The following is a 55657-nucleotide window of genomic DNA, read 5'->3' as shown; positions in this document are numbered from 1 at the left end:
CTTCCCATTCCGAACAGAGAAGTTAAGCCCAACCACGTCGATGGTACTGCGTAAAAGTGGGAGAGTAGATAGCCGCCGTTTTAAAAGCGAAAGCGAAGTGAAGAGGAGTTAGTTCAAATGAACTGACTCCTTTTTCTGTTTATAGAAGAGACACAAAAAGCGCTGACAGTTTTCAAAAACCGTCGGCGTTTTTTGCGAGTAAGACGCAAGTCTTTATAGTGGAAAGATGCTTATGCTTTATCCCGATAGCGTACGGCTGTTCCGGCTGCCGTGACCATAAGCATACTGCCTGTATCGCCTACTGTTTCATAATCCAGATCGACCGCTATCACTGCATTGGCTCCCATCTGGGCGGCTTGCTGGCTCATTTCGGCTAATGCGCTGTCTTTGGCCTTGCGCAATACGCTTCATAGGAACTGGCGCGGCCGCCTACTATATCACGAATGCTGGCAAAGAGATCTTTGAACAGATTGGCTCCGATAATCGTTTCGCCGGAGACGATTCCGAAGTACTGGGTTATTTCTTTTCCTTCGAGGTTGTTTGTTGTCGTTATTAACATGGCTTTGTTTTTATGATATATGGCAACAAATATATTTATTCTGTGGTATATTGCGTTATCTTGCTATATAAAAAAGACGAAACGGTTCCCTTTTGCATAAGAGAACCGTTTCGTCTTTAAAGCGATGCCTGTCCGTTTATCAAGCGATGCCTGTCGGTTTGAAAGCCGATAGGCATCGCTTTTTTTAGTTGTGTGTCTCGCTCATTATAAATTCCAGTTTACCGCCTTTGACGATGTCGCTGTGGTTGATAAACGGAGTATCGAGTACCTGGCCGTTCAGCTTAACCTCTTTTACATACTTGTTGGCAGCGCTGTTATTCTTTACCAGAATCTCGAATATGCCGCCTTTCACGTGGATCAGCGCCTTGTCGACCATTGGCCGTCCCAATGTATAGACTGGAATGCCCGGGGAAACCTGATAGAGTCCTAACGCACTCAGCACATACCAGGCGGACATCTGTCCGCAATCCTCGTTTCCGATGATACCGTCCGGCTCGTTGGTGTAGAAGTTTTGCATGATCTGATCCAACCGTTCCTGTCCTTTCCAGGGCGCATCCGTCCAGTTATACAGGTAGGCCATGTGGTGGCTCGGTTCGTTACCGTGGGCGTATTGGCCGATCAATCCGGTGATATCGCCGGATGCTTCTTCTCCGTCAACCTGGGAGGAAGTCGTGAACAAGGTGTCCAGACGCGTTTCCAGCTCTTTCCTGCCTCCGATCGTAGCGATAAAGTTGTCCATGTCGTGCGGGGCGAAGAAACTCCATTGGAAGGCGTTTCCTTCGGTGTAATCACTCTTCATGTGTGATGAGTAGCGGGGATTAAACGGGGTACGGAAGGAACCGTCGGCCATCACACCGCGCATCATCTTGGTTTCCGGGTCCAGATAACGTTTGTAGTATTCTGCTTTTGCAGCATATTCTTTGGCCAGTTCCATATTGCCGGCTTTATCGGCGATCTGGGAGATGCACCAGTCGTAGTAAGCCATTTCGAGCCCCCAGGAAACCGATTCAGGGACGGAGTCTGCCGGGACGAAACCATATTTTTCTTTAAAATAGGGATGACGGGTAATCAGATCCAGTTCGCGTGTCCCTTTGAACTTCTCCGCCAGATCATCCCGGTAGACCGAAGAACGTGCACCGGCTTCCGCCCATAGGTTCAAGTCACCTTCCGCCAGGTCTTTGGTCACCAGGTCCGCCAATACGGATACGGCCGGATAGCCGACCATACAGCCTGTGTAGCTCGAAGCCAACGGCCATTTCGGAAGGATGCCACCCTCTTTATATCCCTGTACCAGCACTTTCCCCCAATCGGCAGCCCGATCCGGCTGGATGATGGTCATCAGCGGATGGAGTGCGCGGAAGGTGTCCCAGAGCGAGAATACAGAATAGTTCACATACCCCGGCTCTGCCCGGTGGACTTTCTTGTCCATTCCTAAGTAACGTCCGTCTACGTCTTGGTAGGCATATGGAGCGATCATCGTGTGATAGAGCGCTGTGTAGAAGTTCACCATTACTTTCGGGTCGGAGCTTTCAATCTGGATATCGTTTAAAGCTTTGTTCCAGATGCCTGCCGATTCCTGGCGTGTGGCCTCGAAATCCCAGCCCGGGAGTTCGGCCAGCATATTCTTTTCCGCACCATCCGTATCGACGGGGGAAATCGCCACTTTTACATAAAGCGGTTTACTGCTTTCGGCAAACTTATAGTGGAACTTCAGGCCGTCTGTTGTATGAAGGCGGAGGAAGAGAGAATCTTTCCGCAACTCCCCGCCGATATATTGGTAAAGCGTCTCGATCGGTTCGGAGAATGTGATCCGGTAAGATACGGAATGGAAATGCGCCCATCCTTGTGTCTTGACAGTTCCTTCTACCGTCGAATCATTTACAAAGAGATATTCGTTGCCCACCAGTTTATGTCCCCAGTTCGGCTGCAAGACGTGTCCGAGGTCGAGCATCACACGGCGATCTTTCGGATTATCGTACGTATATTTATGGAAGCCCACGCGGTCCGTACTGGTCAGTTCCACGTTGATCCCGAAGTTATCGAGACGGACGGCGTAATAGCCCGGCGTTGCCTTTTCTGTTTCTTTTTTAAATGTCGCAACCGGTTTGATCGAATCGCCGCCGGAGAAAGGAAGAATCGCCACATCTCCTAAGTCGCCGATTCCTGTGCCTGACAGGTGCGTATGGCTGAACGCGTATATCTGGTTATCATCGTAATGATATCCGCTGCTGGCATCCCAGCCCATGATATGTGTATCCGGACTGACCTGCACAAGTGCAAACGGACGGGTTGCACCGGGAAAAGTATGCCCGTGAAATCCGGTTCCGATAAATGGGTTTACATACTGAATTTCATCACGTAGCTGTTCCTGGTCGGACGGCTGGCTGCAAGCTGCCAGAAAACCAAGCACAGCAGCCTGAAGGAATAGGACTGTCTTCTTCATGTTATATTATTTGTGTTTTATCTCCTAAAAGGATAAATTATTATTTTCAACCATACAAAGGTAATGAAAAAGAACAATATACGGGAATTTCTTATTTTTCTTCCGAAAAAAAGTCACCGGAAATTGCAACCTTACCCGCCCCTCACTCGTCTATAATAACAGAGATGAGAACAGACGAATTTATAAAACGGATATTGCCTTTGAAGGATAATCTGTACCGGGTCGCTTTCCGGATTACGGGAGACCGGAATGTATCGGAACAGATTGTACAGGAAACAATGTTGAAGGTATGGAACCAGCGGGGGACGTGGATGGTGATTGAAGACTTGCCTGCCTACTGCCTGATGGTGACGCGTAATATGGCTTTGCAACGTACCTGTCTTTATTCCGGCAAGCGGGAACAGTTTGCCGTCAGGTAATTTTAGCGAGAGGGAATGATGGATTATAACCGGATACATATACTGCTCGATAAGTACTGGAGATGTATCACCACCATAGAAGAGGAACGCGAATTACGCAACTTCTTTTCCGGCAAGGTCATCCCTCCGGAATTCCGTCCTTACCAAGTATGGTTTCAAACTCCCGAAGCTGAAGAGCTGCCTCCGTTGGGCAGTGAGTTCGACCATAAAATCATCGAACGTATCGCCTGCGCCCGCAGGAAAAAATACCGGCGTCTGATTCTTTCGGCCTTGGCAGCTACTATTATCTTCTGCATTATTCTATTTATTCTTTTGCTGACTACTTCTTTTATTTCCGATAATGTTTATCTTTGAAGCACTAAGTATAATTTAATTTTAGTTACTATGAAGGCTAATATGAAAAAAGCGTTTGCGGCACTTCTCTGTATGATGATGTGCCTGTCTCTTTATGCGCAGGATAAATCAGGCTCGGTAGTCGGGAAGTGGAGTTACTCTGCTCCTGATGCTCCTTATGGCTATCAGGAAGGAACATGCCAGTTTAAGGAAAATGGCGGTAAGCTGTCTGCTGTCTTTACAATCAGTGGCTCTGAAATGACTGTCGGTGAGATCAAGAAGGAGAACGAAACGTATAAATGTGAATTCTATGTAGACGGAACAGACGTTTATTTGACTTTCAGACAAGTTGATAAGAATAAGCTGTCTGGAAATGCGGATGCCGGAGGAATGGAAATCCCTGTAGTATTCACCAAAACAGCTAACGCTGATTCTGCAAAATAGGCCATTCTGATATATGTTTACAGTCATTGGTATTATGTTCGCGGGTATTGCCGCAGGCTACCTTTTGCGCAAAATCGAACTTTTGCAAAAGATAGGCAAGCCGATCTCCTATACGATTTTTCTGCTTCTTTTCCTGCTCGGCATATCGGTCGGAGCGAATAAAGAGATCGTGGATAACCTGGCTACGCTCGGAGGACAGGCCTTTTTGCTTGCCTTGGCGGGCACGGCGGGAAGCGTATTGGCAGCTTGGGGCGTGTATAATCTGTTTTTTAAAGAAAGGAGTCGCGGATGAAGGGCAGCTTGATTGTTGTCGGGTTCTTTGTACTCGGTTGCCTGTTGGGATGGAGCGGCCTGCTGCCGGATGTGCTGGTCAAGGGCGATCTTACGGTATATGTGTTATATCTATTGATGTTCCAGGTCGGGCTGAGTATCGGAAGTGACAAGAAATTAAAGGAAATACTCGGCAGTATCCGTCCGAAGTTACTTTTAGTTCCTTTGTCTACGATTGTCGGGACACTGGTCTTTTCCGCTTTGATCAGCTTGTTGCTTTCAAAATGGAGTGTGTTCGATTGCCTGGCGGTGGGAAGCGGTTTTGCCTACTACTCGCTTTCGTCCATCCTGATTACGCAGTTGAAAGAGCCCTCTTTAGGTGTCCAGTTGGCTACCGAATTGGGGACTATTGCGTTGATGGCAAATATCATGCGTGAGATCATGGCTTTGCTTGGCGCTCCTCTTTTTGTGAAATATTTCGGACGGTTGGCGCCAATCTGTGCCGGAGGTGCCACGACGATGGATACGACTTTGCCGATTATTACCCGCTATTCAGGGAAAGATCTCGTCTTCGTCTCTATCTTTCACGGGATAATTGTTGATTTTACTGTCCCGTTCTTTGTGTCGTTTTTCTGTTCGATGTAAATGCTCTTTAATTACGTTGTATCCCTGTTTTGTGGATGAAAAAGAGTATATTTGCTGCAGGTCTTATTTGATATGAATAAAGTCGGTATCCTGTTTCTCCTGTTTCTTTGTTACTTTTTCCTGCCGGTGAAAGGACAGGCTATCGACTTGTCACTTTTCCTCGATACCGTACAGATTCGCCACTATGCCCCTATGCGTTCGATGACACGGATCAAGGTAGCCCCCTCCGACAGTATCTATGTTGACAAATACGGTGAGATGCGCTATTACAACTCCGACACACTTTTTCACTACCTGGCAACCCGTGGTTATCACACCGTTGAAGACGAGCTTTATTACTATTATTATGATATAGTATCTTACATGAGTGATGTCCGGGCCGCAGCCGAGATCAGGAAAGTCCGGCAAATGGCCCTCCGTTACAACAACCCGGAGATAACCTATGCTGCCGAATTTCTCCCCCTTCTGGTCAACCTCTCCAGGGCCGACAGTACCCGCTTCGATGCCGCTATGGACGATTTGTACAGGCTGGCCCGGAAAGTAGCGGCCGAAGGTAACACCAGAGAGGAAATCTTCCTTCTCCGCCTGATCTTTAACGAGTCTTACCTCAGCGGCCATTATGCCAGGGCTTTCCGTTTCGCCCGGCTGGCAGCTGCCCGGCTCGACCAACTGACCGACGAAGAGTTCTTCGACCGGAAAGCCACCTATTTCATGATAGGAAATGCCTACCACGCATTCCGGGATTATGATCGCTCCATTCCCTACCTGAAAAAATCCCTGCGTGACGACGGGCCCCGCCATATGGCAGACCGCGCTAACTTGAGGGCGCGACATAGCCTGGCTGAATATTATGCCTCCATTGGTGATCTCGAACAGTCGGACTACTATTTCCTCTCCATGTGGAACAGTCCTGACCAGGTAAAGATGCGTCCGGTGTATGATTTGATTGCCCTTACAGGTCTGGCCGGCAACGAGATGAAGCGGGGACGGTTTGATGTACCGTTACGTATATTCAAACTTTGTTTACCTGCTTTAAAGGAGGAGAAAGCTTCGTCGCTGTCTACTGCCGTCGAGTTGAAAATGGCCGAATGCTACTTGGAGAAAGACGACCCGGGGGCAGCATATGCCATACTCGACAGTGTCCACATGAATCCGGATTCGGCCGATGAGAATAGCTGTTACTATTATTCTCTTCTGAACCGCTACTATGCACACCGGGGCGACGCTCTCAAAGCCCGTTGTTACCTCGATTCTATGATGACGGCTTTCCGCCGGTATGAAGATAAATACAATACCCTGATTATCCTTCGTGCCGAGCAGGAGCTCTTTGAATCGGAGAACGCCCGGAAGGAGCTGCAAGTCAAGTCCTTCCGGCATGTGTCGGTTGTCATGGGAGTGACGGCGGGAATCATCTTGATTGCTCTGATTATTATATCTATCCTTTACCGCAAGAAACATCAGGCCTATCGTAAACTGGCCTCCCGCAGCCGCGAGTGGGCAGAGAGTACTTCGCGTGTTGCGCCTGTCGTGCCGGCCGATAACATAGATGTATCACTGATGGAAAGCATAAACCGACTGTTTGAGGATGAGCAAATCTATCTGAATGCAGATCTCAACCTTGAGACTCTTTCGAAACGCCTGGGCGTCCACCGCAACCTGATCTCGAAAGCCATCAATACTGTTTACGGCAAATCTTTCTCCTCTTTTGTCAACGAGTGTCGTGTCCGCCAAGCGATCCTTCTGCTTTCCGATCCGGCAAACGATTCTCTCTCGTTTGAGGCTATCGCTTTCGATGCCGGATTTGCAACCCGGCAAACTTTCTACCGTGTCTTTAAGGCGCAAACCGGTATCAATCCCGCTACATATCGCAAAAACAGGGAGGCGCAGACAGAGCCATAGCTCTCCCGAATAACATCCCGACACCGGTGAAATGTCATTCTCTTGCCCGGAAATTTGTCTCATTTTGCAATTTGTGACAGATTCTTCCTCCTTCTTTTATAGATTGCTGCTGAAAATAGATGTGAGTATGTCCGTACTTTGGCCTGTCCCTTTGCGGCTCTGTGGTAAGCATTGGAGCAGGAAACTAAATAAACGATTATCAATGAAAATGACAAATATTATGAAAGTAAACATTTCCACTTATCCGACAGCCTTGCGCCTTCTGGCTACTCTGTTCTTTTTCTTATTATTTACCCTTCCGGCAGCAGGGCAGGAGGGTGATGGTTCGAAGAGCACGATAGAGAATGAAAACGGTGGTGACGGCACAAAAGGTAACCCCATCCTGATAGCCACCGCCAAGGAACTGGCGTATTTCGCACAGCAGGTGAATGACGGGGGGAAGAAACTGTCGTATGGAACGGATGGGGAGATAGATAAAAGCGGAGAACAGAATTATAAAGGCGGCTTTTCCGGCTACTACTTCGCCCTCTCCCGCAACATCGACCTGGCCGGGATAGAGTGGACGCCGATAGGGACGTATATGCACGATTTCTGCGGCCATTTCGATGGCCAAGGCCATGTCGTGAAGGGGTTGAAGGTGGATATGAGTAATGGAAGCGGTTATATATACGCCGGATTATTCGGCTGCATATATGACGGCACGATCCAAAACCTGGGTGTCGAACTGTCGGATGATGGGATAAAGGCGGGTTCAACCGGCGGGGTTGTCTATGCCGGAGGAATAGTCGGAAAGATAACCGGATCTGGCGGAGCCGCCACCATCCGTAACTGCTACGTGACGGGGAGCGGGGGAGTGACGATTACAGAATATAGTAGGGGTGGTTCTGCTTATGCCGGAGGAATAGCCGGATACGTGAATAAAGCAGGTAGTGTCGGCACTCAAAGCGTAACCCTCACCCATTGTTACGCAACGGTCGATGTGACAGGATTAATATACACCGGCGGTATTGTCGGAGAGCTTGAAGACGGAACCCTCTCCTTCACCTACGCCACAGGAACGGTGACGGGAAAGAATGGAAGTGCCGGCGGCATTTGCGGGTATAGCTACGAGGGATCACTCACCAACAACTTGGCATTGAATAAAGAGATAAGCGGCAGCGATAGCTATAGCGGCAGGGTGCTCGGGCAGAATTCTTCTTCTTCTACAACCCTCGGCTCCAACTATGCCAACCCCGATATGCTCGTTAACGGCCAGCTCGCCGCCGGTACAGACGCCGGTTCAAACTCCGGCGCCGCTACCTGGTCCGATAAATTCAAGGATGATCTGATCGGAACAACGCCCGGTAACGAAACCGCCTGGAAAGACGCCTGGGAATGGACAGACGGGCAGCTTCCGCAGTTGAAGATGATAACGGGCGAAGACGACAAAGGCAAACCCACCGGCTACAGCGAGAATGCGTTCGGCAGCCAACCCTCAATAAGCGTCGGCGACTATCTGCCGCACGCTCCCTGGGCTGACTGTGCTGCAACCTCTATCGCAAATTCCGGCACCGGCACAAAAGGCGACCCCATCCTGATAGCTACTCCCCAGGAACTGGCGTATCTGGCGCAGCAGGTGAATAATAATGAGAAATTGAAGGTTGGCGGTGATAACAGTACCGAGATTGACAACACAGACGCTTCTCTGGCAAGTACTTCGCCCTCTCCGCCACCATCGACCTGGCGGGGGGAGAGTGGACGCCGATAGGGACGGGTGGCCAAGGCTACCCGTTCTGTGGCCATTTCGACGGCAAAGGCCATACGGTAAGCGGCTTGAAGATGGATCTTCACGTCGAAAGTGGCGATGACAGTTGGACTTTAGCCGGATTATTCGGCTATGTAAAGGACGGCACTCTCCAAAACCTGGGTGTCGAACTGGCAGACGCCGGGATAGTGGTGTCGGCGAAGAAAGGGTATGTCTATGCCGGAGGGATAGCCGGAAAGATAACTGCCTTTAGTAGTGGGAAAACCGTCATTCTCCGCAACTGTTATGTAACAGGAAAAGGCGGCGTGAGGATAACCGGGGCGGGAAAGGATGCTTATGCCGGGGGAATAACAGGCCATACCGTTGAGAGAGACGGTATAGTTCGGATTACCCACTGTTACACCCTGGTCGATGTGGAAGCGACAGGCACTAGAGATTCTTATGCCGGTGGTATTGCGGGATATGCAAATGGGGAACTCTCCTACACCTACGCCACAGGAAAGGTCGAGGTAAAGGGGGGAACTACCCTTGCCGCCGGCGGTATTTGCGGCTCTCCCCAGGATAATCTATCGAACAACCTGGCTTTGAATGGAGAGATAATAGGAAGAGGTTATTTTATTCATCGAGTGAGGGGTGAGGGGAGAGACTCTGGCTCCAACTATGCTTCTACCCAAACAAAGGTAAACGGCTCTCCCGTCCACAGTAACGACCCGTCATCCTGGGACGGCGCCGACACCTGGCTCGATACCTTCGAGGACGATTTGAAAGGAGTATCGGACGAAGCCGAAGCCGCTTGGAATGCTGCCTGGACATGGACAGACGGGAAGCTTCCGCAGTTGAAGATGATAACGGGCGAAGACACCGACGGCAACCCCACCTATGGCGACTGGACGTCCGACACCCAGCCGTTGATAGACGCTCCCGGTCTACTACCCGCCCGCCCGAAGCTTTATATCGTGCAGCCTGCTAAAGGGGGCAAACTGCAGGTGTTTGACGAAGCCACTGGATTAGACATATTAGATGGCTACGCTGTTACCCCCGGCATTACCCTGTCGCTGAAGCCTTCCGCCGCCAACAATTACCGCTTCGACGGCTTCTTCTCCGGCACTACCGCTGATGATGTCACCACCCCGGTATCCGGCACGACCATCCCGATGCCCGCCGCCGACCTCTGGCTGAGTGCCCGCTTCACCTACGTGGCGCCGCCACCACCTCCTACGGTCTACCACACCGTCACCCTTCCCGCCGTAGAGGGAGCCGTGACTAACCCCAGACCGGGTTCTTACACGATCGAAGCCGGGAGAACCTTCCGCTTCTATCTCACGCTCGACACCGCCTACTCGGAGTCGCAACCTGTTGTCACGACTGACCGTGGCGAGACGCTCACTGCCCGCAGCAGCGACGGCGCCTACCTGCTGAAGAACGTCCTCGGCGACGTCGAGATCTACATCGACGGCCTCTACCCCAACTTGCCGGTAGCCAACGAGTCGATCACCGACCCGCATGCCGCCGATCGTTCCGCTCTTCCGCGGATTTGGACGGAACCGTCTGCACTTTGTATCCTGCTCCCAGACGGTTTCTTAGCTGGAGTCAATGCCTCCGCCATCCCCATCCGCATCCTCTCGCTCGACGGCCGTTTGGTAGACATCTTCAAGGCAGCCCGGGGCTGAATCGTCGGCAATTGCCGACGGGAGTCTATATCGTATGGATCGGCGATATCGTCCGTAAGGTAGTGGTGCGAAACTAAGAAAAAGTGAACCTGTAAATGATGATTTAACGGTGTGTTTGCTCGTATTTACCGGACGCAGACGGGCGCAGATTACGCAGAAGAACGCAGACTTATTTTCTTTTAAAACAATAAATGATCTGCGTTCCTCTGCGCCGTCTGCGAAATCTGCGTCCGGTAATACAAACGTAGCGACGCACCGATAAATCATTATTTGTTGTTTCAAATCTGGCAAATAATGGATCAATAACGGATAAACATCGGTTCTCTATTGTATGTTACGGCTGTATTCTTTTTATGTCACAACTGTCTTCCTTCTATGTTACAGTTGGATTTCTTTTGTTTCACGATTGTGACATGAACAGCGAGTAGGTATGGAAGGAGCACACATCCCGTATCGCTCGTTCTATCTGCCGGGTGGTTCCTTCCTTTACGGCACAACAACCCCATGAAGCACTGCAATACCATTTTACAGGCGGTCTTGACAAGTCAGGACCTTCTTATACAGATACAGTGCTTATCCAGCAATTCGCGCATTATTTGTATGATGATGTCTTTATTTTCTTACTCCACTATCCATTGTTCGATATTCCTTGTCTCATTGCTGAAATTGATTCCGATCTTGAACAGTTTGCGCGGATCGGAGGCGAAAGGCTGTGCGTAATTCTTTTCGTTGATTTGCCGGAGGGCCTCTTCGGCAGTTCCGTTGAGTTTAAACTCCATGATATAGATGAAATCATTCGTTTGTAAAACCAGATCGATCCGCCCATTGGAAGTATGATATTCTGCTTTTACATAGAACCCGATCAGCTTGAAGACAATGAAAAGAACGTTCTGATAATGCAGTTCCAGATCACGGATTAATTCGTATGGCGTGTCGGCAAAGAAACTTTGCAGGCGGCGGAAGAAAGAGTCGTAATCGCCGCTTTCGATTTCACGAACGAATTTCTGTATGTTGAAAGTGGTGTCAACTTTTGTTATATTGGCATAGAAAGGGAGGAGGAATTTCATGAAACCCTCTTCCACTTCACGGTTGGGAAAGCCCAAGCGATAAGTGCCGAAACGTTGGTCGTATTCTTTGATTGTCAGATATCCGCTTTGATAAATGACGGGGATCGGGTTTGTGGAGGACGAATCGACACTGTTCAAGGTATCTTCATCTGTTTCCACATGAGCCATCTCGTGCAGATCATAGTCGTGCATCTTTAGCAATTCGACCAGATAAGTGGGTGTTCCTGTTTCAAACCAGTAGTTTCCGAACTTGCGCTTGGCGAAAGTGTTTAACAGGCTGAATGGATTGTATATGCCGATGCTGTCTTCCGTGAAGTGATAACCGTCGTAGTTCTCTTTCAGTACGGCGCATGTTTCCTCGTAAGTCATACGTTGTGCCTTGGCTAATTCTTCAATACCTTCTTTGAAATTGTCACGTAATTCCTGCTCGGTAATACCGCACAGGGCGACATAATCGTTCCACATCGACAGGTCCATCAAATTGTTTAATGCGCTGAACACGCTGATCTTGCCAAACTTGGTAACGCCTGTTAGAAAAGCAAATTTGATGTAGCCGTCCATTGTCTTGATTACGCTGTAAAAGGCTTGCAGAGTGCTGCGGAAAGATCGTTGCAGCTCTTCATTACCAATAGCTTGCAACATCGGTTTGTCATATTCATCTACGAGGATGGCAACGCGGTGTCCCGTCTTCTCATTAGCCCGCCGGATAATCCCTTTGAAACGGAGCGGGAGAGATGTTTCCGAAGGTTCTGTTCCATAGATCTTTTCCCATTGGCAAAGCGTATCATTTAATATATTCTCTATGCTTTCCGGCGTTTCATATTTTTCTGTGTTGAGATCCAAATGCAAGACGGGGCGCTTCACCCAGTCCTTTTCCAGTTTTTCAATGGCAAGTCCTTCGAAGAGTTCGCGTTTCCCTTCAAAATAGGCTTCGAGCGTGGAGATAAGTAAGCTCTTTCCAAAGCGGCGCGGGCGGCTGAGGAAATAGTAGTTGCCGTTTTTAACTAATTGATAAACCAAGGCTGTTTTATCAATATAAAAAAAATCGTCTTTGCGAATCTTTTCGAAGTTCTGTATTCCAACTGGATAAACCTTGCTCATGATCGAATGGTCTTTAGGATTCTGAATAATACAAAGATATGATTTTCCTGCTGATAAAACAATGTAGCCGGGGAAAGTTTTAAGACAAGAAAGGGATGTCCCGTCAAGAACACCCCTTTCTCTTTTGTTATTTGTTGCCTACTTCTTTCAGCATCTCTTTCACTGCTTCTTCCAACTGGCGGTCTTCGCCTTTCAGTTGGGATTCAGGAGAGTTGTAGACTTCGATGTCCGGTTCGAGTTCCTGGTTCTCGAGGTAGCGGCCTTGCATATCTTGCATGCCGACCTGCGGGATACCGAAGACGATCGTCGGGTCGATTTGTGATTCCCACCAGACGGCAGTCATTGTTCCCGGCACCGGTGCGCCGATCAGTTTGCCGATCTTCAACGTCTTGTAAGTCCAGGGGAAACCATGTGCGTTGGAATAGTTGTCTTCGCACATCAGTACGCACGACGGTTTGGTCCAACGGTTGAACGGGTCGTTACCGATGAACTGTCCGCGCGGAGTGAACTTGGCGTAAACTTCCCCGCTCAGCAGGATTGCCAGGTCTTCATGCAACCAGCCGCCGCCATTGTGGCGTGTGTCGACGATTACAGCTTCCTTGTTACGGCAACGGCCTAACAATTCGGAATATGTTTCGCGGAAACTCGGGCTGTTCATGCCTTGTATGTGCACATAACCGATTTTGCCGTTTGACAGCTTGTCGACCATCTGGCGTTTCTGTTCCACCCAACGTTTGTATAGCAGGTTGGACTGTGCGCCGTAAGTGATCGGTTTCACCTGTTCCTCGAAATGCTCTTTGGTTGCCGGATTATAGACGGACAATAAGATTTTCTTGCCCGCTTTTCCGTTCAACAACGGATAATAATCTTCGCCGCCCTTGATGCTTGTGCCGTCGATCTTCTCGATGATACAGCCCGGTTTGATTTTGGTATCGGCTTGTGTCAACGGACCTTTCGCAATGATTTCCATGATCTTCAATCCGTCGCCCGTATAGCTGTTATCGTAGAAAGCACCTAAGCTGGCTGTTGCCGGAGCAGAGGATGATGAGTAATAGCGTGCGCCTGTATGGGAGCCGTTCAGCTCGCCCAGCATTTCGGAAAGCATTTCTGCAAAGTCATAATTGTTGTTGATATGCGGAAGGAACTTTTCATACGCTTTTTCATATCCCGCCCAGTCGATGCCGTGGATTGCCGGATCGTAGAACTTCTCCAATACCTGACGCCAAGTGTGGTGGAAGATATATTCGCGCTCTTTGGCCGCGCGGTAAGCAAATTCGGCTTTGAATGCGATCGGCTTCGTCTTGCTGTCTTTGATTTCAATTTTCTTCAACTGGCCTCTCGATATGAGGAAGATGTTTTCGCCTTTCTTGTCGGAGAACATCGTGCCGCCACCGACACCTTTGATCAGCAGCTTGGTTGTGTTTTCCTTGAAGTTATGTTCCCACAGATCGTAACCGTCTTCGAAAGCGGCGCAGTAATACAGTTTGTCGCCTTTCGGAGTCAGGACGGCATCACCTAAGAATGACGAATTGACCGTCAGGCGCATAACGCGGTCCTTACGGTTGGCCAAGTCGAATTTGAGCGGCTCGACCGGTTTGTCTTTCTCATCCTTTTTCTTGTCGGCGTCTTTATCCTTATCTTTTTTGCTGTCTTTGCTCTTGTCTTTGTCTTTTGCGTCTTTGTCTTTATCTTCGTCTTTCTTGTCCTTTTCGTCGTCAAGCAAAGCCTGTTCCTCTTTGGAAAGACGGAATTTGTCGTATGCTTCGGCGTCGAAGAACATGATATAGATATCGTCTTCTGCTCCCCAGCTGCCATGACTGCGGAAACCGGCACGGTCGGACGACCAGATCATGGCTTTTCCATCCAGCACCCATTTGGCATTGTTGTCGGAGTAACCGCTTTCGGTCAGGTTTGTCATTTCACCGCTGCCGTCGGCTTTAACGAGCACGATGTCCGTATTGTTCCAGCCGCCGATGTCGATGTATTTGGCAAGGAACCATTTGCTGTCGGGCGACCACTGGTAATACTGGTCACCATCGGAATAAGAATAGTTGTATTTGCCGTCCAGAACGGTACGAATCTGTTTGCTCTTCAGGTTGATAACACGCAAGGTCGTACGGTTTTCGAGGAAAGCGACCTCTTTGCCGTCCGGCGAATACATCGGTTGGAAAGAGGTCTGGCCCGTTACCACCAACGGTTCTTCTTTCAACTCCTGCGCATACGTGAAATATTTGTCGTCTTTGCGTACGAGGCTACTTTGATAGACTCCCCAAGTTCCTTCCCTTTCGGCAGAGTAAACCAGTGAACGGCCGTCAGGACTGAAATCCAGGTCGCGTTCCTGCTGCGGGGTGTTGGTGATCTGTTTGGTCGTTTCGTAATCGACGGAAGTCACATACACATCGCCGCGGACGATGAAGGCAACCTCTTTCCCGCTCGGCGAAACGGCAATGTCGGTCGCGCCGCTTGTCTTGAGCTGGTGGATCAGGTCGTTCTCTACTTTGTCGGAAACGATGCGGACATCGATCTTTTTCGGTTGTGCTCCCTCTTTTACGGTATAGATTTCGCCGTCATATCCGTAGCACAGGTTACCGTTGTTGTCCGAAGTCAGGAAACGGACGGGATGAGTCGTGTAGGTTGTGATCTGCCGGCTGTTTTTACCCGTCAGGTCGTTTTTGAATATGTTGAAACTTCCTTTTTCTTCGCTCAGGTAGTAGAATCCGGAGCCGTCCGGTGTCCATACCGGGTTACGGTCTTCCCCGCGGAAAGCTGTAATCTTTTTGAAGGAACGATCCTGTCCGAGCGTGCACAGCCAGATGTCGCGTGTGATAGACGACTGGTGGTGCTTGCGCCAGGGATCTTCATATCCTTTTTTGTCTTGATAAAGCAGTTTGTCGCCTTGTTTATTCAGCGACAGGCTTTCCATGGCGAGAGATGAGTAGAGTTCCGGGCGACCGCCGTCCAAGCTGATCCGGTAAATCTGCGGAAACTGTCCGGACGGGAACTGGCTGTCTTTGGCATCCTGCTGGATGGCAGCTGAGTAGAGGATGTGATTGGCATCGCTGAACGTTTCCGGATATTCGTTTGCAGAGTGCGTAGTCAGCTGTTTCGGCGTTCCTCCTTCCTTATCCACCACAAAGATGTCGAAATTTCCGTTGCGGTCCGATGCAAACGCAATCTTGTTGCCGTCGGGCGACCAGACCGGGCGTGTGTCGTGAGCCGGATGGGTTGTCAACTGGGTAGCTTTGCCACCATTTGCCGGAACCGTATAAATGTCGCCTTTGTAGGTAAAGGCTATCATTTCACCGTTCGGAGAAATAGCCGGATAACGCATCCATAACGGATCATTTTCGGCCAGCACATTGGTAGTAAATAGTAGTGCTGAGGTCAGGATTAATAAAGATTTCATACTCCGTGTTTTTTTAATGGGTGTAAAGATACGGTATTATTGTAAAAAAAGATATAAATAAGCTCAATAGTAATCGTTTAGTAGTTTATTTCTATCTTTACAGTCTTAAAAGCGGAGCAGACGGTACAATATGCACGAAACATCCATACATAGCGATACTATAAAAAAACTTCGGAAAGGATCATATGAGGCATTCGATACATTATATAATATGTATGCCGACTCTTTGTATGGATTTGCCCTGCTACATACAAAATCAGCGGTGCAGGCGGAAGACATCGTGCAGGAGACATTCCTCAAACTTTGGAACATACGTGCCTCTTTGTCAGTGGAAGGTTCCTTCAAATCCATGTTATTCACCATCGCGAAAAACCATGTGATAGATGCTTTCCGCCGACAAATCAATCGCCCTGAATTTGAAGATTATATCCGCTTCTGTGAGGATGAGAACTTGTTGGATAACACTTCAGTAGAGAAAATATATTATGATGATTTCCTTGAAAAATTAGCAATCGCCAAACAAAAACTGACGCCTGCCCAGCGGAATATCTTTGAGCTGAGCCGCGAGGAGGGAATGAGTAACGCCGAAATAGCCGCCCTCTCGGAGCTGTCCGAACAGACTGTCAAGAACCATTTATCCGCCGCCTTGAAGGTTTTGCGTGAGGAGCTGCGGAAATACAATTTCCTCTTTGCACTCTTCATTTAGTTTCACGGCACGGAACTTTAGTTCTTTGCTGATGAAACAAAAGTTCCATGACGGTGAAACTTTAGTTTCAAGCAGAGGAAATAAATGAAACTTTAGTTTCAAGTTGCGCTCGGTGGTGAAACTTTTTTGACGGGAGATAAAAGATATGCTTTAGAACATATAAAAACGCCTGGTACTATTTGAGTACTTCTTCGTGTAACTATAAACAATCGATAAATTATGACCGATTTATTTAATAAATTATATTCTCAATTCTTAAACGGAAAGACCGATCTGAAGGCTTTCAGGGACTTCAAGGAGTCCTTGAATCACCTTCCGGATAACGAACTGTCCGGAAGGATGGAAGCGCATTGGAATGAGAATAACGACTATCCGGTGATGGATGCCAGCCGTAAGCGGGAAATTCACCGGAGACTTCGTAAAGAAATAAATCTACTGAAGGATAACCAGTCAATCCGCTGGTCTCGTGTCGCCGTAGCGGTGGCCGTCGTAGCTGTGCTGGCTGTTTCCATCTGGAATTTTGCTCTTTTGCAGAAACAGTTGGGAGCAGAGGCGCCTTTTTTGGCTGAAGTTCCGGCAGGTAATAAAGTGCAGCTGACTTTGCCGGACAAAAGTTCTGTCAAACTCAATTCCGAGAGCTCTTTATCCTATACTTATATGAATGGTAAGCGCGTGACTCATTTGGAAGGGGAGGCTTATTTCCACGTTTCGAAAGATAAGGACCATCCTTTTGTAGTGCAGGTCGGAGATCTAAATATCGAGGTTTTAGGAACGAGCTTTAACGTCTGCTCATACCGGGATTGCGATTTGGTTGAAACCTCTTTGGTAGAGGGCTCCATCCGTCTTTACGATTCCCGATCTCCGGCCGAGTCTTTTATCCTGAAGCCATCCCAGAAAGCCATCTATTCCAAAAACAACCGGAAGATCAGTTTTCATCGTACGGACAATGTGAAAGAAACGGCCTGGACACAAAACCACCTGGTCTTCGAATCGGAAAAACTCGGTTCGGTGTTCCATAAGATCGAGCGTTGGTACGGCGTTAAGATTAACCTGCTCTGCCCCGAGATCTTAAACGACCGGATTTCCGGTTCGTTTAAGAATGAACAGCTTCCCTACGTAATGGAAGCGTTGAAGATACAATATGGGTTTAATTATGAAATCACAGGAAGCAATATAACAATCAATAAGTCTAATAAACATTAATAACAAAAAGTCCTATGAGATGAAACAAGTAGTAGTAAAAGAGAGTGTTTTTAAAATCAATTGTTTAATAGTTTTATTATAAACTTAAGTCTAACTTATACAATCATGAAGCAAGTGTTTTGGAGTATTGTACTCCTTTTCTTCTGTTCTACAATGTATGCGCAGGACATTTCGCAAAAAGTTTCGATGAATTTGCAGAATGTCACGTTGAAAGAGTTTTTCAATAAGATTGAAACTCAAACTTCTTTTTCAGTGGTTTATCGGGATGTTATCCTGAGTGAAAACCCTGATGTCGTAGTTTCCGCATCCAACCGTCCTTTAAAGGATGTGTTGACCCAGGTGTTGGATAAACAAGGGCTTTCCTACAAAGTCAGCAACAAGACAATTGTGATTGTCAAGGCTGCGGGTAAAGCTAAGTCTTCCGGCCAGCCGGCCAAAACAATCACGGGTGTGGTTGTCGACGAATCGGGTTTCCCGGTTGCCGGTGCGAACATTGTTGTGAAAGGTACGACCAACGGGACGATTACCGACATGGACGGTAATTTCTCGATCAGTGCCGCTCCCGGCGATTTGCTGGCAGTTTCTTATATCGGTTTTTTGCCGGTGGACATTAAAGTGTCCGGCAGCAATAAGGTCGATGTCTTGTTGAAGGAAGATGCACAAGGCCTGGAAGAGGTTGTTGTGGTCGGTTACGGTACGGTAAAGAAAAGAGACTTGACCGGAGCTGTCGCTTCCGTTAGTGCATCTAAATTACGGCAGTCCCGACTTCTACGGCTTCGGAAGCTTTGCAAGGACGTATTCCGGGTGTCGTGGTTTCCAATTCCAACTGGTCTCCGGGAGCGACGCCGAGCGTGATGATTCGTGGTAAACGTTCCATTACGGCCAGCAATGATCCGTTGTATGTAATCGACGGTGTGCCCGTTACCGGCGGTATGGGAGAAATCAGCCCGGCTGATATCGAATCTATGGAAGTGCTGAAAGATGCATCGGCAACTGCGATCTATGGTGCTCGTGGTGCAAATGGTGTTATCCTGATCACAACTAAGCAAGGTAAGTCGGGTAAGACTCAGATTGACTATAACGGTTATGTCGGAGCACAGACGATTCTGAATGAACTGGATCTGTGGACCGGTGCCGAATATGCGGAATACACCCGTGAGTCTTACCGGAATACGAGCAACTCTTCCATTCGTTACAATTCGGATGTTCCTTCCAGGGATCAGGACTTGATCTGCCCGGGATTCACCCGCGATGCGACAATTATGGAGTCTGTGATGATGGGCTGGGGTGAAAATGGCGTTTACGATCCTTCCCGTGTACGCTCTACGAGCTATATGGATGAGGTTACACGTACAGGTATGATCACTGACCATCAGTTGAGTATCCGTGGTGGTGGCGACCGCACGAACTTCCTGGCTTCGGCCACTTACAACAAGAATAACGGTCTTTTTAAGGATGAAGATTATGAACGTTATTCGATCCGTTTGAACCTGAACCATGAAATCAATAAATATGTGAAGATCGGTGCGCAGACACAGTATTCGCGCTCTGTCCAGAATCGTGGTAGCGGCTTGGCCGGAAGCTGGCGTTTGAGCCCGTTGGCAACATTGCGTGACGATGATGGCAAGCTGATCGAAATGCCGGGTACTTATAATGTGTACAACCCGTTGATGAACCTTGAGCCGGGAGCCGTGAGCCATCCGTTGAAAACAACCCGCTATTTAGGAAGCTATTTCCTGGATGTCAAGTTGCCGGTAGACGGTTTGAAGTTCCGTTCGAACTTGGGTATCGATTCCCGCACCGTGCAGGACTACGAATTCTATTCTGCCCGTACTTCCAACCGTGCATGCAGTACTTCTTCTGCGTCAAATGCAACCGAAAAGTACACCATGTTTACATTGGAAAATATGTTGTTCTATGATAAGACGTTCAACGATAAACATACTTTGGGCGTAACCTTACTGCAGTCTGTTCAGGAAGACCAGAAAGAAACCAATAAGATCGGAGTTGAAAATCTGCCATCCGATGTCCTGAAATATTATGATGTTTCTTCCGCGTTGCTGATTAACAATATCGGTAGTAGCATGGTGAAATGGAATATGGCTTCTTTCATGGGACGTATCAATTATAACTATTTAGGCCGTTACCTGCTGACTGTCTCTGCCCGTTACGATGGTTCTTCCCGTTTGGCTGACGGTCATAAGTGGGTGCTTTTCCCTTCTGCTGCTCTGGCATGGCGTATCAGTGATGAATCTTTTATGGAAAAGGCCGATTGGATGGATAACCTGAAACTGAGAATTGGTTTCGGTAAGACCGGTAACTCGGCTGTAGAACCTTATCAGACCAGAGGTAGTCTGGGTATCGTGAAATATCCGTTCGACAATGGCTCGACTGAAACAATCGGATATGCTCCTAATGTAATGGCAAACAACTTGCTGACATGGGAAACGACCGACCAGTGGAATTTAGGTGTCGACTTTGGTTTCCTGAGAGGCCGTATCAATGGTACGATCGATTTGTATTTGCAGAATACACATGACTTGCTGTTGAAACGTCAGTTGCCGGTTGTGTCCGGATTCCCTGAAGTTTTGTCAAATGTCGGCAAGACTCGTAACAAGGGTATTGAAGTTTCTTTGAATACGTTGAACATCGATACAAAAGATTTCCAGTGGACTACGGATTTGATGCTGTCTTCCAACAAGGAAGAAATTGTAGAGCTGTATAACGGCAAGCTCGATGATGTCGGTAGCAAATGGTTTATCGGCCAACCGATTAATGTTCATTACGATTATAAGAAAATCGGTATCTGGCAGGACACTCCGGAAGATCAGGCTGAGATGGCAAAGTATGCCGCCAACGGTACTGCTATTAAACCGGGCGACATTAAACTCCAGGATGTGAATGGCGACCATAAGATTACGGATGAAGATAAGCAAATCTTGGGTAACCCGCGTCCGAAACTGATTGCCAGCATGGTGAATACTTTCAACTATAAAGGTTTCGATCTGTCTGTCTTCCTGTATGCAAGTTTCGGTGCAATGCTTTACAACGATACGTATGCATTGGAACACTGCGGCCGTAACGGTGGCCTGAAGGTTGACTATTGGACTCCGAACAATCCGACTAACGCATACCCACGTCCGAGTGTCGACGAAGAACGTCCGGTATATATTGCCTCTACGTATTACGAAAAGGCAGACTATCTGCGTATCAGGACGATGACTTTGGGTTATACGCTGCCGAAGAATATATCCAAGAAGTTCATGGCTGAGAAACTTCGTTTCTACTTTACCGCCCAGAATCCGTTTGTATTCACAAGCTATTCAGGTATCGATCCGGAAGCATCCAAGATGAATGCGGCCGGTAATCCTGAAACGGGTGGTAGCGGTTACGGAACGCCGAGCGTAAGTTCCTGGATCTTTGGTGTAAATCTGACTTTGTAATTAATCTGATAAAAAAAGAATGAAAATGAAATCTATATATTGCTATATGTTGGCAGGCCTGATGCTTACAACTTCCAGTTGTAGCAGTTGGCTGAGTGAAGACGATGCTCCGGTAATGTCTTATGACTATTATGAAACGGAGGCTGGCGTCGATGCGGCTATTATCGCGGCATACGGTTTCCTGCGTTGGGGCGTAGGTGGTGAACGCTATAATGTCTTGAATGAGTTGGGTACGGACCTCTTTACGGAAGGTGAAGATGGCGTCTATCGCGAATCGTTCAACAAATACGCTACGCAGCTGAATCCGGATGTGGATATTTTATACGACCTGTGGGCAAACCACTATAAAGGAATCAGTGATGCGAATATTGCCATGCAGAAAATTATGGAATCATCCCTGTCGGAAAGCGTGAAGAGCAAGGGTTATGCTGAAATGCAGTTTATCCGCGCATTTCTGTATTTCGATCTGGTTCAGCATTTCGGACGTATTCCTTTGGTAACCGAAGGCAGTTTCGATATTCGTACGGATTTCAAGCGGGCATCAGTCGCAGATGTATATAAACAGATTATCAGTGACCTGCGTAATGCAGCAGAGGCTCTACCTGATAAAGTAGCCAACAAAGGACGTGCAACCTGCTATTCGGCTTCTCATCTACTGGCAAAGGTCTACCTGACACGTGGCAGTGCAATCGCGGACGCACGCGGACAGCAATCGACGGATATGGACAGTACGTTGTATTACGCTGAAAAAGTAATCAACAGTGGCGCTTATCAGTTGATGGACAATTTCTCTTCTTTGTGGGATCTTAAGAACCAGGGGAACTCTGAAGTTATATTTGCAGTACAGTTTACGACAAACCCGTTGTTTAACGGGAATGACGGAAATAAGCAGCATCTTTTCTGGTTATCCTGGTATGAAGACCAACCGGGTATGTTGCGTGATATAGAGAATGGACGTCCGTACCGTCGCCATGTCGCAACGAAGAAAACGATGGAAGAATTGTTTGACCATTTGCACGACTCCCGTTTCTATAAGAGCTTCAAATGGGTTTATTATGCAAACAATGAGAAAACATTACCGAAGTGGGAACCGCTTTCTTTTGACGGTACGGTCTATTTCACTCCGGACCCGGCTAAAGGTCAGGTTGCCGGCGATCTGAAATTCCATCTTGGCGATACGGCTATTTATTATACGATGCAAAAGACCGGATTGGATCCGAACAGCAATGAGATGCGTAAGTTCCGTGCCAATTATAACTATACTTATTTCCCGCGTGAAATGCATTCTATCCGGTATTTTCCGGCTTTAGTGAAATGGCTGGATAATAATCGTACCTCCATCGGTGAAGAAAAAGGTGGTCGCGAATGGGTTCGTATGCGTTTGGCAGAAACTTACCTGTTGGCTGCCGAAGCTGCCGGTCGTAAAGGCGATTTTGACAAGGCTGCCGAATATATCAATGTAGTCCGTAAGCGTGCCGCTTGGGCAGAAGGCGAACAGAAAGACCAGCAGATCTGGCTGTTTGAAGGCGGGACAAATAATACGCAGAGCACTTATGACGCGTTGAAGGTAACGCTGGCTGATCTGCAAGGTGATTTTGTCGCTTTCATGCTGGATGAACGTGGCCGTGAATTGCTGGGTGAGATCAATCGTTGGGAAGATTTGAACCGTTGCGAACTTTTGTACGATTGGGTGAAGAGATATAATCCGGATGCTCTCTATATCAAACCCTATCATAAACTTCGTCCGATTCCGCAGAAACATATCGACCGTCTGAATCCGGTGGGTGAGATCAGTGAAGAGCAGAATGAAGGTTATTATTAATGCTTATATTTTGATTTAATCGATATAGGATAATAGGTATTAATCAAGGATGGCCGGTTACGATGGAATAGATAATATTCCATTTGTAGCCGGCTTTTTTTTTGCTTATAACCAGGCTTTTCTGGAAAAAAACGAAGAGATATATGATTTTATTAAATCTTCTGTTTATCTTTGTTGCGTACAGTAAAAACGGTAAAGTGTTATCGTCAGTACAACTTTGTCGGTGAACACAAAGTTTATATATTGTCTCTTGATTGAAACCTCGAAATTTCAGAAGAACTAGCAGATAGTATGTGAATTTAGTTCACGTTATTTCTTGTCATACACAGACGAGTGTAAGTGCATTCGCGTATCCAAGATAAAAACGTGGGTAATTATCATATACAGCTAGTTACAGGTCTCGAGGTACCTTGTCAAGTGTATGTCGTTAATTCCCACGTTTCTTTATATAACCATCCAATAGGGGAATTGTTGGAGGCTATATGGGATTATTTCAGATAGAACCTATGCAAATAATGGAATTGCCTTTATCTATTGCATGCCTCCAAGAACAATGGGTGCAGTTTCTTTTGAAAAAGCTTGAGCCTGCCAATATTACGGAACTTTTTTGGCAATTACGTCCTTATGTCGTTTTGCATCATGTAGAGTTTCAAGAGTCATCGTTCTCTTTTTCCATATTCGGCGCAGTAAATTTCTCGGATATTATTAGTTTTATCCGGAAGGATGGGACTTTGGGTATTTTATTAAAGAATGGCCGTTTTTATTTGTTCTCCGATTCGAGTATGGACCGGCAATGTATATTGGTTTGTGATCCTGATTTTTATGAACAGGAGGGGAAAGCGTTATCTGCTTGGTCAAATTTCGTCGGTAAATGCCAATTATTGTGGTGGAAAATAAAGGAATATCTGCGCAGGAATATATTTTGAGCATTACTTTTTTTACCTTTGTCGGTAGACTAAACGATAGTAGGTATGAAAAAGAAACTTATCTTTTCTTTATTAGTTCTGGCCGGCGCTCCCTCGTTATTGATGGCGGCTGACGAAGCACGTCTGTTGCGTTTCCCGGCTACGAACGGCAATGAGATTGTTTTCTCGTATGCAGGCGACCTTTACAAGGTCCCGGCTACAGGTGGCGAAGCACAACGCCTGACTTCGCATGTGGGATATGAAATGTTTCCCCGTTTTTCCCCCGATGGCAAAACGATTGCGTTTACCGGCCAATATGATGGTAACACGGAGGTGTACACTATGCCGGCAACCGGTGGGGAACCGTTGCGTGTGACCTATACGGCCACTAATAGCCGTGATGATTTGGGCGACCGTATGGGCCCGAATAACATTGTGATGAACTGGACGCCTGACGGTAGCCGGATCGTGTACCGGAACCGTATCGGCGACGGATTCACGGGAAAACTCTTTACTGTCGATAAGGAGGGAGGCTTGTCCGATGTGATTCCACTTCCCGAAGGAGGCTTCTGCAGTTATTCTCCCGATGGCAAGCAGTTGGCTTATAACCGCGTGATGCGTGAGTTCCGTACCTGGAAATACTACAAAGGCGGTATGGCCGACGATGTGTGGATCTATAATCCTGAAAAGAAGACAGTAGAAAACATTACGAATAATCCGGCCCAGGATATTATCCCGATGTGGATCGGAGATGAAATCTTCTATATCTCCGACCGTGACCGGACGATGAATATCTTTGTCTATAACACGAAGACCAAACAAACCGGCAAGGTCACAAACTTTACCGAATACGACGTGAAGTTCCCGAGTGCGAACGGTAACACCATTGTCTTCGAGAATGGCGGTTATATTTATAAGATGGATGCTACGGCCAAGAAACCGGAAAAGGTTAATATAACGCTGACTTCCGATAATGTTTACGCCCGTAGCGAGATCAAAAACGGAGCCGATTATATTACGGAAGCAAGCCTTTCTCCTGATGGCGAACGCCTGGTTGTGACAGCCCGGGGAGAAGTGTTTAATCTGCCGGCCGACAAAGGAGTGACGAAGAATATCACCCGCTCGCCGGGAGCGCATGACCGGGATGCACAATGGTCGCCCGATGGTAAATATATCGTTTATATCTCCGATGCAACCGGTGAAACGGAACTTTATATGCAGGAAGCTGCCGGAGGCGAACCGATCCGGTTGACGAAGAATAACGACACTTATATTCGTGGTTTCGAATGGAGTCCGGATGCCAAAAAGATTGTTTATACGGATCGTAAGAACCGTGTGAACTTGTTGGATATTGCTTCCAAACAGGTGACAACTTTGTTGCAGGACCCGATGGGCGAACCCCGCGGCGTGACCTTCTCACCCGATAACAACTGGTTGACTTATACCCGTACGGCCGATAATGATTACAGCATCGTATATGTATATGACATTGCCGGCAAGAAGGAATATCCGGTTACGGATAAATGGTATAACTCCTCTTCTCCGGCATTCAGCACGGATGGCAAATACCTGATTTTCGCTTCAGCACGCGATTTCAATCCGACATACGGATCGTTGGAATGGAACCATGTCTATAATAACATGTATGGTGTCTATCTTGCGCTGTTGTCGAAAGATACGCCTTCTCCTTTTATGGAAAAGGATGCCGAGGTGGCTGTTGAGAAAGGAGAAACAGCGAAGAAAAAGGATGAGCCAAAGAAAGAAGAAGCCACCACTGCAACAGTCAAGATTGATTTCGACGGTATCACGGACCGTATCATTAAACTTCCGGTGAATCCTTCCTATTATGGGAATTTCTATTCGGATGGCAACAAAGTTTATTACGGAAGCCGTGGTGGAACGAAAGTCTTTGACCTGAAAAAACAGAAAGAAGAAGTTGTTGCCGATGGTGCGTCGATGGGTGTGGAGCCTGGTAGCAAAAAGGCTGTTTTCTTTAAGAACGGTGCGCTTTATGTGACGGATATTCCTTCCGGTAAGGCAGACCTGAGTGACCCCGTCAACCTGTCGAATATGAAAATCACAGTCGATTATCCGCAGGAATGGGCACAGATATTCGATGAAGCATGGCGTGCTTACCGGGATGGCTTCTATCTCGAAAATATGCATGGTGTGGACTGGAAAGCTGTCAAGACTAAATATTCCGTATTGCTTCCCTATGCAAAGACCCGTTTGGATCTGAACTATATCATCGGTGAGATGATCGGCGAGCTTTGCAGTGGCCACGCTTATGTGAATCCGGGCGAAACGGAACGCCCCGAACGGGTGAAAACCGGTTTGTTGGGGGCAGAGATATCGCGTGATAAAAGTGGCTTCTTCCGTCTGGAAAAGATCCTGCCGGGAGCGTCCTGGAGCAAGGAACTTCGTTCTCCGCTGACCGAACCGGGTATCGAAGCAAAGGCCGGCGAGTTTATCGTTGCCATCGACGGTGTACCGACAAACAGTGTGAAGGATATGTATTCCTTGCTGGTCGGCAAGGCGGATGTGCCGACTGAAATCTCGCTCAATAGCAAACCGCAATTGGCCGGTGCCCGCAAGATCGTGATCAGCCCGCTTGCAGAAGAATACTCTTTGTATCATTATAACTGGGTACAGGATAATATAAAGAAAGTTGATAAAGCCTCGAACGGCAAGATCGGGTATATCTACATCCCGGATATGGGTGTGGAAGGATTAAATGAATTTTCCCGCTATTTCTATCCGCAGTTGGATAAGGAAGGACTGATTATCGACGACCGTGCGAATGGTGGCGGTAACGTCTCGCCGATGATTCTCGAACGCCTTGCGCGTGAACCGTACCGTCTGACAATGCGCCGGGGTTCTGCTCGCGTCGGAACAGTGCCCGATGCCGTACAGGTCGGCCCGAAAGTCTGTCTGATCAATAAATATTCGGCTTCCGACGGCGACCTCTTCCCCTGGGGCTTCCATGCTTTGGGACTGGGCAAACTGATCGGAACGCGTACCTGGGGAGGTATTATCGGTATCAGCGGTTCCCTGCCTTATATGGATGGAACGGATATCCGTGTGCCTTTCTTCACCAGCTATGATCCGAAGACCGGCAGCTGGATTGTCGAGAACCACGGGGTCGATCCCGACATCCTGATCGACAATGATCCGATCAAGGAATGGAACGGTGAAGACCAACAGTTGAATCGGGCCATCGAAGAGGTGATGAAAGAACTCCAGAACCGCAAGCCTCTTCCCGGAATTCCGGCTCCGCGAGATTTTTCTAAATAAAGCAGGTGATGATTTAACAGAGAGCCCGCAAGCGAGATACACTTCGTGTCGCAGGCTCTCTGTTGCTGTCAGCTTCCGCCTTTTTATCGGACTCTCCGTTAAATCGTCCTTTATCGAATCAATTTAATTCAACTATTTTTTATGGAACGTTTCGCAGCAATCGATTTTGAAACAGCCAACAACCAGCGCAGCAGCATATGCAGTGTGGGCATCGCTATTGTAGAGGACAACAAGGTTATAGACTCGATCTATAGCCTTGTCCGTCCTACTCCGAATTTTTATACCCGGTGGACGACAGCCGTGCATGGTATTACGATGCAGGACACGTTCGATGCGCCCGACTTTGAAGAAGTCTGGGCCGGTATCGCTGCCAAGTTGCAGGATATTCCGTTGGTGGCCCATAACAGCCCGTTCGATGAGGGTTGCTTGAAAGCCGCCCATCTTGCCTACGACCTGGCCTATCCCAAATATCAGTTTTATTGCACCTGCCGCCTGTCCCGGCGGATGTATCCTTTCCTGGTCAACCATCAACTCCAGACCGTTGCCGCCCATTGCGGATACGATCTGACTTATCATCACCATGCGATGGCGGATGCTTATGCCTGCGCCCATATCGCCGCAACCATGATGCGGGAAAAAGGAGTGGAAAGGTTGTGCGATCTTTAGTTAGCAGACGGTTCGCCGGCTATTTTATCCACAACGATGGCAATCGCCCCGTCACCTGTTACGTTGCAGGCGGTGCCGAAGCTGTCCATCGCGATATAGAGGGCGATCATCAGGGCCTGAAGTGTCTCATTGAATCCTAACATACTCTGCAGCAGACCCAGTGCCGCCATGATAGCCCCGCCCGGAACGCCCGGAGCGGCAACCATCGTCACGCCTAACATCATGATGAAACCGGCCAGTGCCGTGAAAGTAACCGGCTCGCCCGACATATACATGATGGCCATTGCGCAGGCCGTAATCTTCATCGTACTGCCGGACAAATGGATAGTGGCGCAGAGTGGAACCACGAAAATCGCGATTGTTTCCCGCACGCCGTTCTTGACCGCCTGTGCTAATGTCACAGGGATCGTGGCGGCTGAGGACTGTGTCCCTAAGGCTGTCGCATAGGCCGGAAGCATATTCTTTAGCAGTTTGAGCGGATTCTTACCGCTGACGCCTCCGGCTATGGAGAACTGGATAAGCAGCAGTAACACATGCAGGACAAATATCACGATGATGACTTTCAGGAACATGGTAATCACGCTCAATACCTGTCCGCTCACCGTCATATTCAGGAAGATACCGAAGATGTGGATCGGCAGCAAAGGAATGATTACCACCTCGATCAGTTTGATAATGATCTTCTGGAAATCGGCGAACGTATCCCGCAGAGTAGTCCCGTTGATATAGGAAAGGCCGAGCCCGATCGTGAAAGAGAGTAACAAGGCTGTCATGACATCCATCAACGGTGGCATGGCAACCGTGAAATAGGGTTGCAGCATGAAATCTTCGGGGTTCTCCATAGCGGTCAGCTCCGCATTGACCGGAAGGATATGCGGGAAGATGGCGGAACTGCTGAAATAGGTAAAGAAGCCGGAAAAGATAGTCGAGCCGTAAGCGATCAGTGCCGTTATCGCTAACAGTTTGCCTGCCCCTTTGCCCAGATCGCCGATGGCCGGCGTGACCAATCCTAAGATGATAAGCGGGATCGAGAACGACAGGAAGTTTCCAAACAAAGAATTAAACGTAACAAAGATGCGGGCGATCCCGCCGGGCAGGAACTGCCCGAACACAACACCGGCTGCAATGGCAATGACGACCTTAGCCAGTAACGACACTTTCAGCTTTTTCATTTTTCCTTTTTATTTTGAACCCGAGCGCGGCAACCGTGATGCTCATCAACGGGCTGATTAGATTAAAGAAACAATAAGGCAGATAGGTGAATGTCGCGACCCCAAGGATCGTAGCCTGTGTCATACCGCAGGTGTTCCACGGGATCAGTACGGAAGTGACGGTGACCGAATCTTCCACCGTACGGCTCAGTAAGCGGCTTTCATAGCCTTTCTTTTCATAAATATCTTTGAACATATTTCCCGTCAGGATGATGGAAATATATTGGTCTGCCGTACAAATGTTGAGGAACAGCCCCGATGCAACCGTCGATGCAACCAGTCCGACCGTGCGCTTCATGAAGCGCAGGAACACAGACGTAATGCTTCCTAACATACCGCTTGCAGCCATTGCCCCGCCGAAACACATGGCACAAAGGATCAGCCATATGGTGTTCAGCATACCCGACATCCCGCGTGTGGAAACCAGGTCGTTTAGTTCCGTATTGCCTGTCTCGATCCCGGTACTGCCATAGAATGTCATCAATAGGCCTTTGAAGTTGGATTGCATGTCCTGTACCGGTAAACCGGAAATCTCCTGCAACAGATGTGGCTGGAAGATTAGGGCGAAGAGTCCGGCTAATGCCGCCGAAATGAACAGCGTGACGATAGACGGAACCCGCTTTGCAATCATAATACCGGTCGCGACCGGAACGATCAGAAGCCAGGGTGTGATATGGAACGTACGGTCGAGCGCTACCGAATATTGTGCGATCTGGTCGGTTGCCGTTGCCTCGTGAGAAAGACCGGCAACGGTAAAGATGATAAGCGTGATTACCAGAGAGGGTACCGTTGTAATCATCATATACCGGATATGTTTGAACAGAGGCGTGTCTGTCACTGATGAGGCAAGAATCGTCGTATCGGAAAGCGGGGAGATCTTATCGCCGAAATAGGCTCCCGATATGATTGCCCCGGCAATCCATCCGTCGGAGAAACCTTGTGCCTGCCCGATGCCTAAAAGGGCGATCCCGATGGTGGCGATCGTCGTCCACGAACTTCCCGTCATGACTGAAACGACTGCACAGATGATGCACGTGGACGTAAGGAAAAAGTTAGGGTGGATAATCTGCATCCCGTAATAAATCAGGGTCGGGACGACACCACTGATCATCCAGCTTCCCGACAGGGCACCGATAATCAGCAAGATGATCAGAGCTGTTGCGACTCCGGTGATATTGTTGATCATTGCCAGTTCCAGCGCTTTCCAGCGCACTTTACTGTATGCCATGGCGATCAGGCAGCAGACAGCAGTGGCTGTAAGCAATACGATCTGGCTTCCGCCGCTGAGGGCATCGCTGCCGAACGTGCGTATTGTTACGAATAAAAGGGCTACCAAAACAAGTATGGGAACCAGGGAAAGTAGGGGCGAAGGAATCTTCGTCGGATTATGCTCCATTCTCAATAATACTTATTCTATGTGTTTACTCCGCAAATTTAATAGAAAAGCAATGAATTACTTCTATTATGTAAGTGATTTTAAGAACGTATTAATGATTTTGCAGTAATAATCCCTTTAACTCTTTTACGCCTTCCGACGCTCCTTTACGGATGAACCGGATATCGTTGCGATAGGCTTTCACCTCTTTCGGGTCGATCAGGTAGATCGGCTGGCCCCGGCGGACGTAGTTAAGCAGTCCGGCCGCCGGATAGACATTGAGCGAGGTGCCGATCACCACGAAGATATCGCATTCTTCCACCAGGCGTATGGCCGGGTCGATCATCGGGACCGCTTCGCCGAACCAAACGATAAAGGGGCGGAGTTGCACGCCGTGCGGGTCCTTGTCGCCGATATGGAGGTCAGGGTTCTCGGGCGAGATATCGTATGTCGTATTCAAGTCGCGTACGGAGCAGGCTTTCATCAGTTCGCCATGCAAGTGGATGACTTGGCTGCTTCCTGCCCGTTCATGCAGGTTGTCTATATTCTGGGTGATGATCCGGACGTCGAACTCTTTTTCCAGTTCGGCAAGCCCGATATGCCCGGCGTTGGGTTTTGTGTTGAGCAATTCCCGGCGTCGCTGATTGTAAAAGTTGAGCACCAGTTCCGGATCGGCCGCAAAACCTTCCGGCGTCGCCACATCTTCCACCCTGTATTTCTCCCACAGTCCGTCCGAATCACGGAACGTCGAAATACCACTCTCGGCACTCATCCCTGCACCGGTCAGCACGACTAATTTCTTTTTCATAAGGCAGTTGTTCTATCAATCAAATTATCTATAGTCTCTATAAATTCAACAGTCATTGAATACATCTGCTTTGTCACTTCTTCGTCGAAATAAACGAAATCATCGTAATCCCCGTCCTGTCTGGCAGCAAATAAGTCTGAATAAAAGCGCATGCTGGATGTTGACAACTTCCCTGTCTTGACAAAATACAAACTCAACATTTGTCGTACTCCGCTATGTGTTTGTGCTTTGATTTCATGTTGTATCAATAACGCGGTTACAGCGTAAAAAGATGCATAATACATCCGGTTTACAGCTCCGTTCCAATAACCGTTATCCAGCATTAAGCGTGCTTCGTCTAATGTCCGGTGAGCATTATCTTTGCGTAGTCGTACCAGTTCAATTCTTTCTTCATCTGTCATAATAAGATCCCTTCCCGCGTAACATTTTCATAAAAAGGAGTAACCAGTTTTCCCCAAAGGCTTTTAACACGGACGATAGGGTTGATAATGACTCCGGTATCTATCTCTATGTCGTAAAGCGGATAGGTAACAGCATGTCTGTCTTCTATCGTGACTCGTTCTTTATTGAGCAAAATAAGCACATCGATATCGCTATCCGGCTTGGCGTCTCCCCTGGCTTCACTACCGAAAAGTATGGCCTGGGCATCCGGTGCTACCTGTTTTAATACATCTTTGATTCGATTGACTATTTCGGGACGTTTCATGACTGTTCCTTTCTTTTGTTATCACTTTACAAATATAGGAAAGAAAAATCATTCCGGCTTCCCAACTTTGCCTGCAAATAGGATGGCGCCCGTACTTTTTTCTTTCAGCACGTAGCCGAAGGGGTGGTCGAAACGGATTTCGGCGGGCTGGGAAGGATTTGCGGTTTCTAACATCCCTGCTATCGTGACGGCTGCCGCTTCCGTACCGGATTCATTCAGCTCGATGTATGTCTTCTGTTTCAGCAGCCCAAGATAGAGGTCATGCGCCGTTGACATATTGGCAAAGTTTGCATTAAATGAGTCGAAAGCATCATGGATACCGAGAGCTTCCATGGTTTCGATCAGCTCTTTTTCTGTTTTGATCAGGAAGCGGGGAAGATATATCGTTACTTCAGCGGGATGCATATTTTCGTTCCAGTTGAGCCATGTTTCCACATCCAGGTCTGCAATCACTTTATCGATATCTTTTTTCTTACGGTCGGCCGGGATGAAGAGAACCATGCTGAAAGCGCCGTTCCCGTAAGGCAATTCTATGACCTGCACGTCTTCGTCGACATAGTAATTGTGGCCTTGCGTCTGTCTCATGGTCGGGACCCTTACTATTCCGCCGCTTGCCAGATAGAATGTTTCGTCTTTCGTATCCGACTCCTTGAACTCGTTTTTCCAGAGGCCTTTGAAGTAGATCGCATTGATCAGATAGCTTACCGCACTGCCCGGTATATTATCGATGATCTCCGGGATCAACCCGTTTGTCTTTTGATTGCACCAGCTGTTGATCTTTTCCACTGTACTGTTGTCAAACGGTTCGTTGCTGACTTCCGCATTATAATAGGTCTGATTGGTCTGGATAAACTCCGGCAGCAGGGGAAAACCGTTTCTTACCCACAGGCTGTTGGCATTCGTGAAGATCGTCCGCCCGTCCAGTTTGGGTAGTTCGGTTTGCATCATTTGCACATACTCGTTGATTTGCTGATTGGTGAAACCTTCAAAGCCGAGTGTTTTCTGCATCTCTGTATAGGTATTGCCGTCCGCACCGTTCAGGACCATGCCCAGGCAAAGGCTGGCGCTCAAAGGCGAGATACAAAAGTTTTCCTTATCCTTTTCCGCTTTTGCAATTTCCCGGTAAAAGTCGAAGGAAAACCTTTGTACTTGTGTATTGATCTCACCAGATTTAGTTGACAGCGGAATGTCATAACGCGGAGTGTCTTTTCCGAAATCCCCGCCATCGTCATTTGTACAGGACAAAAGACAAAAGGTAAATAGAATCGCAGATAAGAGTGTTGTTTTCATAAGATAGATATTTTTAAGTGCTTACTATTATATAGATGCAAACAGAAAGGAAATAGTTGCACGAAAAAGACAATAACCCCTCTTTTTGCCTGTTTTTCTATTTCGTCCGAAATCTTGATCGATTTTGAATTGACTCTTTTCACGGTTTTCGTCTTCTTTATTGACAACAGATGGAGCGACGTGCGCAGGCAGTTTGAAAAACCATGCAATTTGATTGCCGGAAACCGGAAACGCCTACAAAGTGATAAAGCTTAACTCCCGGAGAATCGCCTGTAGCAAAACGAAGACGGACGGCGTTCCAAATATTCAAAGGAAATTTTAGGACCTTGTCGCCATGACGACCGTCTTCATCGCCGTCGCGACCGTGTTCATTTAAATGGCGACCGTCTTCATAGGGTATGACGACCGTCTTCAGGGCGATAAAGTGCCGGGAAAATGAAATAAAGGTTGACTTCCCGGCAATAGACTCCCAGGAAAGAGTAAAAAGCCCCTTTTTGGCGACTGAAAAGTGGATCAACATTCGTTTGGTTTCGGGCCTCTTCCGAAGCTAAAAAAAGTGTTTTATACAATAAGCCCTTGGATATTGAAAAAGTATCCATGCCCATCCATTCAAAATTCCATGCCCATGCAATCTGATTTCCATGGGCATAGAATCCGGCCTGTAACGCAGGCTTGCAATTAAGAATATTTGAATGCTTCTCTTATTTAAAATGAAGCTGAAGGAATTTGCTTCCTGTTGTCAATGCAACTTTGTTTTTATATACGATGCGGACGGAGATCGGATCGATGTCCCATTCCTGTCCGAAGGTTGTTTCCTCTTTTTCCAGATAGATACAATCGTTTTCCGGGTCGAAGATATCTTGGACGAAGATAGATGCGAGCTCTTTAGATGGCAGTCTGACTACTTTTTCCCATTTGTTGTCGTAACAGAAAAAGGTCTTTAATGAATCTTCCGTTTGATAAGAGATTAACAGTTTGTGCGGATGCATATCGTGTGTGGAAACCTGATAGGTGACGTAACAAGGCTCTTCGCCTTGCTTTCTGTAGGTGTTGCAAACCAATACCAGCAGCAATAGGAGCGTGGCGCTTGTCAGTATAGAAATTTTTCTCATTATGTGTTTTTTGCAAAGAAAGGTAGAACCGGGAATAGCGCGGATCATTAGGACTTGTGTAAAATACACAGGAGCAGGTGTTTTTTACTACATATTTTTGGGTGCCGGAAAATATTCTTGTCTTGTTATTTCCCACGAATAGATAAGAATGATATAAAAGTTCTTATATTTGTTTCATCCTATATATAAATAGAAGCGAAATGGAAACAGAAGATATCAAAACAGGGAACGTACATCAAGGAGCTAACGTCAGAAAGTTTCGTCAATTAATTGGTATGAAACAGGAGGTCCTTGCAGATTTGTTGGGGATTAACCAGCAATCCGTGTCCCGTATAGAGCAGAAAAGAGTGATTGAAGAAGATCTCTTGGTTAAGATTGCGAATATCTTGCATATTTCCCCTGAAATTATTCAAAAGCTGGAAGAAAACCCGACTTCGATCGTGATAGAGAATAATACTTTCCAGACAGGGAGCAGTAATGTCGGTGTGGTAGAACAGCAGCGTGATAATATAGTCAATCATCCTGTTGACCAGCTAATGGAGCTAAATAAAGAACAAGCCTCTCTTTACGAGCGGATGCTTGCTCTTGAAAAAGAAAAGAATGCGCTTTTGGAGAAGTTGCTGAAAGAAAAATAGGCAGTAAGGGCGTTTATCTATAAATAGTTGTTTTATAATTAAATGATGATTTAACGAGGTGTGGGGATGTGTCAAAACACCCTTGTCCCCGCGCTTGACGCGGGGCCGCAAAAGAACAGACCTTATCAATCAGTTGCTTATATGGTCGGTTTTAATGCGATCCCGCGTCAAGCGCGGGAACAGGACAGTTTTGACACACCCCCACGGTTAAACACCCTTTATATCTTTGTTATCCCAGATTATTCAGAATATCAACCTTTCCTTCCTTCACCAGGCGATAGATCATTTCTCCGAACAATGTGTTTACCCAGGCAAACCACGAGCGGGTGAACTTGGCAGGATCGTCCTTGTAGAAGGATTCGTGCATGAAGCCGGTATCTGCATCCGTATCGCGAAGCATCTTGACACATTTGCGGATTTCGTCATTGTCGTTTGTTGTGTTACAACGCATGATGATACTCATCGGCCAGATGTAACCGAAACCGATATGCGGTCCGCCGATACCTTCGCCGGCTTTTCCCTGGAAGAAGTAAGGATTGGAGTCGCTGAGCACCAGGCGGCGTGTGTTCTGGTAGATCGGATCGTTCATATCCACGCATCCTAAATAGGGCAGTGCGAGCAGGCTCGGCACGTTGGCGTCGTCCATGAAGACATGATTGTGGAAGCCATCTACCTCGAATGCATATACTTTTCCGTATTCAGGATGTTCGACAACTCCGTATTTGTCTACGGCTGCCTGTACTTCATCGGCCAGCGAGTCACACTTGCGGGCAAAGTCGTTGTCGCGTTTGATCTCGCGCATCATCTCGGCCAACTGGCGAAGTGAAGTGATGGCGAACAGGTTCGACGGGATCAGGAATCCGAACAATGTGGCGTCGTCCGACGGACGGAAAGAGGAGACGATCAGGCCGACAGGTTTTACCGGGCTGCCCCAACCGTCGTTCAACAGCGTGTCGCCTTGGCGGTCTGTCTTGCGTCTGAACTTGTACGGGCCGAGGTCGTCTTTACGTTGCTGTTCGATGAAAGTCTTGTAGACGGTTTTCATCGCCTTGTCCCAATCTGCATCGAAAGGAGAGGTGTCGCCTGTCGTTTTCCAGAAATGGTAAGCGAGGCGGATCGGATAGCAGAGGGAGTCGATTTCCCATTTGCGTTCGTGTAGTTCCTTTTTCATGTCTGTGAAGTCGCTTTCCCATTCGCTGCCGGTCGGACCTTCGTTGAAGCCGTTTGCATACGGGTCGATGTTGATGCACCAGGTCTGGCGGTTGATTACGCCGGCAAGCATGGTCTTTACTTTCGGATCATCATTGGCAAACTGGATATGCGGGAAAACCTGGGCGGATGAGTCGCGCAGCCACATAGCGTGGATGTCGCCGGTCAAGACGAAAGTGTCGGGTTTACCGTTTACCATCTTGTGTTCGCAAGTCGTATCCAGTGTGTTGGGGAAACAGTTTTCGAACATCCAGGCGAGTTTCGGGTCCTTCAACTTCGCCTTTGTGGTGGCGATCGCTTTTTCCACTGCTTCGGATGTGAACTGACGTTTCTCCGGTGCCGGACGTTTGCAAACATATTGCATGGCGGAAGCATCGCCTGTAAGTCCGCTTCCGGCTTTTTCGGCCATGCGGGCGAATGAGTTCTGCCCTACCATCAGGCCTGCTAATGAGAGGCCGCCTGTTTTCAGAAAGTTTCTGCGTGTTGTCATCTTGTCTGTTATTTATTTGATGTTATTGATTTCAGAGAATAGTTCGACCATGCAGGCATTGTCCAATAGCCATTTGTGCTTTTTGGTCTTGACGCCTGTCCAGTCGTTGTCGAGGAATCCGTTCACGTCGCGGGTGTGATCCCAGGCGTAGCGGGCGTTGTCGGCCATTGTCCGGATATATTCGGGATTGTGATCAACCTCATAAAGGGCCACCAAGCCGCGCAGCAGGATCACGTTGAACCACGGGCTGGCCGTGTAGAAACGGCTTTCCGTGCCGTCTATGGTTTTGCGCACTTCGGTGAAACGCTGATAGGCGCCTTTGGCTGTTTCCTGTGCGTCTTTCAGATAGGCTTCGTCGCCCGATTGCTGGTAGAGAAGGACGCCGGCTTGTATCATCTGCCCGCTGTTGTACGTGTATTTCTCTTTGCCGATGCTTCCGTCCAGGCGGACATTGTCCCAATAAACGCAGTCTTCCGGGTCGCGGAGGTTGTTCTTGGTCCAGTCGTATGTTTTCTTTGCCTGTTCCAGATAGGCGTTGTCTTTCGTCAGGTTATACAGCTTCATGCAGAGAACGGTTGCCGGTGCGTTGGAACAGGTGTTCTTGGATGTTTTTTTCTGTTCGCACCAGTAGATACCGCCGCCGAGCACATCGTCCCAGCCGCTGTATATATAGGTATAGAGGGCTTTTGCCTTTTCCAGATATTTCTCGTTCTTCGTCAGTGCATACAGGTCGCAGAAGTCGATTGCCAGCCAGTCGTTGTCATCATAGAAGCGGTCGCTTTCGCCGTTGAACATCGGGTAGCTCTGATAGCAGTTCGGCTCGCGAGTGTTGTCCCAATACAGTTCCAGTCCCGGCAGGATGCGTTCTTCCAGGCTTTGCAGGTATTTGGTGTCTCCTGTCGTTTTGTAAAGCGCAATCCCTCCCGATAGCATTCCGGAATAGGGCCAGAGGAAAGATACTTCCTGATCGCGTTTCTGCTCCGATCCTTCTGCCAGGTAAGTGACCTGGTTATTCGGATTGGCGGGATAGGTCTCCTGCAGCAAACCGTATTTTTCAACGTTGTACTTGGTCAGGATATTGGTGTACATCGAGTCGGCGATGGAGATGTCGCGATCCGCACCGGATGTAGTTGCGGGGTTACTGCAAGATGTCGCCCACAACAGGCCTCCGCAAAGAATGATTGAGAAAATATTCAGTTTCATGGTCTAATAGAATAAATTGTAATTAGAATGCAAATATACAATTTATTCTATTACAGCGGTCCAGCCTTTGTGATGAACCGGGGTTATTTTATGAACTGAACAATTCTTCTTTTCCCTCTGTTTTACCTTAGAATAATCGGACAAAAACTGGTGAGTGATACAAAAGTAATAAAAAAGTGTTGCCGTTTGCTGTTTGTCTGGTTAAAAGCATTACTTTTGTGGTTCATAATTAGTTGAAAAGAAAAAGAATGGATAAAGTTAGTTACGCACTGGGCTTAAGTATCGGAAATAATTTCCAGAACTCAGGCATCAATAATCTTCAGATTGAGGATTTTGTAAAAGGATTGAAGGACGTGTTGAGTGAAGCACAGCCGGAAATCAGTTACGATGAAGCAAAACAGGTTATCAACGATTACTTCATGAATCTTCAGAAAGAAAGACTGGAGCTTAATAAGAAAGCCGGAGAGGAGTTCCTGAATATTAATAAAGGAAAAGCCGGAGTCGTAACATTACCCAGCGGTTTGCAATATCAGATCCTGCAGAAGGGTGAAGGTGCAACACCGACTGCAGCCGACAAGGTAAAATGCCATTATCACGGAACGTTGATCAATGGTACGGTATTCGACAGCTCCGTACAGCGTGGTGAACCCGCCGTATTCGGTGTGTCGCAGGTGATCCCGGGATGGGTGGAAGCTCTTCAACTGATGCCGGTTGGTTCCAAATGGCGTCTTTTCATCCCCGCAAACCTTGCTTATGGCGAACACGGTGCAGGTGATGCAATCGAACCGAACAGTGCGTTGGTGTTCGATGTCGAATTATTGGATATAGTAAAATAACATATTAGAGAAAAATGAAAAAGATTAGTGTATTGGTTGCTACAGCGATTGTAGCTATGGGCATGGGTTTCACCTCCTGCGATTCGCACAAAAGTGCATCTTTGAAGACTGCCGCAGATAGTGTGAGCTATGCGATTGGTATCAGCACAGGTGCTGGTTATAAGGAAAATCTGAAAACGCTGCCGGGTGATCCTGCAAACGTTGACGATCTGATCGCCGGTTTCATCCAGGCTATCAAGGGCGATTCTTCTGCGATGAAGATGACTCCGCAGGCTGCTCAGGCTTATATCCAGACTTACTTTACCGAAGCTTCTGCAAGAGATGCAAATAAGACGAAAGAAGAAGGCGAAAAGTTCCTGGCTGAAAACAAAGCGAAGAAAGACGTGATCACAACCGAAAGCGGTTTGCAATATCAGGTTGTAACAGAAGGCACAGGTGCAAAACCGACTGCTGAAGATGTCGTGAAAGTTCACTATACAGGTACTTTGTTGGACGGAACAAAATTCGACAGTTCCCTTGATCATGGTGGCGAACCGGCTCAGTTCCCTGTTGGCGGCGTGATCAAAGGTTGGACGGAAGTTCTGCAGTTGATGCCGGTTGGTTCTAAGTATATCGTTTGGATTCCTTCTGAATTGGCTTATGGCGCACAGGGAGCTGGACGTGATATTAAACCGAACAGCACATTGAAATTCGAGATAGAATTGCTGGATATCGTGAAAGATAGCACGGCTGAAAAGAAATAAGAAACTGTCGTTTTATACATAATTGGGCGGGCGAAATATGTTAAATAGCATTTTTCGCCCGCTTTTATTATTTATTTCATACTTTTTTCTTTCAGAATGATATAGTATTGAATTTTATTATATACTTTTGATACATTAAATCTAAAAAAGGAAAGTAAAGTAGACAAGCGATGGAAAAGATAGACAAACTGGACCGGCAGATCTTGAACATTATTTCAAAGAATGCCAGGATTCCTTTCAAGGATGTAGCCGAAGAATGTGGCGTTTCACGTGCCGCTATTCATCAACGGGTGCAACGCATGATTGATATGAATGTGATCGTTGGGTCAGGCTATCATATTAATCCGAAGATATTGGGTTACAACACTTGTACCTATATCGGGGTGAAACTGGAACGCGGTTCGATGTACAAAGATGTGGTTCCTGAATTTGAGAAGATTCCGGAAGTAGTGGAATGCCATTTTACAACGGGTCCGTACACGATGCTGATCAAATTGTATGCACGCGACAATGAGCACTTGATGGAATTGTTGAATGCACAAATCCAGGAAATCCCGGGAGTGACGGCAACCGAAACGCTTATTTCCCTGCGTCAGAGCGTGAAACGTGAAATTCCTATTTGCGATATTTTCGAATAGTAATGATATAAGGATATAGGCCCGGCCTCGGATGAGTTGCCGGGCTTTTTTATATGCCGTACAATTTGTATTTTTGCGTAAAAAGAGGAATGTAAAAAGAATGTCAAGGTATTTATCAATCATATTCTTATGCTGTCTTCCTGTCTGGCTTTGGGCGGGGGAAAACTATCGTTTTCGTGTTTATCTCAAAGATAAAGGCGATGGCGGTTACCGGGTGGAAGAACCGGAAGCTATTTGTCCAAACAGGCAATCGAACGGAGGACTAAAAATAATATTGCGGTGACAACAGCCGATTTCCCTATATCCCGCTCTTATATCAACATGCTGTCGGAGACAGGTGTGAAGCCGGTTGTGGAGAGTAAATGGTTTTCGACTGTCGTGGTTGAGAGTGCGGACAGCGCTGTCGCCGGGCAGTTGCAGCAACTGTCTATTGTCGATTCCGTTAAGTGGATCTGGAAAGGAAACCTGAAAGTGCCCGCAGAAGAGACGGGAGAAGAGCGGTTCGTGTCTACGGACAAACCGCAGGATCGTGAATATGGCTATGCCGAGAAGCAGATCAGGATGCTGAACGGAATCAAACTGCATGAAGCGGGTTTCCAGGGCGAAGGCATGCGGGTGGCTGTTATCGATGCCGGTTTTATGAATGCAGACCGGATATCGGCTTTCGACTCGTTGCGCTTGCTGGGTACACATAATATTGTTTTCCCTGGTAAAAGTGTGTTTGTCGGAGACGATCACGGGACGAAAGTTCTTTCCTGCCTGGCAGCCGATATTCCGGGCGTGATGGTCGGGACGGCTCCCAAAGCTTCTTATCTTTTGCTTAAGAGCGAGGATAGTGATTCCGAATATCCGATAGAGGAGGATTATTGGACGGCTGCGGTTGAATATGCAGACAGTGCCGGTGTGGATGTGATCTCTTCTTCCTTAGGCTATTTCTCTTTTGATGCGGACGAGCTTTCTTACGACCAGTCGGCACTGGACGGGAAAACGGCCATGATCAGCCGGGCGGCAAGTCTGGCTGCCGACAGGGGAATCCTGGTGTTTTGCAGTGCCGGGAATGAAGGTAACGGCGATTGGGAAAAAATAACGTTCCCCTCGGATGCGGCGGGAATCTTTACTGTCGGTGCAATAGATGAAGATAAGAAGAAAAGTAGTTTCAGTTCTGTCGGCTTTACGGCTGACAACAGGGTAAAGCCGGATGCAGTCGCTTTGGGAACAGGCAGTTGTGTGATCGGGCCGAATGGAAATATCCGATATGCAAACGGCACTTCTTTTGCGACGCCTATCCTGGCGGGAATGGGCATTTGTCTTTGGCAGTCATTGCCTTGGCTAAACAATCGGGAAGTGATCAGTTTGATGAACCGCTCATCTAACCGCTATAAGCATCCGAATAAAGAATTCGGATACGGTATTCCTGATTTTTATAAAGCATATAAAAAGGAAAGAAAGAATGGTTTACGGTCAAAATAATATAAACCGGGAACGGCAGGAGCTTTCTTTGCTGGAACTGAATAACCGGGTGAAAGGGGCGGTGTTGAACGCATTTCCGGAGACGTGTTGGATATGTGCCGAAATGAGCGATGTGCGCACGAATGCTGCATCCGGCCATTGCTATCTGGAATTTATCGAGAAGAATCCGGTAACCGGACAGCTGGTCGCAAAGGCACGTGGCTCTATCTGGGCAAAAACGTTCCGTATGCTGAAGCCTTATTTTGAGATGGAAACCGGACAATTGTTTGCTTCCGGGCTGAAAGTCCTGGTCAAGGTTTCGATCGAGTTTCACGAATTGTATGGCTACAGTTTGACGGTATTGGATATTGATCCGGCTTATACGGTGGGTGATATGATCCGGAAACGGATGGAGATTATCCGGCAATTGAAGGAGGAGGGCGTCTTTACGTTGAATAAGGAATTGCCGTTCCCGACCTTGCCGAAGCGGATAGCGGTAATCACATCGCCTACGGCTGCCGGGTATGAAGATTTTCTGAATCAACTGGCAAATAACAAAGCAGGCTATCCTTCTACACGAAACTGTTTCCGGCTCTTATGCAGGGAGAGCGGACGGAGGAATCTGTGATTGCTGCACTGGACCGCGTTTACCGGCATATTGACTGTTTTGATGTTGTGGTCATTATCCGGGGCGGTGGCGCAACTTCGGACTTGAATAGTTTCGATTCGTACTTGCTGGCGGCTAATTGCGCGCAGTTCCCGCTTCCGGTCATAACCGGCATCGGACATGAGCGCGACGATACGATCCTCGATATGGTGGCGCATACCCGGATGAAGACGCCGACTGCCGTAGCCGAGTTCCTGATCGGACAGATGGATAAAGCGGCCGGGGAAATGGAAGAGCTGCAACAGGACGTTTGTTCGTTGGCAACCGATATTCTGTCCAGACAAAAGAACTTCCTGCAATCGTTAGGGAGCCGTCTGCCTGTCTTGGCAATAAACCGGATCGAGCGGAATCGTTCACTGCTCCAACGGATAGGCATGCAATTACCAACGGATGCCCATGCATTTCTAAACCAATGGGCATCGAAGCTGGAAGCGATGCAAGTGCGTTTGGCGAACCGTGTGGAAAGCAGTTTGGCAGAGCGTAACCGCTTTCTCCAGTTGACCGAACAGTTTATCAAGATGGCTTCCCCGGATTATGTGCTAAAGCGCGGTTACAGCCTGACACTGAAAGACGGTAAAATCATCAAGCAGGCTGCCGGATTAGAGGCTGGGGATGAGTTGGTAACCCGTTTTGCCGATGGCGAAATCCGTTCAATCATATCGTAAGAATAATAAAAACAACAGAATATGTCACAAAAGATAGAAACATATAACGAAGCCGTAGAGAAACTGCGTAAGATCGTGGCCGACATTGAGAACGGCGATTTGGATGTGGACGTCCTTTCCGAAAAAGTAAAGGAAGCGACGCGGCTGATCAAGCTGTGCAAGGAAAAGCTTTACAAGGCGGACGAAGAGGTGAAAAAAATATTGGAGGAACTGGAGTGATGAAGAAATACGTCCTGATAGTTGCCGGAGGCCGGGGACTGCGTATGGGGGGCGATTTGCCGAAGCAGTTTATCCCGTTGGAGGGAAAGCCTGTCCTGATGCATACGTTGGAAGCGTTTCACCGTTGGGATGCGTCGGCCGGCTGATCCTGGTTTTGCCGGAAGATCATCAGCCGTATTGGAAGATGCTTTGCCGGGAGATCGGCTGTAAGGTGCCGCATCGGATTGCGAATGGAGGTGAAACGCGTTTCCATTCCGTTCGGAACGGATTGCAGTCCCTTTCGGAAGAAATAGGAAATGCATCCGGAAGGAATGAGAAAGTCTTGGTGGCTGTGCACGACGGGGTACGTCCTTTTGTCTCTCCTGAAGTCATAAGCAAATGTTTCACGGAAGCGGAAATTTCCGGTGCCGCAATTCCGGTTGTTCCGGTTGTCGATTCGCTCCGTGAGTTTACCGGAGGGACGAGTCATCCGGTCGACCGTTCGCGCTATCAAGCGGTACAGACGCCGCAGGTATTCGACTATGATCTGTTGATGGAGGCATATGAACAACCTTATACGGACTTGTTCACCGATGACGCATCGGTTGTCGAAGCGTTTGGACACGGTATCATTACGGTTCCGGGAAACCGGGAAAATATCAAGATTACGACTCCGTTCGACTTGTTGGTGGCGGAGGCGCTGTTATCAAGTTCCAAGAAATAAACTCTTTGCGCTATGGATGAACAAAATATCATTATATACAACACCATTGATGGCAAGGCCAAGGTTACGCTGATGGCTAAAGACGGACAAGTGTGGATGAACCAGGGTCAATTGGCTGAACTTTTTGCCACCTCTGTGCCCAATATCAATATCCATATTGGTAATATATTACAAGACAGAGAATTGGCATCCGAATCAGTTATTAAGGATTACTTAATAACTGCCGCCGATGGCAAGCAATACAACGTGAAGTTCTATTCATTAGACATGATATTGGCTATCGGTTTCCGGGTACGTAGCAAACGGGGCGTACAGTTCCGCATTTGGGCTAATGAGCATCTCATAGAGTATATGATAAAGGGCTTTACGATGGATGACGAGCGTCTGAAAAACCCGAATGGGCGGCCCGATTATTTTGATGAATTATTGGAGCGCATCCGTGACATACGTGCTTCAGAAAAGCGCTTCTACCAAAAAGTGCGCGATCTCTTAATGTTAAGCAGTGATTATGACAAGACCGACAAAGGTGCGCAAATGTTTTTTGCCGAAGTGCAAAACAAACTGCTCTATGCCGTTACCGGGCAAACCGCTGCTGAAATAATCTGTTCGCGAGCTGATGCCTCCCAGCCCAATATGGCACTTACCTCTTGGAAAGGAGCCATTGTGCGCAAAAGTGATGTATTTATTGCCAAAAATTATTTGCAACAAGATGAAATCGATTCGCTCAACCGCCTCACCGTACTTTTTCTTGAATCGGCAGAAATGCGTGTGAAAGAACGGAAAGATCTCACCCTCGATTTCTGGCGTAAAAACGTAGATGCCTTGTTAGAGTTCCAAGGTAAAGAAGTGCTTAAAACAAAAGGTTGCATCTCCAACAAACTTATGGAACAGATTGTTGGCAAAGTCTATGACGAATTCAATGAGCGCAGGAAACATGAAGATGCTCTCCGGGCAGACGAAGATGACCTGAACGACTTGAACAGACAAATTGAAAACCTAAAAAAATAACAAACAAAAAACGATATGCTCGATCTCGACAAACGTTCCATCATGTATCTGCCGGGCGTAGGCCCGAAGAAGGCAGAGATATTGCAGAAGGAAGCCGGTATTTCTTCGTATGAAGATTTGCTGTTCTACTTTCCGTATAAATACATTGACCGGAGTCGTTTCTATAAGGTTGCGGAGGTGACCGGCGATATGCCTTATATACAGATGAAAGGATGTATCTTGTTTTTCGATACAGTCGGTGAAGGGCGTACAAGACGGTTGATCGGGAAGTTTACGGACGGAACCGGGACAATCGATCTGGTCTGGTTTAAAGGGCTTAACTATGTCACGGATAAGATTAAGACGGGAGTCGATTATATCGTATTCGGGAAACCGACCGAGTTCGGACACATCTATAATATTCCTCATCCGGATATAGATCCGGTGGATCAGGCGGATAAGGTGGCCAACGGCTTGACGCCGTTCTATAACACCTCCGAGAAGATGAAGAAGTCTTTTCTTAACTCGAGGGCAATCCAGAATTTGCAATATACCCTGTTGAGCGGCCTGAACTGGACGTTGCCGGAAACACTTCCTCCGGCTGTGTTAAACCGTATTCAGATGATGCCGTTTTCGGAAGCGATCCGGAATGTGCATTTTCCCGAATCTGTGGATAAACTGCGGAAAGCGCAATTGCGCCTGAAGTTCGATGAACTGTTTTTTATCCAGCTTAATATTCTCCGTACGGCCAATCTGCGGAAAATGAAGCTGAAAGGGATTGTATTTCCTTCTGTCGGAGATTATTTTAATACATTCTATAAAGAGTATCTGCCGTTCGAGCTGACAAATGCCCAGAAACGTGTCGTTCGCGAAATTCGTGCCGATATGGGGAGCGGGCGACAGATGAACCGCCTGTTGCAAGGAGATGTCGGAAGCGGTAAGACGCTGGTCGCTTTGCTTGCTATGCTGTTGGCAGTCGATAACCATTGCCAGGCCTGCATGATGGCTCCGACGGAAATCCTGGCGACCCAGCATTATGCGACTGTCATGGGTTTCTTGAAAGACATGGATATCAAAGTTGCCCTGCTGACCGGTTCGACAAAGAAGAAAGAGCGCAACCGCATCTTGCCTGCCATTGCTAATGGCGAGATACAGATTGTAATCGGTACGCATGCTTTGATTGAAGAGACGGTTGTTTTTTCTTCCCTCGGTCTGGCGATTATTGACGAGCAGCATCGTTTCGGGGTGGAACAGCGTTCCCGGTTGTGGACGAAAAATGCGGTTATTCCTCATGTGCTGGTTATGACGGCGACGCCTATTCCACGTACGCTTGCCATGACTTTGTATGGTGACCTGGATGTATCCGTGATTGACGAATTGCCACCCGGACGTAAGCCGATTCAGACCGTACACCGGTATGACAATAAAAAAGCCCAGCTCTATGATTTCCTTCGGAAGGAAATTCAGCAGGGGCGGCAGGTTTATGTTGTTTATCCATTGATAGAAGGCAGCGAGAAGCTGGATTATAAGAATCTGGAAGAGGGCTTCGAGACTTTCAAAGAGGTCTTTCCTGAATATCGGGTTTGCATGGTTCACGGAAAGATGAAAGCGGCGGATAAGGAAACTGAAATGCAGAAGTTTATCTCTGGTGAAGCACAGATTCTGATGGCGACAACAGTGATAGAAGTCGGCGTAAATGTGCCGAACGCCTCTGTGATGGTCATCGAGAGTGCCGAACGTTTCGGGCTTTCCCAGTTGCACCAGCTTCGCGGTCGTGTAGGACGTGGAGCCGAGCAGTCGTATTGTGTCCTTGTCTCTTCCTATAAGTTGAGCAACGAAACCCGCAAGCGTCTGGAAATAATGGTGAATAGCAACAACGGCTTTGAGATTGCCGAAGCCGATTTACGTCTGCGTGGTCATGGAGACTTGGAGGGAACCCGCCAGAGCGGAGAAGGAATCGACCTTAAAATCGCCAACCTGGCAGCCGACGGACAGATCCTCAGTTTGCACGCGATATCGCACAGGAGGTTTTGAACGAAGACCCCGATTTGTTATCCGAACCCAACCGGATATTGAACGAAAGGCTAAAAGTCCTCTTTTCCAAGAAGGTAAATTGGGGTATGATAAGCTAATATGTTGTGAAACATATTTTGTTACAGTTAGTTGTAAATCAACGGATATAAAGCCTTGTTTTACTTTTCTTTATTTTCATTGCGGAAATTTTTCCAGATTGAATTTTGTCGGCTTGGTCAAAATTACGAACTTTGACGAGATGACAATGAAACAAGCCATTCTATTTCATGGCCTTTGTCACGAATTACTGATTGAAAGTGATAAAAATAATGAAGATACAGGCATTACTATTTATTTGTTGTACCACTATTTTGGTATCGGCCGTAGAGGTAAAAGCACAAAAAGACAAAGACGCTCCAACGCAAGTCGTACATATAAAGAAGCTGGACAAACGTGTTTCCGAGTTAATGGCGGATCGCGTCGGTATCCGTAAAAATATGGAACTGAAGGAACTGGCTACTTTTGATGAGAAAGCAATGGAGGAAAGGGAGAGTTTAATGTTCCCCGCGGAAGAATTATACGGCTCCAATTGGGAAAACCAATGGGTAGACCCGTTCCGTGGAACGGCAAAGGTCAACTTCCCGGATTCGTTTGCTATAGATTGTTCTTCTTTCGTCTATCCGATAGCCATGGATTCCATGGCGAGAATTACATCCAAATATGGTCCCCGTCGTCGTCGTATGCACAGGGGAATCGACTTGAAAGTCCTCGTTGGAGATACAATCCGTGCTGCATTTGACGGTAAAGTCCGCATTAAGAACTTTGAACGTCGCGGATATGGTAATTACGTCGTGATTCGTCATCCGAACGGCCTTGAAACCGTTTATGGCCATTTATCTAAAATACTTGTTACCCCGAATGATATTGTCCACGCAGGCGACCCGATTGCTTTAGGTGGTAATACAGGACGTTCTACCGGTTCCCATCTTCATTTTGAAACACGCTTTTTGGGACAGGCTATTAATCCGGCCGAAATTATAGACTTCGAGAATGGTGTCCCCCATCAGGATACATATGTTTTCCATAATGTAAAGATTAACGGACGCAGAAGCAATATTTATACCTCTTCTTCCGACCGTCTGGTCTATCACCGTGTGAAGTCCGGCGATACATTAGGTAAGATTGCCCGTATGTATGGAACAACAGTCAATGAATTGTGCCGCTTGAATGGTTTGAAAGGAACGACGGTTTTACGGATCGGCCAGTCTATCCGTTGTAGTGCGGGTGCCGCTACCTCTACGAAGGTGGAGAAGACGAAACCGGTTGCTTCGGCTAATGTAACGAAAACAGTAAAAACGACTGTCGCCGCCGATGCAGCAGCAGTCGCTTCCATAAGCCAGAATAAAAATACGGCTTCCCGGCAGGAAGGAACTCCGCATTATCATCGTGTGAAATCCGGTGATACGTTAGGTGCTATCGCAGCCAAGTATGGCACGACAGTTTCGAAACTTTGCGAATTGAACGGTATTACCAAGACTACGGTTCTGAAATTAGGCCGTTCACTTCGTTGTTCATAATAGAAAGATTTGATATAATGTTAGTAGCCGTCTGTGTTTCACAGGCGGCTTTTTTCTTTATTCCCGGCTCCGCTTCCTTTATATTTGTTGTTTGCCGTATTGAATTTGTAACGGACGGTAACGGTCAGGCTGCGCGAATCGCTGTAGTTCCATGTGTCGAAAGTGATGGAATCGGCATAATATCGTCCGGAATTTCGGAAAGCTTTCAGCAAATCGAATGCCCGTATTTGCAGCGTCAGCGCTTCGTCTTTCAGGAAACTTTTGGTCAGTCCGACGTGGACACTGCCGAAGCCCGGACGCCAGGCTTTGCCTTCGTAGGTATCGCTTTTGCACATCCCGTCTACGTTCAGTATGAAGTGGTGCGGCAGGTTGAACATGTTCTGTATGCCGGCATACAATCGTGGATGATAGGGTTTCCGGTCCGGATTGACGGTCCATTCATCCATAAACTGGCGGATCAGGCTGACTGAAAAGGAGGGATGCCAGCAACCGATATTGGGAGAGGCATTCAGCATAACCCATAGATCCTGTTTCTTCTTTACATTGCGGGGAATCCATATGCAAAGTTGCGGATCGTCTTCATATGGTTCGATGGAAGAACAGATCGCATTCTTATTATATTGGTAAGAGGCAACGAAGTACAGCCATTTATAGCTCATGTTGAGCGTGACATCGTGGGTGGTTGTCGGTTGCAGGAACGGGTTTCCGCCCTGATAAGTGAAACGGTCGTTATATTGCCGGTTGCTGCTTAGCGAGCTATAGGAAGGACGCGAAGTATAAGCGCTGTAACTCAAGGACGTCTGTACGTCTCCGAATGCCTTTGAGAGAGAAAGATTCGGGAATATATTGTCGTAATTCCTGCTCTGTGTCTCGTTGTAAACATTGTCTACATAATAGCGGTTGCGGATATGTTCGTAACGAAGTCCGGCCGAGAGATACCAGGATTGCAGCGGGATACTGTAACTGACAAAGGCTGCGCTATGTGCCTCTTTCAGACTGTTCCTGCTGTCCGGCAGGATATGTTCGGGATTGACATAACTGTCCCGGTGCTCCGTCCAACTCATTTCGGTCCCGGCTTTCAGAGTTCCGTTCCTGCGGGATGACTGAGCGTGAGCTTGAAGGCATACAGGTCGTTATCCGCTTCGTACCGTGTGTTGACGATACGGTCATTCCCTATCTGGCTGTCCTCGACGGATTCCTGCTCTTTCCCGCTTTTATTTTTGATATAATCGAAATTCATATCTATACCCAGATTCCGGACCTTTCCTAGGTAATAGGTATTTACCGAATGGTAGCGGGCAGGGTTGGCGGTTTCCGTAAAGACGTTATGTATGTGGTCGTCTGCCGTTCCATTGGCTGTGATATCCATATCGGACACCCATCCGCCGTTTCCTTCCATACTGAAAGTACCGGAATATTGAGCCCCGAATGAGTGGTTCTCATTCAGCTCGTAGTTGAAGCCGGAGGCTGAGTAGGTAGAGCCGCCGTCCGACTCCAAATGCAGCCGGTTGCGGATGTTCCATACCGTGTCCGCCTTGATAGTCTGGTTGTTCTCCTGCTGCTGCCAGTCTTTCCATTGCTGGAAGGAGAGGCGTGTGAAGATGTCCAGTCCTCCGTGCCGGTAGTTGAGGTTCAGTTGCTGGTAATGGCTGGTCCGGTGTGTCTGGCTCAACTGGCTGGTCGCATTGACACTGAATCCGTCACCTTTTCTGCGAATCAGCCGGATTTTCAGAACGGCTTTCACTGATGCGTCATATTCGGCTCCCGGATTGTTAATCAGGTCGACGGAGCGTATTTCATCCGAAGTTATCTTTTCGAGTTCCGAGACATCGTAGACTTTGCGTCCGTTGATGTAGATAATCGGCGTCCCTTTCCCGAGACCGTGAATTTGCCTTGTCTCCCTTCTATGCCGGGAATCCGTTCCAATACATCGTTGGCCGTACCCAATTTACTTAACAGGCTTCCCTGTACCTGTGTGACGAACTTGTCTCCTTTAAGTTGGAATGTCGGCATCTGCCCTTTAACCTCCACCTCGGAAATCAGATGTACATCTTCTTTTAGTGTGAGAGTGCCGATTGCGCCGTTACCGTTCCGGTATTCGGTCTGGTAACCGATACAGGAAACCTTGATAATATAAGCTTTTTCGTCGGGGACAGCAATGCTGAATGTACCCTTGTGGTCGCTTGTGGTCCCCTGTACGAATGCCGAGTCGGCCGGGTTGAGCGCTATGATATTGGCATATTCGATCGGTTGGCGGTTGCTGTCTGTCAAAATTCCGCTGATGTTTTGTGCCGACAGTCTGCAAAAAGGAAGCATACACAACAGTAAGATAATTGCTTTTTTCATTATTCTTCTATATTTGTTTTATGCTCAAATGTAGAAGGAAAAGACCGGAAAAGGTGCATGCATCGCACCTTTTCTGATTTGCAATTATGCGTGTAAGATGTTGGTATCCAGATGTGAAAATAGCGAAAAGTCTGCTTCTCCTCTTTCTGCCTCTGCAAAAATAGAAGTTTGGCAAAAGCGGATCAAAGTTTATCCTTCAAATACTTTCCTGTATAGGACGCTTCACACATCGCCACCTCTTCGGGAGTCCCGGCACAAACCAGGCTGCCACCGGCGCTACCGCCTTCCGGCCCCAGGTCGATCAGATAGTCGGCGCATTTGATTACATCCATATTATGTTCGATGATCACAACCGTATGGCCTTTCCCGATCAGGGCGTTGAAGGCTTTCAGCAGTGTCTTGATATCATGGAAATGCAGACCGGTGGTCGGTTCGTCGAAGACGAATAGCGTCGGTTCCTGCTTCTCCTGCCCGAGGTAGTAGGCGAGTTTCACACGTTGGTTCTCACCGCCGGACAGTGTGGATGAAGTCTGTCCGAGCTTGATATAACCTAACCCGACATCCTGCAAGGGCTTCAGTTTCTTGACAATCTTCTTTTCCTGTGCGCCCGGATGCTGTTCGAAGAACTCGATCGCCTGGTTGACAGTCATTTCCAACATATCGTAGATGCTTGCCCCGTGATATTCGACGTCGAGGACATCCTGTTTGAAGCGTTTGCCGTGGCAGTTCTCGCATTCGAGGGTGATATCGGCCATAAACTGCATTTCGACAGTGATCTTCCCTTCCCCTTTACATTCTTCGCAGCGGCCGCCTTCCTTGTTGAAAGAGAAATAGGCTGCCGAATAGCCCATCTGTTTGGAGAGAGGCTGGTCGCCATAGAGTTTACGGATCTCATCGTAGGCGCCGATATAGGTCACCGGATTCGAACGGGAACTCTTGCCTATGGAGTTCTGGTCTACAAACTCGATGCCTTTGATCAGATGCATATCGCCTTCCAGACCGGAGCAATCGACCATCAGGCGCGCCGCGTCGTCCAGATAATGTTTGACACCTTCGTAGAATATATCGCGAACCAGCGAACTTTTACCGGAACCGCTGACACCTGTCACCACCGTCATCACATTTAGCGGGAACTTCACGTCGATTCCTTTCAGATTATTCTTGCGGGCCCCTTTCACCTCGATATAGTTGTTCCACAGACGGCGGAAGGCAGGGACTTCAATCTGGTCCTCGCCTGTCAGATAGCGGACGGTGTAACTGTTACTGCTGGTCCGCAGGTCGTTGACATCCCCTTGATAGACAACTTCGCCACCTAAGCGGCCGGCCTTCGGACCGATATCGATGATATAGTCGGCGGCACGGATGATCTCTTCGTCATGTTCGACTACGACAACCGTATTACCCAATGCCTGCAATTGGCGGAGCACCTTAATCAGCAGATCGGTATCGCGCGAATGGAGTCCGATACTCGGTTCATCCAATATATACAAAGACCCGACCAGGCTGCTGCCTAACGAAGTCGCCAGGTTGATACGCTGGCTTTCACCGCCGGAGAGAGAGGCGGAAAGACGGTCGAGCGTCAGGTAGCCCAACCCTACATCCAGCAGGAATTGCAGGCGGTTGGTGATTTCCGTCAACAGGCGGCGGGCGATAGCCGCCTCGTTCTCGTCGAGTTGCAGATTGTCGAAAAAAGCTTTTGCTTCCGTGATCGGCAACGTGACCAGCTCTGCAATATCTTTTCCCCCGACCTTTACATACAGCGCTTCCGGACGCAGGCGGGAACCTTTGCAGGTCGGGCAGATTGTTTTGCCGCGATAACGCGCCTGCATCACGCGGTATTGTATCTTGTAGAGATTCTCTTCCACAAATTTAAAGAAGTCGTCGATGCCGTGCAGTCCGCGTGCGCCATGCCAGAGCAGGTCTTTTTCCTTCTGCGTCAGGTCATAATAGGGACGGTGGATCGGGAAGTTATATTTCTCGCTCTTGGCGATGAACTCCCGCAACCATTCGCCCATCACTTCTCCTTTCCAGCAGACAACAGCTCCCTGGAAGACGGACAGGCTCTTGTCCGGTACCACTAAGTTTTCGTCGATACCGAGCACTTTGCCGAAGCCTTCGCAGGTCGGACAGGCACCCAACGGATTGTTGAAGCTGAACATCATATCGTTGGGTTCTTCAAACGTTATGCCGTCCGCCTCGAACTTCTTGGAATATTCTTTGATGACGGTTCCTTCGGGTGCATAAATACGGATGATACAGGTGTCGTGCCCTTCGAAGAAAGCTGTTTCGGCAGAGTCGGCCAGACGGCTTTTCAATGTCTTGTCGCCGGAAACAACCAGACGGTCGATCAGCAATTCGATCGCGGGGGACGAGAGTAAGGCCTCATCTGCTAACACTTCGCCTATCCGGTAAATGGTTTCGTTAATGGACAGACGGGTATATCCTTCTTTTTGCAGGATTTCCAGTTGTTCCTTTATGCCGCGTCCTTCCGGCAGGACGACGGGAGCGTAGACGGCAAAACGGGTTCCATCGGGATAGGCGAGCACTTCCTTCACGATGTCGCTCACCTGGTGTTTTTTCACCTCCATTCCGGAAACGGGAGAAATCGTTTTCCCGATACGGGCATAGAGCAAGCGAAGATATTCGTATATCTCCGTAGAGGTGCCGACCGTCGAACGGGGGTTGCGGGTATTGACCTTCTGTTCGATTGCGATTGCGGGGGGAATGCCTTTTATATAGTCGCATTCCGGCTTGCTCATACGTCCCAGGAACTGGCGTGCGTATGCCGAAAGGCTTTCGACATAGCGTCGTTGCCCTTCGGCATATAACGTATCAAATGCTAATGATGATTTTCCGCTACCGGAAAGGCCGGTGATAACGACCAACTTGTCTCTGGGAATCTCGACATCAATATTTTTCAGGTTATTGATCCGGGCTCCCTTGATAAATATAGAATTGTTTTCGGACATAATCTTTTCCTTGATTACCATCCTGCAAAGTTAGGAAAGTAATGCCGTTTTGCCAAGTAAACGATTGGCATTCACATTCGGAAACAATCAATTCACACTTTCTATACAAACCGGACCGATCAGGCCTGATTTCTGCAAAGCGTCAGTCGGTTTCCATATGTTACAGGGCGTCCAGGTTTTCCGTTCCTGCTGCGGTAATCCGCTGTCGCCGATCAGGCGGTTCATCCAGGTGGTGACGACTTCCACTTCGACCTTGTTTTTACCTTTCTTCACCAAATCCGTGATATTCACCCGGTAAGGAGCCGTCCAGACGCCACCGGCATATTGTCCGTTGATCTTTACTTTGGCCATGACGCCGACGTCGTTCAGGTTCAGATACAAATCCCCGTCCGGTTTCTTCTTCAAAGCGAAATCCGTTTCGTACCAGATCGTTCCGGAATAATGGCTGATGTCAAAGTTCTCGTTTTTGGTGATATCTTCCAGCCGTGTAAAGGTCTGGGGTGTAGCCGGTCCACGACGCTTTGCCTCGAAAGACACTTTCCAGGGAGCATCTAACCGGACAAGGGTTTGCGGAGCTGGATAGTTGAGCTGCAAATCCGTTCCTTCCGGTTTCTGTGCCGGTTGGCGGAAGACAATGAAAGCACTTTCATAGGGGTGCAGTTTTAGCGGAACAACTGTTCCTGTAGCTGTCTGCCGGTAAGCCGGAAGCGTCCGAACGCGGCCAGTCATCGCTTCCCATAATTCGGGTTGCCGTGAACGGACGCGCAGTTCGGGACTGATCTCTATCGTCTCCTCTTTCTGGTTGGAGATAAAATAGATCTCCGTATCTCCTGCCGAACGGTGTCCGTAGAGGACAGGTGCATCTGCCGGCACTCTGCAGTCGGGCACACATCCGATGTGTTGCAAAGCCTCTGCCATGTTCATCCCGTACAGCAATTCTCCTTTTCCTCTTTTGACAGCTTTCACGTTTTGTCCGTCCAGACCGGCCCAAAGCTCGCCGGCCATCGTTTTAACTTGCCGGTCTGCCCTGCCGTAGTCTTGCATACTGGGCGAACGCTGTGGAGCAGGTCCCATGACAACAGCGCCGTCTTCAATCAGTTTCTTTATTTTGGCAAGCAATTTGGGACGCATCGTCTCTAACTTGGGAAGTACCAGGATGCGGTATTGGGTGCCGTGAGGCAATGTCAGCAAGCCGTCTTTGACAAAGAGATCACGCTCTATGACTTCGGCATTGATATAGTCGAACTGGTAACCTTTGGGTAATTCCGGTTCAGTGATTCCGGTCATCTTGGGCGCATCTTCCCCGATAAAATAGGCAACATCGGCTATGTTCAATCCTTGTTGCAGCATATAGTTGACGCGTTTCAGATAAGAAGTGAACAGGTCCATTTGCGGATACCAGGTGTTCAGCCTGTTAAATTCGCTGCTGAACCAGGCATTTACACCCGGCTCTCGCTCTTCCGTTGGTTGCGAGATATAGACATGCAGCAATGTATTGTTGATCCCTTCCGTAAAGAAACGGTCACCCCGTTGCTTCATCATTGCCGGATAACAGCTGAAAGGCGTTCCTCCGCTTGTAAAGGATTCGGCAGAAATCTTCTGCTTCCCATATATATGCCCGCAGGATGAAGCGGCGCGGTTTTCGATATTTCCTAAATCGCCGAAGCTCCAGAACTCGCCGCCGATCTCATCCGACTGCCCGCCGTATTGCAGGAACTCACCGGGGAATCCCCAATGCCCGTAGTTCTCCAACCAGGTCGTCAGGCC

40 protein-coding genes and 5 pseudogenes (1 of these 45 running past the window's edge) are annotated in these 55657 nt (G+C 48.0%); 26 read left to right on the top strand and 19 right to left on the bottom strand.

Features of this window, described 5'->3' with window-relative positions:
- Nucleotides 1-230: 230 nt before the first annotated feature.
- Both DW083_RS08215 and DW083_RS08210 read right to left on the bottom strand, forming a co-directional pair.
- Nucleotides 231-559: pseudogene (locus DW083_RS08215) on the bottom strand (heavy metal-binding domain-containing protein).
- Nucleotides 560-743: 184 nt separating this feature from the next.
- The gene (locus DW083_RS08210; RefSeq protein ID WP_122332055.1) at nt 744-3002 is read right to left on the bottom strand and encodes a GH92 family glycosyl hydrolase; all 2259 of its coding nucleotides are present in this window, start codon (nt 3000-3002) and stop codon (nt 744-746) included.
- 164 nt (nt 3003-3166) lie between these two features.
- On the opposite strand from DW083_RS08210, the gene DW083_RS08205 reads away from it, so the two are divergent.
- From DW083_RS08205 to DW083_RS08170, 8 genes are all read left to right on the top strand, one after another.
- Nucleotides 3167-3421, top strand: a complete 255-nt coding sequence (locus DW083_RS08205; RefSeq protein WP_115501340.1) for a sigma factor — start codon at nt 3167-3169, stop codon at nt 3419-3421.
- Between the two features lie 15 nt (nt 3422-3436).
- Nucleotides 3437-3775 (top strand): hypothetical protein, encoded by a 339-nt coding sequence (locus tag DW083_RS08200; protein WP_233547694.1) that lies wholly within the window; start codon nt 3437-3439, stop codon nt 3773-3775.
- A gap of 42 nt (nt 3776-3817) precedes the next feature.
- The gene (locus tag DW083_RS08195; protein ID WP_233551949.1) at nt 3818-4198 is read left to right on the top strand and encodes a hypothetical protein; all 381 of its coding nucleotides are present in this window, start codon (nt 3818-3820) and stop codon (nt 4196-4198) included.
- A 13-nt stretch (nt 4199-4211) separates the two neighbouring features.
- The gene (locus tag DW083_RS08190) at nt 4212-4490 is read left to right on the top strand and encodes a LysO family transporter (protein ID WP_115501343.1); all 279 of its coding nucleotides are present in this window, start codon (nt 4212-4214) and stop codon (nt 4488-4490) included.
- On the top strand, nt 4487-5113 hold the full coding sequence (locus tag DW083_RS08185) for a lysine exporter LysO family protein (protein ID WP_115501344.1): 627 nt from the start codon (nt 4487-4489) through the stop codon (nt 5111-5113). Before DW083_RS08190 ends, DW083_RS08185 begins: the two co-directional genes overlap by 4 nt.
- 72 nt (nt 5114-5185) lie before the next feature.
- The gene (locus tag DW083_RS08180) at nt 5186-7012 is read left to right on the top strand and encodes a helix-turn-helix domain-containing protein (RefSeq protein WP_147382112.1); all 1827 of its coding nucleotides are present in this window, start codon (nt 5186-5188) and stop codon (nt 7010-7012) included.
- A 220-nt stretch (nt 7013-7232) separates the two neighbouring features.
- Nucleotides 7233-8759 (top strand): hypothetical protein, encoded by a 1527-nt coding sequence (locus DW083_RS08175; RefSeq protein WP_147382111.1) that lies wholly within the window; start codon nt 7233-7235, stop codon nt 8757-8759.
- Nucleotides 8760-8830: 71 nt separating this feature from the next.
- Entirely contained in the window at nt 8831-10426 is a 1596-nt protein-coding gene (locus DW083_RS08170; protein WP_122332052.1) for a hypothetical protein, read from the top strand.
- A 620-nt stretch (nt 10427-11046) separates the two neighbouring features.
- Here the strand turns inward: DW083_RS08170 and DW083_RS08165 are convergent.
- Both DW083_RS08165 and DW083_RS08160 read right to left on the bottom strand, forming a co-directional pair.
- Entirely contained in the window at nt 11047-12594 is a 1548-nt protein-coding gene (locus tag DW083_RS08165) for an ATP-binding protein (protein WP_199659158.1), read from the bottom strand.
- Nucleotides 12595-12721: 127 nt separating this feature from the next.
- Nucleotides 12722-16000 carry a S41 family peptidase gene (locus DW083_RS08160; protein ID WP_122332050.1) on the bottom strand — a complete coding sequence of 1093 codons (3279 nt, stop codon included), beginning with the start codon at nt 15998-16000 and terminating at the stop codon, nt 12722-12724.
- A 130-nt stretch (nt 16001-16130) separates the two neighbouring features.
- Between DW083_RS08160 and DW083_RS08155 the strand changes: the two genes are divergently transcribed.
- The 7 genes and pseudogenes from DW083_RS08155 to DW083_RS08125 all read left to right on the top strand — a co-directional run bounded on the left by DW083_RS08155 (nt 16131) and on the right by DW083_RS08125 (nt 28039).
- A complete protein-coding gene (locus DW083_RS08155) occupies nt 16131-16706 on the top strand; it encodes an RNA polymerase sigma factor (protein WP_115501082.1) in 576 nt (191 codons plus the stop codon).
- A gap of 219 nt (nt 16707-16925) precedes the next feature.
- The gene (locus DW083_RS08150; RefSeq protein WP_122332049.1) at nt 16926-17909 is read left to right on the top strand and encodes a FecR family protein; all 984 of its coding nucleotides are present in this window, start codon (nt 16926-16928) and stop codon (nt 17907-17909) included.
- Nucleotides 17910-18014: 105 nt separating this feature from the next.
- A pseudogene (locus tag DW083_RS08145) lies at nt 18015-21352 on the top strand (TonB-dependent receptor).
- Nucleotides 21353-21371: 19 nt separating this feature from the next.
- The gene (locus tag DW083_RS08140; protein WP_122332048.1) at nt 21372-23174 is read left to right on the top strand and encodes a RagB/SusD family nutrient uptake outer membrane protein; all 1803 of its coding nucleotides are present in this window, start codon (nt 21372-21374) and stop codon (nt 23172-23174) included.
- A gap of 515 nt (nt 23175-23689) precedes the next feature.
- The gene (locus DW083_RS08135; RefSeq protein ID WP_122332060.1) at nt 23690-24100 is read left to right on the top strand and encodes a hypothetical protein; all 411 of its coding nucleotides are present in this window, start codon (nt 23690-23692) and stop codon (nt 24098-24100) included.
- Between the two features lie 45 nt (nt 24101-24145).
- A complete protein-coding gene (locus tag DW083_RS08130; RefSeq protein WP_122332047.1) occupies nt 24146-27373 on the top strand; it encodes a S41 family peptidase in 3228 nt (1075 codons plus the stop codon).
- Between the two features lie 141 nt (nt 27374-27514).
- Nucleotides 27515-28039, top strand: a complete 525-nt coding sequence (locus tag DW083_RS08125; RefSeq protein ID WP_115501088.1) for a 3'-5' exonuclease — start codon at nt 27515-27517, stop codon at nt 28037-28039.
- Here the strand turns inward: DW083_RS08125 and DW083_RS08120 are convergent.
- The 8 genes from DW083_RS08120 to DW083_RS08085 all read right to left on the bottom strand — a co-directional run bounded on the left by DW083_RS08120 (nt 28036) and on the right by DW083_RS08085 (nt 34541).
- The gene (locus tag DW083_RS08120) at nt 28036-29211 is read right to left on the bottom strand and encodes a dicarboxylate/amino acid:cation symporter (protein ID WP_122332046.1); all 1176 of its coding nucleotides are present in this window, start codon (nt 29209-29211) and stop codon (nt 28036-28038) included. The genes DW083_RS08125 and DW083_RS08120 overlap by 4 nt on opposite strands.
- Entirely contained in the window at nt 29180-30646 is a 1467-nt protein-coding gene (gene nhaC, locus DW083_RS08115) for a Na+/H+ antiporter NhaC (RefSeq protein ID WP_115501090.1), read from the bottom strand. Before nhaC ends, DW083_RS08120 begins: the two co-directional genes overlap by 32 nt.
- A 91-nt stretch (nt 30647-30737) precedes the next feature.
- A complete protein-coding gene (locus DW083_RS08110) occupies nt 30738-31433 on the bottom strand; it encodes an NAD-dependent deacylase (protein ID WP_122332045.1) in 696 nt (231 codons plus the stop codon).
- Nucleotides 31430-31834, bottom strand: coding sequence for a HEPN domain-containing protein (locus DW083_RS08105; protein WP_122332044.1), 405 nt, complete (start codon nt 31832-31834; stop codon nt 31430-31432). The genes DW083_RS08110 and DW083_RS08105 overlap by 4 nt, the downstream gene beginning before the upstream one ends.
- The gene (locus tag DW083_RS08100; protein ID WP_122332043.1) at nt 31831-32139 is read right to left on the bottom strand and encodes a nucleotidyltransferase domain-containing protein; all 309 of its coding nucleotides are present in this window, start codon (nt 32137-32139) and stop codon (nt 31831-31833) included. The genes DW083_RS08105 and DW083_RS08100 overlap by 4 nt, the downstream gene beginning before the upstream one ends.
- Before the next feature lie 48 nt (nt 32140-32187).
- Entirely contained in the window at nt 32188-33429 is a 1242-nt protein-coding gene (locus DW083_RS08095; RefSeq protein WP_122332042.1) for a serpin family protein, read from the bottom strand.
- Nucleotides 33430-33586: 157 nt separating this feature from the next.
- Nucleotides 33587-33949, bottom strand: a complete 363-nt coding sequence (locus DW083_RS08090; RefSeq protein ID WP_122332041.1) for a hypothetical protein — start codon at nt 33947-33949, stop codon at nt 33587-33589.
- A gap of 181 nt (nt 33950-34130) precedes the next feature.
- Nucleotides 34131-34541 (bottom strand): hypothetical protein, encoded by a 411-nt coding sequence (locus DW083_RS08085; protein ID WP_147382110.1) that lies wholly within the window; start codon nt 34539-34541, stop codon nt 34131-34133.
- Nucleotides 34542-34741: 200 nt separating this feature from the next.
- On the opposite strand from DW083_RS08085, the gene DW083_RS08080 reads away from it, so the two are divergent.
- Entirely contained in the window at nt 34742-35176 is a 435-nt protein-coding gene (locus tag DW083_RS08080; protein ID WP_115500688.1) for a helix-turn-helix domain-containing protein, read from the top strand.
- A gap of 229 nt (nt 35177-35405) precedes the next feature.
- On the opposite strand, the gene DW083_RS08075 is transcribed toward DW083_RS08080, so the two are convergent.
- Together DW083_RS08075 and DW083_RS08070 are read right to left on the bottom strand one after the other, a co-directional pair.
- The gene (locus tag DW083_RS08075) at nt 35406-36875 is read right to left on the bottom strand and encodes a glycoside hydrolase family 125 protein (RefSeq protein WP_122332039.1); all 1470 of its coding nucleotides are present in this window, start codon (nt 36873-36875) and stop codon (nt 35406-35408) included.
- 12 nt (nt 36876-36887) lie between these two features.
- A complete protein-coding gene (locus DW083_RS08070; RefSeq protein ID WP_122332038.1) occupies nt 36888-38078 on the bottom strand; it encodes a glycoside hydrolase family 76 protein in 1191 nt (396 codons plus the stop codon).
- A gap of 248 nt (nt 38079-38326) precedes the next feature.
- Here DW083_RS08070 and DW083_RS08065 point away from each other — a divergent pair, with 248 nt between their 5' ends.
- From DW083_RS08065 to DW083_RS08020, 10 genes and pseudogenes are all read left to right on the top strand, one after another.
- Entirely contained in the window at nt 38327-38914 is a 588-nt protein-coding gene (locus DW083_RS08065; RefSeq protein ID WP_115500691.1) for an FKBP-type peptidyl-prolyl cis-trans isomerase, read from the top strand.
- Between the two features lie 14 nt (nt 38915-38928).
- Nucleotides 38929-39657, top strand: a complete 729-nt coding sequence (locus DW083_RS08060; protein WP_122332037.1) for an FKBP-type peptidyl-prolyl cis-trans isomerase — start codon at nt 38929-38931, stop codon at nt 39655-39657.
- Between the two features lie 170 nt (nt 39658-39827).
- The gene (locus DW083_RS08055) at nt 39828-40295 is read left to right on the top strand and encodes an Lrp/AsnC family transcriptional regulator (protein WP_115500693.1); all 468 of its coding nucleotides are present in this window, start codon (nt 39828-39830) and stop codon (nt 40293-40295) included.
- A gap of 279 nt (nt 40296-40574) precedes the next feature.
- Nucleotides 40575-41765: a S8 family serine peptidase gene (locus DW083_RS08050; RefSeq protein ID WP_233551939.1), complete on the top strand. Its 1191-nt coding sequence runs from the start codon at nt 40575-40577 to the stop codon at nt 41763-41765.
- Nucleotides 41746-43076 (top strand): annotated as a pseudogene (gene xseA / locus DW083_RS08045) (exodeoxyribonuclease VII large subunit). Before DW083_RS08050 ends, xseA begins: the two are co-directional and overlap by 20 nt.
- 21 nt (nt 43077-43097) lie before the next feature.
- Nucleotides 43098-43295, top strand: coding sequence for an exodeoxyribonuclease VII small subunit (gene xseB, locus DW083_RS08040; RefSeq protein ID WP_122332036.1), 198 nt, complete (start codon nt 43098-43100; stop codon nt 43293-43295).
- Nucleotides 43295-43998, top strand: a pseudogene (locus tag DW083_RS08035) (2-C-methyl-D-erythritol 4-phosphate cytidylyltransferase). The gene xseB and the pseudogene DW083_RS08035 overlap by 1 nt, the downstream one beginning before the upstream one ends.
- Nucleotides 43999-44010: 12 nt before the next feature.
- Nucleotides 44011-45006, top strand: coding sequence for a virulence RhuM family protein (locus tag DW083_RS08030; protein ID WP_122332035.1), 996 nt, complete (start codon nt 44011-44013; stop codon nt 45004-45006).
- A 15-nt stretch (nt 45007-45021) separates the two neighbouring features.
- Nucleotides 45022-47117, top strand: a pseudogene (gene recG, locus DW083_RS08025) (ATP-dependent DNA helicase RecG).
- A 210-nt stretch (nt 47118-47327) separates the two neighbouring features.
- A complete protein-coding gene (locus DW083_RS08020; protein ID WP_122332034.1) occupies nt 47328-48575 on the top strand; it encodes a peptidoglycan DD-metalloendopeptidase family protein in 1248 nt (415 codons plus the stop codon).
- Between the two features lie 38 nt (nt 48576-48613).
- Here the strand turns inward: DW083_RS08020 and DW083_RS08015 are convergent, their stop codons facing one another.
- The 5 genes from DW083_RS08015 to DW083_RS07995 all read right to left on the bottom strand — a co-directional run.
- The gene (locus DW083_RS08015; RefSeq protein ID WP_122332033.1) at nt 48614-49639 is read right to left on the bottom strand and encodes a TonB-dependent receptor domain-containing protein; all 1026 of its coding nucleotides are present in this window, start codon (nt 49637-49639) and stop codon (nt 48614-48616) included.
- Between the two features lie 14 nt (nt 49640-49653).
- On the bottom strand, nt 49654-50319 hold the full coding sequence (locus DW083_RS08010) for a hypothetical protein (protein WP_122332032.1): 666 nt from the start codon (nt 50317-50319) through the stop codon (nt 49654-49656).
- A 62-nt stretch (nt 50320-50381) separates the two neighbouring features.
- Entirely contained in the window at nt 50382-50921 is a 540-nt protein-coding gene (locus DW083_RS08005) for a carboxypeptidase regulatory-like domain-containing protein (RefSeq protein ID WP_122332031.1), read from the bottom strand.
- 182 nt (nt 50922-51103) lie between these two features.
- On the bottom strand, nt 51104-53890 hold the full coding sequence (uvrA, locus tag DW083_RS08000; protein WP_122332059.1) for an excinuclease ABC subunit UvrA: 2787 nt from the start codon (nt 53888-53890) through the stop codon (nt 51104-51106).
- Between the two features lie 87 nt (nt 53891-53977).
- Nucleotides 53978-55657: the 3' portion of a glycosyl hydrolase gene (locus DW083_RS07995; RefSeq protein WP_122332030.1), read on the bottom strand. Its footprint extends 1551 nt past the window's final position; 1680 of the gene's 3231 nt are visible here — the last part of the coding sequence; the start codon falls outside the window, past its right edge; its stop codon occupies nt 53978-53980.

This window comes from Parabacteroides sp. AF48-14, assembly GCF_003477465.1.
GTDB lineage: Bacteria > Bacteroidota > Bacteroidia > Bacteroidales > Tannerellaceae > Parabacteroides > Parabacteroides acidifaciens.
The sequence above is the reverse complement of the archived record's forward strand: the minus strand, read 5'-3'. Positions and strand labels throughout refer to the sequence as shown.

Bases quoted from the DNA above. Each gene is read 5' to 3' on its own strand.
- DW083_RS08210 (WP_122332055.1), bottom strand. From the start codon at position 3,002: ATGAAGAAGACAGTCCTATTCCTTCAGGCTGCTGTGCTTGGTTTTCTG.
- DW083_RS08205 (WP_115501340.1), top strand. From the start codon at position 3,167: ATGAGAACAGACGAATTTATAAAACGGATATTGCCTTTGAAGGATAAT.
- DW083_RS08200 (WP_233547694.1), top strand. From the start codon at position 3,437: ATGATGGATTATAACCGGATACATATACTGCTCGATAAGTACTGGAGA.
- DW083_RS08195 (WP_233551949.1), top strand. From the start codon at position 3,818: ATGAAAAAAGCGTTTGCGGCACTTCTCTGTATGATGATGTGCCTGTCT.
- DW083_RS08190 (WP_115501343.1), top strand. From the start codon at position 4,212: ATGTTTACAGTCATTGGTATTATGTTCGCGGGTATTGCCGCAGGCTAC.
- DW083_RS08185 (WP_115501344.1), top strand. From the start codon at position 4,487: ATGAAGGGCAGCTTGATTGTTGTCGGGTTCTTTGTACTCGGTTGCCTG.
- DW083_RS08180 (WP_147382112.1), top strand. From the start codon at position 5,186: ATGAATAAAGTCGGTATCCTGTTTCTCCTGTTTCTTTGTTACTTTTTC.
- DW083_RS08175 (WP_147382111.1), top strand. From the start codon at position 7,233: ATGAAAGTAAACATTTCCACTTATCCGACAGCCTTGCGCCTTCTGGCT.
- DW083_RS08170 (WP_122332052.1), top strand. From the start codon at position 8,831: ATGGATCTTCACGTCGAAAGTGGCGATGACAGTTGGACTTTAGCCGGA.
- DW083_RS08165 (WP_199659158.1), bottom strand. From the start codon at position 12,594: ATGAGCAAGGTTTATCCAGTTGGAATACAGAACTTCGAAAAGATTCGC.
- DW083_RS08160 (WP_122332050.1), bottom strand. From the start codon at position 16,000: ATGAAATCTTTATTAATCCTGACCTCAGCACTACTATTTACTACCAAT.
- DW083_RS08155 (WP_115501082.1), top strand. From the start codon at position 16,131: ATGCACGAAACATCCATACATAGCGATACTATAAAAAAACTTCGGAAA.
- DW083_RS08150 (WP_122332049.1), top strand. From the start codon at position 16,926: ATGACCGATTTATTTAATAAATTATATTCTCAATTCTTAAACGGAAAG.
- DW083_RS08140 (WP_122332048.1), top strand. From the start codon at position 21,372: ATGAAAATGAAATCTATATATTGCTATATGTTGGCAGGCCTGATGCTT.
- DW083_RS08135 (WP_122332060.1), top strand. From the start codon at position 23,690: ATGGAATTGCCTTTATCTATTGCATGCCTCCAAGAACAATGGGTGCAG.
- DW083_RS08130 (WP_122332047.1), top strand. From the start codon at position 24,146: ATGAAAAAGAAACTTATCTTTTCTTTATTAGTTCTGGCCGGCGCTCCC.
- DW083_RS08125 (WP_115501088.1), top strand. From the start codon at position 27,515: ATGGAACGTTTCGCAGCAATCGATTTTGAAACAGCCAACAACCAGCGC.
- DW083_RS08120 (WP_122332046.1), bottom strand. From the start codon at position 29,211: ATGAAAAAGCTGAAAGTGTCGTTACTGGCTAAGGTCGTCATTGCCATT.
- nhaC (WP_115501090.1), bottom strand. From the start codon at position 30,646: ATGGAGCATAATCCGACGAAGATTCCTTCGCCCCTACTTTCCCTGGTT.
- DW083_RS08110 (WP_122332045.1), bottom strand. From the start codon at position 31,433: ATGAAAAAGAAATTAGTCGTGCTGACCGGTGCAGGGATGAGTGCCGAG.
- DW083_RS08105 (WP_122332044.1), bottom strand. From the start codon at position 31,834: ATGACAGATGAAGAAAGAATTGAACTGGTACGACTACGCAAAGATAAT.
- DW083_RS08100 (WP_122332043.1), bottom strand. From the start codon at position 32,139: ATGAAACGTCCCGAAATAGTCAATCGAATCAAAGATGTATTAAAACAG.
- DW083_RS08095 (WP_122332042.1), bottom strand. From the start codon at position 33,429: ATGAAAACAACACTCTTATCTGCGATTCTATTTACCTTTTGTCTTTTG.
- DW083_RS08090 (WP_122332041.1), bottom strand. From the start codon at position 33,949: ATGTTGATCCACTTTTCAGTCGCCAAAAAGGGGCTTTTTACTCTTTCC.
- DW083_RS08085 (WP_147382110.1), bottom strand. From the start codon at position 34,541: ATGAGAAAAATTTCTATACTGACAAGCGCCACGCTCCTATTGCTGCTG.
- DW083_RS08080 (WP_115500688.1), top strand. From the start codon at position 34,742: ATGGAAACAGAAGATATCAAAACAGGGAACGTACATCAAGGAGCTAAC.
- DW083_RS08075 (WP_122332039.1), bottom strand. From the start codon at position 36,875: ATGACAACACGCAGAAACTTTCTGAAAACAGGCGGCCTCTCATTAGCA.
- DW083_RS08070 (WP_122332038.1), bottom strand. From the start codon at position 38,078: ATGAAACTGAATATTTTCTCAATCATTCTTTGCGGAGGCCTGTTGTGG.
- DW083_RS08065 (WP_115500691.1), top strand. From the start codon at position 38,327: ATGGATAAAGTTAGTTACGCACTGGGCTTAAGTATCGGAAATAATTTC.
- DW083_RS08060 (WP_122332037.1), top strand. From the start codon at position 38,929: ATGAAAAAGATTAGTGTATTGGTTGCTACAGCGATTGTAGCTATGGGC.
- DW083_RS08055 (WP_115500693.1), top strand. From the start codon at position 39,828: ATGGAAAAGATAGACAAACTGGACCGGCAGATCTTGAACATTATTTCA.
- xseB (WP_122332036.1), top strand. From the start codon at position 43,098: ATGTCACAAAAGATAGAAACATATAACGAAGCCGTAGAGAAACTGCGT.
- DW083_RS08030 (WP_122332035.1), top strand. From the start codon at position 44,011: ATGGATGAACAAAATATCATTATATACAACACCATTGATGGCAAGGCC.
- DW083_RS08020 (WP_122332034.1), top strand. From the start codon at position 47,328: ATGAAGATACAGGCATTACTATTTATTTGTTGTACCACTATTTTGGTA.
- DW083_RS08015 (WP_122332033.1), bottom strand. From the start codon at position 49,639: ATGAGTTGGACGGAGCACCGGGACAGTTATGTCAATCCCGAACATATC.
- DW083_RS08005 (WP_122332031.1), bottom strand. From the start codon at position 50,921: ATGAAAAAAGCAATTATCTTACTGTTGTGTATGCTTCCTTTTTGCAGA.
- uvrA (WP_122332059.1), bottom strand. From the start codon at position 53,890: ATGTCCGAAAACAATTCTATATTTATCAAGGGAGCCCGGATCAATAAC.